The organism is Leisingera coralii, from assembly GCF_049056525.1.
In the GTDB taxonomy this organism is placed as follows: Bacteria; Pseudomonadota; Alphaproteobacteria; order Rhodobacterales; family Rhodobacteraceae; genus Leisingera; species Leisingera coralii.
This window is the reverse complement of record NZ_JBHUPT010000014.1, coordinates 165615-221865: the sequence shown is the minus strand read 5'-3', so window position 1 is coordinate 221865 and position 56251 is coordinate 165615. Positions and strand designations below refer to the sequence as shown.

51 protein-coding genes, 1 other RNA gene and 1 pseudogene (2 of these 53 only partly in view) are annotated in these 56251 nt (G+C 60.9%); 22 read left to right on the top strand and 31 right to left on the bottom strand.

The genetic code is table 11. From position 1 onward, the window contains the following. The 6 genes from ACFMBG_RS05910 to ACFMBG_RS05885 form a co-directional block, all read right to left on the bottom strand. Window positions 1–796, bottom strand: the 5' portion of a protein-coding gene (locus tag ACFMBG_RS05910) for a cysteine synthase A (protein ID WP_421053773.1). Its footprint begins 239 nt before the window's first position; 796 of the gene's 1035 nt are visible here — the first part of the coding sequence; it begins with the start codon at window positions 794–796; its stop codon lies beyond the left edge, outside the window. A gap of 68 nt (window positions 797–864) precedes the next feature. Further along, the gene (locus ACFMBG_RS05905; protein ID WP_421053772.1) at window positions 865–1989 is read right to left on the bottom strand and encodes an NUDIX domain-containing protein; all 1125 of its coding nucleotides are present in this window, start codon (window positions 1987–1989) and stop codon (window positions 865–867) included. 30 nt (window positions 1990–2019) lie between these two features. Next, the gene (locus ACFMBG_RS05900) at window positions 2020–2460 is read right to left on the bottom strand and encodes a TrgA family protein (RefSeq protein ID WP_421053771.1); all 441 of its coding nucleotides are present in this window, start codon (window positions 2458–2460) and stop codon (window positions 2020–2022) included. A 28-nt stretch (window positions 2461–2488) separates the two neighbouring features. After that, window positions 2489–3694 (bottom strand): class I SAM-dependent methyltransferase, encoded by a 1206-nt coding sequence (locus ACFMBG_RS05895; RefSeq protein WP_421053770.1) that lies wholly within the window; start codon window positions 3692–3694, stop codon window positions 2489–2491. An 82-nt stretch (window positions 3695–3776) separates the two neighbouring features. Next, the gene (locus tag ACFMBG_RS05890) at window positions 3777–5201 is read right to left on the bottom strand and encodes a cryptochrome/photolyase family protein (protein WP_421053769.1); all 1425 of its coding nucleotides are present in this window, start codon (window positions 5199–5201) and stop codon (window positions 3777–3779) included. Between the two features lie 24 nt (window positions 5202–5225). Next, entirely contained in the window at window positions 5226–6449 is a 1224-nt protein-coding gene (locus tag ACFMBG_RS05885; protein WP_421053768.1) for an aminotransferase class V-fold PLP-dependent enzyme, read from the bottom strand. Window positions 6450–6713: 264 nt separating this feature from the next. Between ACFMBG_RS05885 and ACFMBG_RS05880 the strand changes: the two genes are divergently transcribed. Beyond that, window positions 6714–7094, top strand: coding sequence for a VOC family protein (locus tag ACFMBG_RS05880; protein ID WP_421053767.1), 381 nt, complete (start codon window positions 6714–6716; stop codon window positions 7092–7094). 56 nt (window positions 7095–7150) lie between these two features. On the opposite strand, the gene ACFMBG_RS05875 is transcribed toward ACFMBG_RS05880, so the two are convergent. The 6 genes from ACFMBG_RS05875 to ACFMBG_RS05850 all read right to left on the bottom strand — a co-directional run bounded on the left by ACFMBG_RS05875 (window position 7151) and on the right by ACFMBG_RS05850 (window position 13138). Continuing rightward, window positions 7151–8791 (bottom strand): BCCT family transporter, encoded by a 1641-nt coding sequence (locus ACFMBG_RS05875; protein WP_421053766.1) that lies wholly within the window; start codon window positions 8789–8791, stop codon window positions 7151–7153. A 67-nt stretch (window positions 8792–8858) separates the two neighbouring features. After that, on the bottom strand, window positions 8859–9278 hold the full coding sequence (locus ACFMBG_RS05870; protein ID WP_421053765.1) for a universal stress protein: 420 nt from the start codon (window positions 9276–9278) through the stop codon (window positions 8859–8861). A 193-nt stretch (window positions 9279–9471) separates the two neighbouring features. Beyond that, window positions 9472–10464 (bottom strand): acryloyl-CoA reductase, encoded by a 993-nt coding sequence (gene acuI / locus ACFMBG_RS05865; RefSeq protein ID WP_421053764.1) that lies wholly within the window; start codon window positions 10462–10464, stop codon window positions 9472–9474. A gap of 100 nt (window positions 10465–10564) precedes the next feature. Beyond that, window positions 10565–11659: a dimethylsulfoniopropionate demethylase gene (locus ACFMBG_RS05860; RefSeq protein WP_421053763.1), complete on the bottom strand. Its 1095-nt coding sequence runs from the start codon at window positions 11657–11659 to the stop codon at window positions 10565–10567. Window positions 11660–11719: 60 nt separating this feature from the next. Then, complete coding sequence (locus ACFMBG_RS05855) at window positions 11720–12352, bottom strand: DUF1326 domain-containing protein (RefSeq protein ID WP_421053762.1); 633 nt, start codon at window positions 12350–12352, stop codon at window positions 11720–11722. Window positions 12353–12367: 15 nt separating this feature from the next. Next, window positions 12368–13138, bottom strand: a complete 771-nt coding sequence (locus ACFMBG_RS05850) for a DUF2182 domain-containing protein (protein WP_421053761.1) — start codon at window positions 13136–13138, stop codon at window positions 12368–12370. Between the two features lie 125 nt (window positions 13139–13263). Between ACFMBG_RS05850 and ACFMBG_RS05845 the strand changes: the two genes are divergently transcribed. The 7 genes from ACFMBG_RS05845 (at window position 13264) to ACFMBG_RS05815 (ending at window position 18412) form a co-directional block, all read left to right on the top strand. After that, a complete protein-coding gene (locus ACFMBG_RS05845) occupies window positions 13264–13992 on the top strand; it encodes a FadR/GntR family transcriptional regulator (RefSeq protein ID WP_421053760.1) in 729 nt (242 codons plus the stop codon). Between the two features lie 42 nt (window positions 13993–14034). After that, window positions 14035–14265: an aspartate aminotransferase gene (locus ACFMBG_RS05840; RefSeq protein WP_421053759.1), complete on the top strand. Its 231-nt coding sequence runs from the start codon at window positions 14035–14037 to the stop codon at window positions 14263–14265. A gap of 126 nt (window positions 14266–14391) precedes the next feature. Then, window positions 14392–14741, top strand: a transfer-messenger RNA (tmRNA) gene (ssrA, locus tag ACFMBG_RS05835). 306 nt (window positions 14742–15047) lie between these two features. Continuing rightward, a complete protein-coding gene (locus ACFMBG_RS05830) occupies window positions 15048–15587 on the top strand; it encodes a nuclear transport factor 2 family protein (RefSeq protein WP_421053758.1) in 540 nt (179 codons plus the stop codon). Between the two features lie 149 nt (window positions 15588–15736). Further along, window positions 15737–16552: a chromate resistance protein ChrB domain-containing protein gene (locus ACFMBG_RS05825; protein ID WP_421053757.1), complete on the top strand. Its 816-nt coding sequence runs from the start codon at window positions 15737–15739 to the stop codon at window positions 16550–16552. After that, a complete protein-coding gene (gene chrA, locus ACFMBG_RS05820) occupies window positions 16549–17820 on the top strand; it encodes a chromate efflux transporter (protein WP_421053756.1) in 1272 nt (423 codons plus the stop codon). The genes ACFMBG_RS05825 and chrA overlap by 4 nt, the downstream gene beginning before the upstream one ends. 118 nt (window positions 17821–17938) lie before the next feature. Then, a complete protein-coding gene (locus tag ACFMBG_RS05815; RefSeq protein WP_421053755.1) occupies window positions 17939–18412 on the top strand; it encodes an SspB family protein in 474 nt (157 codons plus the stop codon). Between the two features lie 62 nt (window positions 18413–18474). Here ACFMBG_RS05815 and ACFMBG_RS05810 read toward each other — a convergent pair whose 3' ends face one another. Next, the gene (locus ACFMBG_RS05810) at window positions 18475–19083 is read right to left on the bottom strand and encodes a hypothetical protein (protein ID WP_421053754.1); all 609 of its coding nucleotides are present in this window, start codon (window positions 19081–19083) and stop codon (window positions 18475–18477) included. Between the two features lie 155 nt (window positions 19084–19238). Here ACFMBG_RS05810 and fumC point away from each other — a divergent pair, with 155 nt between their 5' ends. Genes fumC through ACFMBG_RS05795 form a run of 3 tightly spaced genes read left to right on the top strand, consistent with a single transcriptional unit; the run spans window position 19239 to window position 21024 of the window. Continuing rightward, entirely contained in the window at window positions 19239–20633 is a 1395-nt protein-coding gene (gene fumC / locus ACFMBG_RS05805) for a class II fumarate hydratase (RefSeq protein ID WP_421053753.1), read from the top strand. Beyond that, on the top strand, window positions 20633–20809 hold the full coding sequence (locus ACFMBG_RS05800; RefSeq protein WP_174146363.1) for a DUF4169 family protein: 177 nt from the start codon (window positions 20633–20635) through the stop codon (window positions 20807–20809). The genes fumC and ACFMBG_RS05800 overlap by 1 nt, the downstream gene beginning before the upstream one ends. Further along, the gene (locus ACFMBG_RS05795) at window positions 20806–21024 is read left to right on the top strand and encodes a ribbon-helix-helix domain-containing protein (RefSeq protein WP_174146362.1); all 219 of its coding nucleotides are present in this window, start codon (window positions 20806–20808) and stop codon (window positions 21022–21024) included. Before ACFMBG_RS05800 ends, ACFMBG_RS05795 begins: the two co-directional genes overlap by 4 nt. Here the strand turns inward: ACFMBG_RS05795 and ACFMBG_RS05790 are convergent. The 4 genes from ACFMBG_RS05790 to ACFMBG_RS05775 form a co-directional block, all read right to left on the bottom strand. Continuing rightward, a complete protein-coding gene (locus ACFMBG_RS05790) occupies window positions 21021–21284 on the bottom strand; it encodes a hypothetical protein (protein ID WP_421053752.1) in 264 nt (87 codons plus the stop codon). The genes ACFMBG_RS05795 and ACFMBG_RS05790 overlap by 4 nt on opposite strands. A 44-nt stretch (window positions 21285–21328) precedes the next feature. Then, entirely contained in the window at window positions 21329–22684 is a 1356-nt protein-coding gene (locus ACFMBG_RS05785) for a cytochrome P450 (RefSeq protein ID WP_421053751.1), read from the bottom strand. Next, on the bottom strand, window positions 22681–23922 hold the full coding sequence (locus ACFMBG_RS05780; protein ID WP_421053784.1) for a hypothetical protein: 1242 nt from the start codon (window positions 23920–23922) through the stop codon (window positions 22681–22683). Before ACFMBG_RS05780 ends, ACFMBG_RS05785 begins: the two co-directional genes overlap by 4 nt. A gap of 118 nt (window positions 23923–24040) precedes the next feature. Further along, window positions 24041–24793 carry a cytochrome c biogenesis CcdA family protein gene (locus tag ACFMBG_RS05775; protein ID WP_421053750.1) on the bottom strand — a complete coding sequence of 251 codons (753 nt, stop codon included), beginning with the start codon at window positions 24791–24793 and terminating at the stop codon, window positions 24041–24043. A 94-nt stretch (window positions 24794–24887) separates the two neighbouring features. On the opposite strand from ACFMBG_RS05775, the gene ACFMBG_RS05770 reads away from it, so the two are divergent. Further along, window positions 24888–25121, top strand: coding sequence for a sulfurtransferase TusA family protein (locus tag ACFMBG_RS05770; RefSeq protein ID WP_174146443.1), 234 nt, complete (start codon window positions 24888–24890; stop codon window positions 25119–25121). Window positions 25122–25321: 200 nt separating this feature from the next. Here ACFMBG_RS05770 and ACFMBG_RS05765 read toward each other — a convergent pair whose 3' ends face one another. From ACFMBG_RS05765 to purC, 6 genes are all read right to left on the bottom strand, one after another. Next, a complete protein-coding gene (locus tag ACFMBG_RS05765; RefSeq protein WP_421053749.1) occupies window positions 25322–28360 on the bottom strand; it encodes an Rne/Rng family ribonuclease in 3039 nt (1012 codons plus the stop codon). 588 nt (window positions 28361–28948) lie between these two features. Next, entirely contained in the window at window positions 28949–30286 is a 1338-nt protein-coding gene (locus tag ACFMBG_RS05760; RefSeq protein WP_421053748.1) for a sigma-54-dependent transcriptional regulator, read from the bottom strand. A gap of 30 nt (window positions 30287–30316) precedes the next feature. After that, window positions 30317–32089, bottom strand: a complete 1773-nt coding sequence (locus ACFMBG_RS05755) for an ATP-binding protein (RefSeq protein WP_421053747.1) — start codon at window positions 32087–32089, stop codon at window positions 30317–30319. A gap of 36 nt (window positions 32090–32125) precedes the next feature. Continuing rightward, a complete protein-coding gene (gene purQ / locus ACFMBG_RS05750; RefSeq protein WP_421053746.1) occupies window positions 32126–32794 on the bottom strand; it encodes a phosphoribosylformylglycinamidine synthase subunit PurQ in 669 nt (222 codons plus the stop codon). Further along, on the bottom strand, window positions 32794–33024 hold the full coding sequence (purS, locus tag ACFMBG_RS05745) for a phosphoribosylformylglycinamidine synthase subunit PurS (protein WP_027243772.1): 231 nt from the start codon (window positions 33022–33024) through the stop codon (window positions 32794–32796). The genes purQ and purS overlap by 1 nt, the downstream gene beginning before the upstream one ends. A gap of 104 nt (window positions 33025–33128) precedes the next feature. After that, window positions 33129–33890, bottom strand: a complete 762-nt coding sequence (gene purC, locus ACFMBG_RS05740) for a phosphoribosylaminoimidazolesuccinocarboxamide synthase (protein ID WP_019297459.1) — start codon at window positions 33888–33890, stop codon at window positions 33129–33131. A 272-nt stretch (window positions 33891–34162) separates the two neighbouring features. On the opposite strand from purC, the gene ACFMBG_RS05735 reads away from it, so the two are divergent. Beyond that, window positions 34163–34480 carry a DUF1476 domain-containing protein gene (locus ACFMBG_RS05735; protein WP_421053745.1) on the top strand — a complete coding sequence of 106 codons (318 nt, stop codon included), beginning with the start codon at window positions 34163–34165 and terminating at the stop codon, window positions 34478–34480. A gap of 618 nt (window positions 34481–35098) precedes the next feature. Further along, on the top strand, window positions 35099–36121 hold the full coding sequence (bmt, locus tag ACFMBG_RS05730) for a betaine--homocysteine S-methyltransferase (RefSeq protein WP_421053744.1): 1023 nt from the start codon (window positions 35099–35101) through the stop codon (window positions 36119–36121). A gap of 132 nt (window positions 36122–36253) precedes the next feature. Here the strand turns inward: bmt and ACFMBG_RS05725 are convergent, their stop codons facing one another. From ACFMBG_RS05725 to ACFMBG_RS05695, 7 genes and pseudogenes are all read right to left on the bottom strand, one after another. Beyond that, on the bottom strand, window positions 36254–36532 hold the full coding sequence (locus ACFMBG_RS05725) for an acylphosphatase (protein ID WP_421053743.1): 279 nt from the start codon (window positions 36530–36532) through the stop codon (window positions 36254–36256). A 73-nt stretch (window positions 36533–36605) separates the two neighbouring features. After that, window positions 36606–37442, bottom strand: a pseudogene (locus tag ACFMBG_RS05720) (PA0069 family radical SAM protein); the annotation flags it as partial. A 942-nt stretch (window positions 37443–38384) separates the two neighbouring features. After that, complete coding sequence (locus ACFMBG_RS05715; RefSeq protein WP_421053742.1) at window positions 38385–41963, bottom strand: P-loop NTPase fold protein; 3579 nt, start codon at window positions 41961–41963, stop codon at window positions 38385–38387. 783 nt (window positions 41964–42746) lie between these two features. Then, entirely contained in the window at window positions 42747–44318 is a 1572-nt protein-coding gene (locus ACFMBG_RS05710) for a BCCT family transporter (protein WP_421053741.1), read from the bottom strand. Window positions 44319–44475: 157 nt separating this feature from the next. Then, the gene (locus ACFMBG_RS05705; RefSeq protein ID WP_421053740.1) at window positions 44476–45498 is read right to left on the bottom strand and encodes a GlxA family transcriptional regulator; all 1023 of its coding nucleotides are present in this window, start codon (window positions 45496–45498) and stop codon (window positions 44476–44478) included. Between the two features lie 252 nt (window positions 45499–45750). Beyond that, entirely contained in the window at window positions 45751–46971 is a 1221-nt protein-coding gene (locus ACFMBG_RS05700) for a M24 family metallopeptidase (protein WP_039170835.1), read from the bottom strand. A gap of 100 nt (window positions 46972–47071) precedes the next feature. Next, a complete protein-coding gene (locus ACFMBG_RS05695) occupies window positions 47072–47968 on the bottom strand; it encodes a LysR substrate-binding domain-containing protein (protein ID WP_027233582.1) in 897 nt (298 codons plus the stop codon). Window positions 47969–48066: 98 nt separating this feature from the next. On the opposite strand from ACFMBG_RS05695, the gene ACFMBG_RS05690 reads away from it, so the two are divergent. The 5 genes from ACFMBG_RS05690 to ACFMBG_RS05670 all read left to right on the top strand — a co-directional run bounded on the left by ACFMBG_RS05690 (window position 48067) and on the right by ACFMBG_RS05670 (window position 52856). Further along, entirely contained in the window at window positions 48067–48882 is an 816-nt protein-coding gene (locus tag ACFMBG_RS05690) for a creatininase (protein WP_421053739.1), read from the top strand. A 19-nt stretch (window positions 48883–48901) separates the two neighbouring features. Continuing rightward, window positions 48902–50020 (top strand): polyamine ABC transporter substrate-binding protein, encoded by a 1119-nt coding sequence (locus tag ACFMBG_RS05685; protein ID WP_421053738.1) that lies wholly within the window; start codon window positions 48902–48904, stop codon window positions 50018–50020. Between the two features lie 82 nt (window positions 50021–50102). Next, window positions 50103–50948 (top strand): ABC transporter permease, encoded by an 846-nt coding sequence (locus tag ACFMBG_RS05680; protein ID WP_421053737.1) that lies wholly within the window; start codon window positions 50103–50105, stop codon window positions 50946–50948. Further along, complete coding sequence (locus ACFMBG_RS05675; RefSeq protein WP_039170827.1) at window positions 50945–51745, top strand: ABC transporter permease; 801 nt, start codon at window positions 50945–50947, stop codon at window positions 51743–51745. Before ACFMBG_RS05680 ends, ACFMBG_RS05675 begins: the two co-directional genes overlap by 4 nt. 16 nt (window positions 51746–51761) lie before the next feature. After that, window positions 51762–52856, top strand: coding sequence for an ABC transporter ATP-binding protein (locus ACFMBG_RS05670; RefSeq protein WP_039170826.1), 1095 nt, complete (start codon window positions 51762–51764; stop codon window positions 52854–52856). 276 nt (window positions 52857–53132) lie between these two features. Here ACFMBG_RS05670 and ACFMBG_RS05665 read toward each other — a convergent pair whose 3' ends face one another. Beyond that, window positions 53133–53603 (bottom strand): MarR family winged helix-turn-helix transcriptional regulator, encoded by a 471-nt coding sequence (locus tag ACFMBG_RS05665; protein ID WP_421053736.1) that lies wholly within the window; start codon window positions 53601–53603, stop codon window positions 53133–53135. Window positions 53604–53737: 134 nt separating this feature from the next. On the opposite strand from ACFMBG_RS05665, the gene ACFMBG_RS05660 reads away from it, so the two are divergent. The 3 genes from ACFMBG_RS05660 to ACFMBG_RS05650 all read left to right on the top strand — a co-directional run. Further along, window positions 53738–54943, top strand: a complete 1206-nt coding sequence (locus tag ACFMBG_RS05660; protein ID WP_421053735.1) for an amidohydrolase — start codon at window positions 53738–53740, stop codon at window positions 54941–54943. 34 nt (window positions 54944–54977) lie between these two features. Then, complete coding sequence (locus ACFMBG_RS05655) at window positions 54978–56015, top strand: TRAP transporter substrate-binding protein (protein ID WP_421053734.1); 1038 nt, start codon at window positions 54978–54980, stop codon at window positions 56013–56015. A 66-nt stretch (window positions 56016–56081) separates the two neighbouring features. Next, window positions 56082–56251, top strand: partial view of a TRAP transporter small permease gene (locus tag ACFMBG_RS05650; RefSeq protein ID WP_421053733.1) — the start only. Its footprint extends 331 nt past the window's final position; 170 of the gene's 501 nt are visible here — the first part of the coding sequence; its start codon is at window positions 56082–56084; its stop codon lies beyond the right edge, outside the window.

Below are 56251 nucleotides of genomic sequence, written 5' to 3'. Positions count from 1 at the left end.
GGTCAAAGACATACGGCAGCGCCTCGCTGTCCGGCACCTGATAGCTGTAATCAGGCGTGAAGCCTTCCAGGTTCTTGGTGATCCGGCCCTGGCCGATGCCCTCGGTGATCGAGCTGCCCTCGGCGGCCAGCTCGCCAGTGGTGTAGTAGGAATAGAGCGCCGCGCCCATCGGATCGGCCAGGCCGATCTTGACGCCCTTGGGCTGCAGCGCCTCGGCCACGCCCGCCAGAGTGCCGCCGGAGCCCACGGCACAGACAAAGCCGTCGACCTTGCCGCCGGTCTGTTCCCAGATCTCCGGGCCGGTGGTTTCCACATGGGCCTGGCGGTTGGCGACATTGTCGAACTGGTTGGCCCAGATCGCACCGTTCGGCTCAGTCTTGGCCAGCTTTTCCGCCAGGCGCTGGGAATAGCGCACGTAGTTGTTGGGGTTCTTGTAGGGCGCCGCAGGCACCTGGACCAGCTGGGCGCCAGCGAGGCGCAGCATGTCCTTCTTTTCTTCCGACTGGGTTTCCGGGATCACGATGACCGTCTTGAAACCCATCGACGCGCCGACCAGCGCCAGGCCGATGCCGGTGTTGCCGGCGGTGCCTTCGACAATGGTGCCGCCGGGCTTGAGCTCGCCGCGGGCCACGGCATCCTTGATGATGTAGAGCGCGGCGCGGTCCTTGACCGACTGGCCCGGATTCATGAATTCCGCCTTGCCCAGGATCTCGCAGCCGGTCTCTTCGCTGACGCGGTTCAGGCGGATAAGAGGTGTGTGGCCGATGGCATCAGCCAGATCGCGTGCAATGCGCATGGTATCCCTTTCGATCGTTCCCCCAAGGTGTAACTAAGCGCCCCGGCGTTCACAAGGCGGGAAGCGGCTCAGGACGAAGCGTTGCGCAGCCGGCTGCGGTGGCGTGCAAGCCACAGCGCCGCGGTCACCAGCGGCATGTCCTGATAAATCTGGCCGTCCACCCCCAGCATCAGCTCGTCATAGCTGAGGATCTTGCTGCGGATGTCCTCGCCCTCGCCCGCAACCCCGCCGCCGCCATTGAGATCAGAAAAGTCAGCTATACCAATGAAAACATGTATTAATTCCGCCAGCGCCCCGCTGGAGGGATAGACCTGCGCGACCGGCTCCAGCCGTTGCACGGTGACACCCGCCTCCTCCTGCGCCTCGCGGATGGCGGTCTCCTCGGGCGTTTCGCCCGGGTCGATCACACCCGCCACCGGCTCCCACATCCAGGGGTGGGCTTCGCCCATCATGAAGGGGGGTGCGCGGAATTGCTCCACCAGCAGCACCTGATCGCGGACCGGGTCGTAAGGCAGAACCACTGCCGCATGGCCCGCCATCGCGGCAGAACGGTGCATCACCGGGCTCATGCTGCCGTCGTAGCGGCGGAACTGCAGCTCCATTTCTTCCATCGCGAAGAAGTTCAGATAAGCGCGCTTGTGGCTGTGGACGATCACGTCCTTGGACAGGTCATGCTCCGGGTCGCCAGGGCGCGCCTGCGCTGCCAGCCAGGCGGCGGCGCGGCGGCGGACGGAGGGGAAGCAGCGGGCCACCTCTTCGGCGGTCATGCGGCCGTGGTAGGCCATCACTTCCTCGGCGGCGCGCAGGGACAGCGCGCCCCATTTCTGCACCCAGGCCGCCAGATCCCAGGGCTCTGCTGTCTGCCACAGGCCGGGTTCGGGGAAATAGACTTCCGCCGGGGCGGTGCCGCCGTCCTCCAGCTGCACGGAGACCGGTTTCAGCGCATAGCCAAAGCCGCCCTCGTAGAAGTTGAGCGCATCCAGGTCGGCGGGCGAAAGGTCCTGCACCAGAACGCCGTCGGCGGTGGCCCCCGCCCGTTCCTCGATCGCCGGAAACGGCTGCCCCGCGACCTGGTAGACCCCATGCCCGGGCAGTTTCGCAGCCTGGGCATTGAGCGCCGTACCGCTGCGGCCCAGCACCAGTTCAAGCAAAGGGAGATGGCGCAGCGTGCCAAAGAAGAAGAGATTAACCACGGCAGGTAACCTGTTGTTAATAAATTTTTATCAGCTCCAGCGGCGGGAGGCGTTTTCGGTCGCAAGCCCGGCCAGCACGCCGCCCACGGCCAGCGGCACCAGAACGGATGGCACAGCGATAACAAAGAAATAGTCCAGCGCAATGACAAAGATCGCCGACAGCGCCTCAAACGGGCCGTCATAGCGGTGGCGCATGGCCAGGCGGAACATTTCCCAGGCGCCCTGGATGAACAGCGCCCACAGCACCATCACCGCCATGCCGGTGATGCCGTTGTTGATGGCGGGCACCAGGCCGCGGCCTGCCCGCCTGCCCATGAAGATCCAGCCGCAGAGCAGCCCCAGCACCACATTGACATGCACGAAATAGCCGAAATCCGTGCCCTCGGGCATCAGCGGCATGACCAGGAAGGACACGAAAAACGCCACCAGGCCCAGGCAAATTGCGGCGGTCAGTCGGGCTCCGGTGGGCATGTCTGGTCAGTTCCGTGCGGCAGTTCACTCAGCGATGAGCAACTGTAATCTGCGTCACGTCGCAATTTCCAGTCTTAAAGGCTGCCGCGCAGGAAGTGAGGTAAAAGTTCCACATCTTGTGGAAGCGCTCGTCAAAGCCCATGCGGGCAATCTGGTCCCAGCGGGTGTTGAAGGTGTCGTGCCAGCGCCGCAGGGTCTGGTTGTAGCTGTCGCCGAACTCGATCGAGCGGACCACGCCGAGGCCTGCCTTCTCGACATGTTCGCGCAGCACCTTGGGCGAGGGCAGCATGCCGCCGGGGAAGATGTGCTTCTGGATGAAATCGACGCCCTTGCGGTAGACCTCCCAGCGCCGGTCGGCGACGGTGATGATCTGCAAGGTGGCCTTGCCGCCGGGTTTCAGCCGGTCGCGGATGGTGCTGAAGTAGGCGGGCCAGTATTTTTCGCCCACCGCCTCGAACATTTCGATCGAGGCGATGCCGTCAAACTGGCCGCGGCAGTCGCGGTAGTCCTGCAGGCGCAGCTCCACCTTGTCAGAAAGCCCCGCTTTTTCAAGACGCTGGCGGGCAAACCTTAACTGCTCCTTACTGATCGTCAGGCCGGTGACCCGCAGCCCGCGCTGGCCGGCGGCATATTCGGCAAAGCCGCCCCAGCCGCAGCCGATCTCCAGCACGTGGTCACCGGGCTTGACACCCATCTGGTCCACCATCGAGGCGTATTTGGCGGTCTGCGCCTTTTCCAGGCTGTCCTGGCCGCTTTGGAACAGGGCGCTGGAATAGGTCATCGTGTCGTCCAGCCACAGGCTGTAGAAGTCATTGCCCAGATCGTAGTGATAGGAGATGTTCTTTTTCGCCTGCTTGCGGTGGTTGCGGTGCAGCCAGAAGCGGAACCGTTCATAGGCACGCGCCAGGCCGCGGCCCGGGAAGCCGTCATAGACGGTATTGGCCCCCATATGCACCAGATCCATAAAGGCCTGCAGGTCGGAGGTGCTCCACCAGCCTTCCAGATAGGCATCCGAAAACCCCAGGTCGCCTTCGCGGATCAGCCGGGCAAAGCAATCCGGGTTGTGGATGTGCAGATCAGCCACCGGGCCGGGGTTTCGGCCCTTGGCCGAGAATATGCGCCCGTCCGGCAGATGGATGTCCAACTGCCCGACTTCCATCGCCTTGATCTTGGCAAACACCGCTGCAAAGTAGCGCGGCAGGTTTTCCTGGCCCTCAACGGACGTGAGCTTCATACGCTTCCCCCTGTAGAAGATACCGGTGTGCTACAGGGAAAAAGCTAGGCCGCAGGGGGCTTTCTGGCAAGAAAACTGTGCGTTAGCGGTTTTCACGGGCTTCGTGATAAGCCGTGAGCGCGCGTTCACGGCCCACTTGCAGGCTGATTATCGGATCCGCACGGGCGCCTTCAGGCGAGAGATCCCAGGACACAGGCGCGGCGTCGAAGAAGTCCAGCGCTGTCTGCGGCGGCTGCCCCTGGCCTTCGGCGATCCAGCGGCAGGTGTAGGTGCCGTCGGGGTCGAATTTCTCCAGCTGGCCGCTGGGGTTGAAGACGCGGAAGAAGGGGGCGGCGTCGGGGCCGGAGCCAGCCACCCACTGCCAGCCCATGGCGTTTGAGGCCGGGTCCCAGTCCACCAGCGTGTCCGCGAACCAGTCCATGCCGATTTTCCAATGCGTCATCAAATGCTTGGTGAGGAAACTTGCGACGATCATCCGGGCCCGGTTGTGCATCTTGCCGGTCACATACAGCTCCCTCATGGCGGCATCGACAAAGCCGTAGCCGGTCTGCCCGCGCTGCCAGGCCTGCACCTGCGGAGTGATGTCCTGCGACCAAGGGAAGCCCTGCCATTCCTCGCGCCAGCTGTCCGTCAGGATATGCGGCGAGTTGTACATCAGGTGATAGGCAAACTCGCGCCAGACAATCTCCTTGAGGAAATGCTCAGCGCCCTGGCTGCCGCGCTCCATTGCTGCCCGGCCCTGGTGCCACATGCGGCGCGGGCTGATCTCACCCCAGGCGAGGTTTTCCGACAGACCGGAGGTGGCGTCCTCTCCCGGGAAGTCCCGGCGGGCCTTGTAGGCGTCCACAGCGTGTTCCAGGAATGCGTCCAGCCGGTCCTGTGCCGCAGCTTCACCCACCCGGCAATAACGGGCCACAACATCGGCGCCGCAGCGCATGGCGGCGGCCATGTGCCAATCCTCCAGATCCTCGCTGGCGGGCCAGCTGTCCGGTGCCTGGAGATTGGCGGGAGCTGGCAGCAGGCTGTCCACATCGCGGCCCCGCACCGCCTTCCAGAACGGGGTGTAGACCTTGAACATGCCGCCGGCCTTGGTCTCTGCCGTCCAGGGCTCAAACAGCAGGCGGCCACCGTGGGATTTGGCCTCGACTCCCTGCTCCTTCAGCTGCTGCTTGATGCCGCTGTCGCGGGTGATGGCCTGCGGGTCGTAGAGTCGGGACCAGTGCACGGCCCCTGCCCCGGTTTCCCCGATTAGCTCCCGCAGCACCTCCAGCGCCTTGCCGCGGCGCAGGATCAGGCGGGAGCCAGCCTTGGCCAGAACCTTCGCGAAATGCTCCAGGCCCAGGCCGAGGCGGAACTTGGGTGCGGCGCCCAGCGCCTCGTCCTGCGTGTCCAGGATGTAGACAGGCAGGACCGGGTCGCCGCTGCTGACGGCAGCCGTCAGGGCCGGGTTGTCACACAGGCGGAGATCCCGCCTGATCCACCAGATCACCGGGGGACGGCTGCTCATGTCGTTTTCCTTGTCCAGTTCGCGTTACAGCACCCTGTCCAGCGCCTCGATCAGCTTGGCAACCTCGGCTTCGGACGTGTAGTGGGTGAAGCTGATACGCAGCACGCCTTCACCTGGATCAATGCCCATCGCCTCCAGCGCGCGGACGGCATAGAAATCGCCGCCGCCGGCCATGATGCCAAATTCTGCCAGCTGCGCGGCCACCGGTTCCGCGGCACGGTTCAGGGCCAGGGCAACCGTCGGCGCGCGGGTTTCGGCCTGCGCCGGCCCCAGCAGGCGGACGCCGTTGCGGTCCTTCACCGCGTCCAGCAGCGGCTGCAGCAGCTTCACTTCATGCGCGCGCATCAGATCGTGGACAAAGGCCCCGGTTTCCGCAGCGGTGCCTGAGTGGCCATGGTGTGAGGCCAGCGCCTCGAAGTAATCCGCCATACCGGCCGAGGCCGCCACCTGGGCGTGGTCCGGGCCTGCCGGGGTGAAGCGTTTGTAGAGGCTATCGGCGTTGAAGTAATGCGCCTGGTTCGGCAGCAGTTCGCCCAGCGCCTTGCGGATCACCATGACGCCCTGATGCGGCCCGTAGGTCTTGTAGGCAGAGAACAGGTAGATATCGGCGCCCAGTTCATCCACGTTCGACAGCCCGTGCGGCGCGTAGGAGACGCCATCGACGCAGACAAAGGCGCCTGCGGCATGGGCCATCGCGGTGATCTCCGCCACCGGATTGATCTCCCCCACCACGTTGGAGCAATGCGGGAAGCAGACCAGGCGGACGTTTTCATCCAGCAGGGTTTCCAGCCGGGCCGAGTCCAGATGGCCGGTCTGAGGGTCGATCTGCCATTCGCGGACCTCGATCCCCTCCTCCGCCAGGCGCCGCCAGGGGCCGCTGTTGGCCTCGTGGTCCTGGTTGGTGACGATGATGGCCTCGCCCGGTTTCATGAATTTGCGGAAGGCCTGTGCCAGCACATAGGTGTTCTGGGTGGTCGACGGGCCAAAGCTCAGCTCTTCAGTGGCGACGCCCATGAGGGCGGCCAGGCGGGTCCGGGCCTCGTCCATCTCTTCCCCGGCCAGGCGCGAGGCCTCATAGGGCGCGTAGGGCTGCACCTTGCGCTGGGTATAAAACCGGGTGAGCCGGTCTATCACCTGGCGGCAGGTGTAAGAGCCGCCCGCGTTTTCAAAAAACGCCTGGCCCTGAAGGCTGGGTTCGGCAAAGGCCGGAAACTGGGCCCGGACGAAATCGATATCCAATGCAGTCATTACAGATCTCTCCTCAATCGCTGCGGTCCGATGGGAAGGCCGGCGCATGCCAGGGATCTCCCCGAACATGGCAGGTCTTCCAGCCGAGCCGCGCTCCCGCACAAGGATTGAGGGATCGCAGGCAGCCCTGCAAGGCGCAAAAGGCCGGACAGGACGCAAGGGTCGTAGCGTACAGCCGGCGGTCTGGTCAAGCGGCAAGGCTAATGCCGGAAACTGTCATCAGCGCATGACACCTTGCTGCCAGGCAAACATGGAGGATTTGACATGGCCTTTACTCCCAAGAATTTCCTGGTCTGGGGCGAGCTGCCCGTCAGCGATCTGGACGCGGCAGTGACGTTTTATGCCAAGGTGACCGGTGCCGATCTGAGCATCGACGACAGCGGCCCGAACCCGATTGCGATGTTCAAGACCGCAGATGAAGCATCGGGTGTTGCGCTGCATCTCTATCCCGGCAAGCCCGCGGGCGACGGCCGCGGCCCGACCCTGCATCTGACCGCCGAGGGTGAACTGGAGGACGTGATGGAGCGCATCATCGACGCTGGCGGCAAGGTGATATCCGAGACCATCGAGATCCCGCCCGGGCGGTTCTTCTATGCCACCGATCCGGATGGCAACTCGCTTGGGTTCTTCAAATACAACAGCTGACAAGGAAAACGACCCGGCCTCAAAGCCGGGGCGTTTCTCCGTTTGCGGAATTTACCTCAGCGCGCCTCTGTCAGCAGCCCGCGGAAGATGGCCCAGCACATCAGCAGCAGCACCACGGTGAACGGCAGGCCGGTGGAGATCACCATCGCCTGCAGCGCCCCAAGCCCGCCGCCCAGCAGCAGAACGATTGCGACCGCGCCCTCGAAGATGCACCAGAACACCCGCTGCGGCACCGGCGCATCAACCTTGCCGCCTGCGGTGATGGTGTCGATCACAAGCGAGCCGGAGTCTGACGAGGTGACAAAGAACACAACCACCAGCACGATCCCCACAAAGGAAGTGATCCCGGCCAGCGGCAGCTCTCCCAGCATCTTGAACAGTTTGAGCTCAAGCGCCGCGTCCTGCGCGCCGGTGAAGCCGTCAGAAAGCACCTGATGAATGGCGGTGCCGCCAAAGACGCTCATCCACAGCACGCAGACCAGGCTGGGGATCAGCAGCACGCAGATCACGAACTCGCGCACGGTGCGGCCGCGGCTGACGCGGGCGATGAACATGCCCACAAACGGCGACCAGCTGATCCACCACGCCCAGTAGAAGGCGGTCCAGCCCTGGCTGAAGTTCACATCCTCGCGCCCGATCGGGTTCGACAGTGCCGGCAGGTACTCGATATAGGCCATCAGGCTGGAGGCAAACCCGGTCAGGATTACCGCGGTCGGGCCTGCAATCAGCACGAAGATCAGCAGCAGGAAAGCCAGGCCCATATTGATTTCCGACAGCACCTTCACACCGCCATCCAAGCCGCGCATCACCGAGATCAGCGCGATAACGGTAATGACGGAAATCAGGATAACCTCGGTTGTGGCGCCTGTCGGCACGCCGAACAGCTCATACAGGCCGGCATTGGCCTGGGTGGCGCCAAAGCCCAGCGAAGTCGCAAGGCCAAACAGCGTGGCATAGACCGCCAGAATGTCGATGATATGGCCGACCCAGCCCCAGACACGCTCGCCGAAGATCGGGTAGAAGGCGGAGCGGATCGTGAGCGGCAGCCCCTTGTTATAGGTGAACAGCGCCAGCGCCAGTGCCACGATGGCATAGATTGCCCAGGGGTGGAGCCCCCAGTGGAAGATCGTTGCCGCCATGCCCAGACGCACCGCTTCGGCCTGATCGCCCGCGGCCGCGCCCAGCGGTGCCCAGTCGGTGCGGGCGCCGCCGCCCTCTGGCACGGCGGTGCCGCCGAAGGACGAGGAGAAGTGGCTCATCGGCTCGCTCACGCCGTAGAACATCAGGCCGATGCCCATACCCGCCGCGAACAGCATCGCGAACCACCCGATGTAGCTGTAATCCGGAGTTGCCTCATTGCCGCCCAGGCGCACCTTGCCCCAGGGGGAAACGATCAGGAACAGGCAGAACAGCACAAACAGATCCGCGGCGCCGAAGAAAAACCAGTCAAAGCTGCTGGTCACCGCCGGGCGCAGCCAGTTGAAGAATGTTCCCGCCTGCTCAGGCAGCGCCAGAGCGTAGAACACGAAGGCCACGATCACGAATCCGGAGACCGGGAACACCGGGTTGTGGATGTCGACCCCGATCGGGCCGATCTGGGTTTCGATATTGTCCTGTCCGATCTCATAATCTGTGTCGATGATATCCGCTTCGCCTTCCGGAGCGGGGATACCCTGATTTGTGGTTTCGTCAGCCATTGCGGCCTCCTTCCCAGTAAACTTCTGCCCTGCAAGCCGGTGCTTGCGTTTTCAAAGACGCCCCTGGTCAGCTCTCACGCACAACCAGCACCGAAACCGGCGCCGTCTCAGCCACCCGTCCGCCGTGCGCATGGAACAGGTAATCGCTCACGCGCGGGAGGTGGCTGGCCATCACGATCAGGCCGGCACCGGTATCATTGCAGGCCTGGACCAGCGTCGCATCGAGGTCGATCGCCGGATCGTGGCTGACAACGGCATGGCCGGAGGCGGTAATGTTGTGCTTGTCCGCCTGGCGGGAGGCAAAGTCCTCGAGCTTGGCCGCAAACTCCTGGGGGTTGTGCGCCACCTTGCTGGGCTGGGGGGAGGTGACCCCCACGAAAATCACTTCTGCTTTGTAAAGATGCGCGAGATCCGATGCCATTTTCAGCGCCTGCTCAAGGCGGTCGGCGTGGGCCAGATCGACGGGCACCATGATTTTGGAATACACGGTCTCCCTCCTCTTGCTTCAAAATCAATGCGTCTCCGGCACAGGGCCTGGAGAGCACCGGGCGGAGCGCTTTAGAGGCCGCATAATCGCGGCACGGCTCCCGCCTTGGGGCCGCGGCAGGGCCGCGGCACGAATGAAAAACGCGCGGACTTCGCCGCGCGTTCATCCGGTAGATGCAATGTATTATAGGGATTTAGGCGTTGACGTCCACCACGACGCGGCCCTTGACCTGCCCCTTGAGGATATCCGCACCCAGCTGCGGCAGGTCGCTGAGGGTGGCAGGCTGGATCATCGCGTCCAGCTTGTCCATCGGCAGATCCTTGGCAATCCGCTGCCAGGCCCGAACGCGGTTGTCATAAGGCTGCATCACCGAGTCGATGCCCAGGAGGTTCACGCCGCGCAGCAGGAACGGGATGACGGTGGCCGGCAGCCCGGCGCCGCCTGCCAGTCCGACCGCGGCGACAGAGGCACCGTATTTCATCTGCCCCAGCACCCGCGCCAGCATGGCGCCGCCGACGGCATCCACACAACCCGACCAGGTCTCGCTTTCCAGCGGCCGCTTGGTGGTCTCGTTGATCTCCTCGCGGGCCACAATCTGGGTGGCGCCAAGGGATTTCAGATAGTCCGCGGTTTCCGGTCGGCCTGTGACGCCGGCGACCTCATGGCCCAGATTGGCCAGGATCGCGGTGGCCACCGAACCGACACCGCCCGCGGCACCTGTCACCAGAACCGGCCCGTGGCCCGGCTCCAGCCCGTGATCCTCCAGCGCCATCACCGCCAGCATTGCGGTGAAGCCGGCAGTGCCCACTGCCATCGCGTGGCGGGTGTCCAGCCCGTCGGGCAGCGGCACCAGCCAGTCGGCGCGCACATTGGCCTTTTGCGAATAGCCGCCCCAATGGGCCTCGCCCACGCGCCAGCCGGTCAGCACAACCTTGTCGCCCGGCTTGTACCGGCTGTCCGAAGACGCCTCGACGGTGCCGGCAAAATCGATCCCCGGCACATGCGGGTACTTGCGCACCAGCCCGCCGCCCGGCCCGATGCAAAGCCCGTCCTTGTAGTTCACGGTGGAATATTCCACCGCCACGGTCACCTCGCCCTCGGGCAGCTGATCCAGGCTGATCTGCTCGACCGCGGCGGAGGTTTTGCCGCTCTCTTCGTCCTTATTCACGACCAGTGCATTGAACATCTCACATTCCCTTTCCCAGAGGTGCTTTCCTCTTGCCAAAAATATCCCGGGGGAGCCGCGGCCTGCCGCGGCGGGAGCAGCGCCCCCTGCTTGCCTCGGCTCAGCGCCAGAAGCTCTCCTGCACTTTTGCGGGCCGCATCCCTGCCTGGGTTTCCACTTCCATCACGGTGCCCGGCACCCAATGGGACCGGTCCACCATACCAATTGCCGCGTTCACCCCGAACTCGGGGGCGAAAATGGCCGAGCCGACCTGCCCCACCTGCTTGCCAGCCGCGTAGAGAGGCCAGGCATCCAGGCACGGCGGGATCTCTCCGCCGATCACCAGCGGGCGGATCTGGCGGGCGGGGCCGTTTACGGCCTGCTCCGCCAGGGCGGCCTTGCCAATGTAGTCCTCGGGCGAATTGCAGAACTTGCCCAGACCGCATTCATACGGCGTGTTTTCGCGGGTCATGTCATTGCCGTAGCTCAAGAGCCCGCTTTCGATCCGCTCAATCGTGTTCGGGCAGCCCGCCCGCACGTGCATGTCCTCGCCCGCCTCAAACAAGGCATGCCACAGCGGCATACCCAATTCCGAGCCTTCGACATAGACCTCGAACCCGCCCTGCTTGGACCAGCCGGAGCGCGCCACAACCAGATCAACGCCTTGAAAGGCCAAGCGCTTGTAGCGGAAGAAGCGGATATCGCGCACCTCCTCGCCAAAGACACGGGCCATCAGGTCCTCCGCCTTGGGCCCCTGCACCGCCAGCGGCGAGACATCAGGCTCGACGATCTCCACATCCAGCCCTTTGGCGATGGCGATCCCCAGCGCGAACTGCAGCAGGTCGCCATCGGCCAGCGACAGCCAGTAATGATCCGCCGCCAGTTTCACCGCCACCGGATCGTTCAGCATGCCGCCATTATGGTCCACGGTGGGCACATAATAGCACTGGTCATCCGCCATCCTGCCCATGTCGCGCGGGCTGATCATTTTCATCAGCCGCAGCGCATCGGGACCCTTGATGCTGACTTGGCGCTCACAGGCCACGTCCCAGACCTGCACATGCTCCTTCAGATGCGAGCAGTCGTATTCCAGGCTGTCGAACATCGTCGGCAGCAGCATGTGGTTGTAGACGGTATAGGCCTTGACGCCCGCGGCCTCGACGCCGGGGCTGAAGGGCGTCCTGCGCACACGGCGCGAAGGAAAGATATTTGCCATTGCGGCAGTCTCCGGAAACAGTCGGTGGCAGGCCGGAAGGATCCGGCCTGCAAGCAAAGATTACTTCGGCCCTTGCCAGTCGATTTGGCAGATCTCGGCAGAACGGCCGTCGAAGTCCCAGACCCGGCCAAAGGCGCGCACGCGGCCCTTTGTGGCGGTGGCGACGGTGATGTCGGGGCCCATCCAGTATTCGGTGTTGGTGACAACGATGTCCTTGCCGTCCTTGCCCTCGACCGGAACGACGGCGCCCTGGATCTTCTTGCCGACCATCAGGCGGCGTTCCTTGCCTTCGGTCTCAAAGGTGACCGGCGCGCGCTCCGCGCCCAGGAATTCGCCCACCAGCATCGAGAAAAGCCCGGTGGTGCCACGGGCCGCGCCCGAGAAGATCGCAACCAGCGCGTCATAGGCATCATCCGAGGCGCGGTCGTCGATATAGGCCGCCGCCTTCCAGTTGCCGCGGCCCATGTTGCCGGGGATTTCCAGGAACAGGCCGACGTTCAGGCCGGACAGGTCGGTTTCGCCGTATTCGCCCGTGTCGATGCGCACCCCGGCCCAGGCCTGGCAGTGGCCTTCGGTCGGCGGGTGCTTGCCCAGCGACACCACGCAGGGGCAGAACACGGTGCAGTTGCAGTTGAGGATCAGCTCCCCTTTGATAGTCCAGGGCACGGTGCCCGTTGCGGCGTCCAAGGCCATGTCTTAGTCTCCCTCTCAGATAATCCCTGCCGCCAGTGCCAGCGCCGCAATCACCAGCCCCGCACCCAGCGGTTTGGTGATGTAGCGGCCCAAGTCCGGCAGCTTTTCCAAAATCATGATCACGGTCGCGAGGCCCATGAAGGCGATGTTCATGGTGCCGCCCGCGAATGCCAGCAGCATCAGTGCCCAGCAGCAGCCCAGGCACACCAGCCCCAGCCGCAGCCCGTTGCGCAGCGGGCCCTCGTCCCAGTGCTGCATGAAGAACACCAGCGGGCGGCGGCACTTGCTGAGGCAGGCTTCCTTCACCGGCGAGAACTGGTAGCCGCCCGCGACCAGCAGCAGCCCTGCCGACAGGTAGCGCGAGTTGCTGTCGCCAAATGCGGTGAGCAGATCTGCCTGGAACAGCCCCAGCTGCAGCACGGCGGCCAGTGCCGAAAACCCCAGCCACACCGCCAGATAACCGCCCACCAGCCGGGTGAAACTGGTGTCCGGCGCGGTGTGGGACAGGTCCTCGTAGGTGGCAAAGGCGGGCAATGCGGTCGGCGCCATCATCGCCGCCGACATCAGCGCCCACATCATCAGCATCTTGCCAAAGCCCGCCGCATCCGGCGTCAGCGTGCAGAAGTCGCGCCAGAAATCAGGCCCGTAGATGGCCCCCGCCTGGCGCAGGTCGGCCGGCACCGACATCGCATAGAGAAGAACCCACGCCCCTAGGATCAGCCCGAACAGGCCCAGCCAATGCCAGCCTCCCATGGTTCTGATCCGTTGTGCCAGAATGGCTTTCATGGCGCGCTCCGGGTAAGAGGGTCTGCGACTCACGTCTTGAGTTTTAAATGTCAGACTTTTAAATGTCAGACAAATGATTTCTTGCCGGGCCAGCTCCGGCGTAACGCTGCGTCAGGACCCCGGGCATGAAGATTGACCCAAACAGTTCCGCCGATCTCTCGGTTCAGATAGCTCAGGCGATCAAGGATGCCATCATTTCCGGAGAGCTTATCGTCGATGAGCGGCTGCCCTCGGAGGCGGAGCTGTCGGATCACTTCCAGGTGTCGCGCCCGACCGTGCGCGAGGCGCTCAAGCGGCTGGCGGCGCAATCGCTGATCCGCACCCAGCGCGGTGCGGCGGGCGGGGCGTTTGTGAACCGGCTGAGCTTTGAGGATGCCTATTCGCAGCAGATCACCACCTCGACCCTGCTGCTCAGCATGAATGCGGTGAGTTTCGATACTGCCTGCGAGGCGCGCTACGCGCTGGAACGCGCCTGTGCGCCGCTGTCTGCCGAGCGCCGCAGTGCGGACCACCTAGCGACGATGCGGGCGGAGATTTTTCGGCAGGGGCAGCCGGGCCTGACCGATGAGGCCTTCTGCGCCTCCGACGTGGCGTTTCACCGGGCGCTGGTGGATGGCGCAGGCAATCCGGTGCTGTCCTATCAGCTGGCCGGCGCGGTGGAGGCGATGCAGCCGCTGATGAACATGATCACTTTCACCGCCCGCGACCGCGAAGTGATCACCGGCCTGCATTCCCGCATTGCCGACGCCATCGAGGCAGGCGACGGCAGCGCAGCCGTCTCCGGCCTGCAGGACCTGGAGAGCGAGACCCGCAAGCTGGCCTCCGATGTCTTTGCCGCCCGGGCGCAGAAATAACCGCTCAACACTTTGTTAACCATAACCCGGGACACTCGGAAAATGGTTAAACCCGGCTCTGCCCTCTCCCCCGATATCTGGCTGCGCGATATCTTCGCCTGCAAGGCGGTGCAGAACGGCCAGGTGCTGCGCCGCAAGATCCGCGATATTGAGCGTTGCGCCGGGATGGAGGCCTTCCTGGCCGAAGTCCGCGCTCGCGGCTTTCAGGCGGTGCTGAACCGCGAGCAGGTTGTCGTATTCTGCAACAGCGCCCCGATCCGCAGACTGGTGTGACGGCGCCGTTTTCCGGCGCGGAAAACGGCCAGAAATCCTGCGAGGATTTCTGGCGGCTCCGCTGGCGGCACTGCACCAGTTTTCCGCGCCGGAAAACTGGCCGGAATCCTCGCAGGATTCCGGTTGCCCCTTTGCAACCGCACAGAAGCGCATTATATAGCTGCTGTTCCCTTGTGGAACTATGGACATAAACGCGCTCGTAATAAGCGGATCGGACCCGGGGGCGGTACCCGGCGGCTCCACCAAAATCCTTCGTTTGGGGATCATGGGGCCGAAACAGGATCGACGGACGTCTAAAGGGGTTTGCTTTGTCTCGGCGGGGTGCCACCGTACCGGCCCAAACAGTACAATTGCAAACGACAATCGTGCTCCGGTTGCTCTGGCTGCGTAAGCAGTTCGAGGAATCGAAATCTAAGCCCTTGCGCCTAGCCGCGTAAGGCGGGGTTCGCAGGTACCTGGCAACAGAAACCTGCACTTCCTACACCATTGCAGTGAAAGGCCTCGACGGGTCCGCGGTGAATGCCTAAAAACTTTGTGTTAGAGCTGTAAATCCTGCAGTCACAGGCTAGGGTGCCGGAGTGTGTACCGGAACCGGCCTGCAAGAAAGCTGTCTATGCCTTTGCCTGCGCGATGTCGAAAACCCGAAACTGCAACAGCAGCCCGGCGGTCCCGGAGCGATCAATTCATCCTGCTTTGCCGCCCTGCCGCCCGCAACATTGCGGCCAGCTGCCCAGCCCCACTGATGCCTGCCTGACCAGGCATGGCCTTACGCAACGAAAAGAATGACTCAGCCCCTCACCAAACCCGCACCTGAAACCCTGATCACGCGCCGGGCCGCCGCGTCCGGCTCCCACACGGCCATGGCAGCACCATTTGATCCGGCCAGTATGGCGGAGATGCCCTTGACCCGTGTGCTGCACTACTGGTTCGATGAAGTCTGGGGAAAAGGCAATCTGGATGCCGTCCCCGAAATTATGGGCCGCAACACGCTGATCTCCGGCGCGGTCTCTGCCCTGGCAGAGCCGGAAAGCGACTACGGCGAGGTGGTCGCGGCGCTGCGCAACCTCCTGGGCCCGATCAAGGTGACCTTTACCCATGTGATGGAGACAGACGAATGGGTGTCGGTCCGGCTGGTGGCCGCAACCAGCAATCCCCGCGACGGCGAGCCGTTTGAAATCACCGGCCAGGTCATGGCGCGGGTTCAGAACGGCAGGATTACCGAGATGCACTCCAACATGGATTATTTCCTGATGTTCGAGAAGCTGGGGCAATTGCCGGCTGAGGCCATGGCCATCTGCCTGACCGGCGAGCGGCTCAGGTAGCGGCCGCATGCGCTCTGCCGGCGGCAGCTCCCGGGCTTGACAGAGCTGTCCCGGCTGGTCTTGTTGGAGGTATGGGGTCAACCGCGAACGCCCCGTGAGGCGACAGCCCAAGGTTCGCATGTTAACCTTGCTCGCGAGGAGACATGCCCATGGCTGCCCCGAATGAAATCACCCCCGCCCAGCTGCTGCGCCTGATTGGCACACCCAATGCGCCGGCGCTGGCCGATATCTGCACCGACGAAGACTTTGCAGCGGACCCCTATCTGATCCCGGGGTCTTTCCGGCATCCGCATTCAGATATCGAAGGTCTCAAGGCCCGCCTGAACGGGCGGCGCTGCGTGGTGATCTGCCAGAAAGGCCTCAAACTGTCGCAAGGTGCGGCGGCCTGGCTGCGCAATGACGGGATCTCGGCGGAATACCTGCAGGGTGGCATGCACGCCTGGCGCGAGCTGAAAGGCGCGCCGCGTGTGCCTTTCAATGCCCTGCCCGCACCGGTGGGCGGCAGCACCCTGTGGGTGACCCGGCACCGGCCCAAGATCGACCGTATCGCCTGCCCCTGGCTGATCCGCCGCTTTGCGGACCCGGAGGCGCGCTTTCTGTTTGTCGCGCCCTCTGAAGTGGCGGGCGTTGCGGAGCGTTTTGGCGCCACGCCGTTCGACGCCGAGGACGTGTTCTGGTCGCACCGCGGCGAACACTGCACCTTTGACACCATGCTGGACGAATTCGGCCTGCGCACGCCCGCGCTTGACACTCTGGCCCGGGTTGTGAGAGGCGCCGATACCAACCGGCACGACCTGGCACCCGAGGCAGCGGGGCTTCTGGCCCTCTCCGTCGGTCTGTCGCGCCAGTACAAGGACGACCATCAGCAGCTTGAGGCAGGCATGACCCTTTATGACGCGCTGTACCGCTGGGCCCGCGACGGCCAGGGCGAAGGCCACGACTGGCCCGCGGACCGCAAGGCATGAACGCTCCCGGCTGGGCGGAGATGTTCCGTGTGTTCGGGCGCATCGGGGTGCTGAGCTTTGGCGGTCCCGCGGCGCAGATCGCGGTGATGCACAAGGAGCTGGTCGAGGACCGCCCCTGGCTGAGCGAGGAGAGCTTCCTGCGGGGGCTCTCTTTCTGCATGCTGCTGCCGGGGCCGGAGGCGATGCAGCTGGCGACCTATACCGGCTGGAAGATGCGCGGCACCGCCGGCGGGCTGCTGGCGGGCCTGCTGTTCGTTTTGCCGGGTGCGGCGGTGATTGCCCTCCTGGCCTGGCTCTATGTGCAATACGGCACCCTGCCCGCGGTGCAATCGGCCTTTCTGGGCATCAAGGCTGCTGTTGTCGTCATCATCCTGCAGGCGCTGCGGCGGCTGGCGGGCAAGGCGCTGCGCCACCGGGCGGACTGGATGCTGGCCGGGTTTGGCTTTGCCGCGCTGTTCCTGCTCAACCTGCCGTTTCCGCTGGTGGTGCTGGCCGCGGCTGTCACCGGATACCTGCGCAAGGCAGCAGATCCGGATCTGCCCGCCTCCTCCGCGCCGTTTCAGGCGGCCAGCACGCTGCGGACCGTTGCCATCTGGGGCAGCCTGTGGCTGCTGCCGCTGATCGCGCTCACCCTTTCCGGCGCGGGCTTTCTGGCCGATGTCGGCTGGTTCTTCTCCAAACTCGCCGTGGTGACTTTTGGCGGTGCCTACGCGGTGCTGGCCTATATCAGCCAGACAGTGGTGAGCCAGTTCGGCTGGATCACCGCCGGGCAGATGATCGACGCGCTGGGACTGGCCGAGACCACGCCTGGCCCGCTGATCCTGGTTACCCAGTTCGTCGCCATGCTGTCGGGCCTGCTGCAGGACGGAGCGGGACTGTTCCTGGCCGCGGGCGCGGTGGCGCTGTGGGCGACTTTCATGCCGTGCTTTCTGTGGATCTTTGCCGCCGCGCCTTATGTGGAACGCATTGCCGCGCACCCGCGGCTGGGCATGGCGCTGAAGGCGGTTACCGCCACGGTCGCAGGCGTGATCCTGAACCTGTCGGTCTGGTTCCTGATGCATGTGGCCTTTGCCGGAACGCAGGTATTTGAGGCAGGCATCCTGCATGTTCCCGTGCCGGTCTGGAGCAGTATGGACACCACCGCCGTGCTGCTGGTTCTGCTGGCGCCGCTGGCGGCCTGGATGGTCCGCGGCAATATGCTGCTGCTGCTGGCCGCAATGGCCTGCGCCGGTCTGGCCATTGCAGAATTCCCGTTTGCAATCAGCTGACTGGAGCGGCTCGCGGAACGGCGCCTGAGCCAAAAATATTTCCGCTGACCAAAAGGGCGGTCTTTTGTTTCCGCCAGAATCTCTTATGCTTGGGAACAAATGAACAAGGGGTGACTGCATGTCCCGTGAAATCGACTATGGCAACCTGATGCACTCTGCCATGCGCGGCCTGATCCGGACCGTGCTGCAGGACATCGCTGAGAACGGTTTGCCCGGTAACCACCACTTTTTCATCACCTTCGACACGGCCCATCCGGATGTGGAACTGGCCGATTGGCTGTCCGACCGCTACCCGGGTGAGATGACCGTGGTTATGCAGCACTGGTTCGACAATCTGACCGTCGACGACGAGGGTTTTGCCGTCACGCTCAATTTCGGTGACTCGCCGGAACCTCTCTATATTCCCTATGACGCCATCCGCACCTTCGTGGACCCGTCGGTGGAGTTCGGGCTGCGTTTCGAGAGCGCCGATGAGGAGGCCGAAGGCTATGCAGCGGTGCCGGATGCCGAGGAAGAGCAGGACAACGTCCAAACCCCGTCCGAGGAAAAGAAAAACGCCGATATCGTCTCTTTGGACAGCTTCCGCAAATAACGCGGAATAGCACCCCGGTTACCAACAGGCGGCCCCGCAGGCCGCCTTTTTTGCTGGCCGGATCACTGCCGGGACAGGAAGGTGCTCAGCTGCCGCCGGGGCTCGCCGTTCAGGCGCGAGGAATACTCCAGATCCAGACCGCCCTTGGCCAAAGTCCGGTCGTACTGCTGCATCTCGTAATCGCCGTTGGGGTGGATATAGAGCGAAAACACCGTCAGCGTGTCACCGGTGATGCGGCCCCAGACAAACGGCTCCCCCTTCATCGGATTGAGCGGCACCGAATGGCCGAACACATTGCGCGTCATGGCTGCGGAAAAGACCCCGTTGCGGCCGCTGGGCAGGAACTCGATCTCATAGGTTTTGGATTTCCGGCGCCCGTCGTCCTTTTCCGTGGTCGAGGTCCACTTGATGGTGAACCCCTTCTTCATTTTGCGGATCACCACGCTCATGTCCCGGGGATCGGTGTCACCGTCCTCCTTTATGATATCGACGCTGCCGGCGTATTCGCCGGTAAAACGGGAAATATCCGCGCGCGCCCACTGCGGCAGCAGCAAGAGGGCTGCCGCCACAAGCAATGCGGCAAGGCTCAACGGGATTCTGAGAGTTCGCAAATGCGTCGGCACGTCGCAATTCCTTCCGGATGTCCAAGCCTGCCCCCGCACTGTAATCATAGCATGGTTTCAGGCAATGGCATGTCTTCGATTGCGCCAATTCGGCACTATACCTGACCGCGTGATTGGCTATGCTGCGCGCAACTGGCCAATTGCACTGCAGCAGCGCGCAGGCTAAACGGCATACAATCGCATACGCAACGGAGAGAAGACGGATGTCCGAAACCCGCACCGAAACCGACAGCTTTGGCCCGCTTGAGGTCCCCGCAGACAAGTACTGGGGCGCGCAGACCCAGCGCTCGATCATGAACTTCCCGATCGGCTGGGAAAAGCAGCCGGTTGCCATCGTGCGCGCGCTTGGCGTGATCAAGCAGGCCTGCGCCATGGCCAACAAGGACTCGGGCAAGCTGGACGCAAAGATCGCCGATGCCGTTATCCAGGCTGCCAGCGAAGTGGTGGCCGGCAAGTTCGACGACAACTTCCCCCTGGTGGTCTGGCAGACCGGCTCCGGCACCCAGTCCAACATGAACTCCAACGAGGTGATCGCCAACCGCGCCATCGAGATCCTGGGCGGTACCATCGGCTCCAAGGATCCGGTGCACCCGAACGATCACTGCAACATGGGCCAGTCCTCCAACGACACCTTCCCGACCGCGATGCATATCGCCACCGCGATGTCCGTGCGCGACGTGCTGGTGCCCGGCCTGACCAAGCTGGCCGAGGGGCTGGAAAAGAAGTCCGAAGAATTCAAGGACATCATCAAGATCGGCCGCACCCACACCCAGGACGCGACCCCGCTGACCCTTGGCCAGGAGTTCGGCGGCTATGCGCATCAGATCCGCCAGGGCCTGGCTCGTGTCGAAGCGGCAATGCCCGGCATCTACGAGCTGGCGCAGGGCGGCACCGCTGTTGGCACCGGCCTCAACACCCAGAAAGGCTGGGGCGAGAAGGTTGCCGCCAACATGGCAGAGATCACCGGCCTGCCCTTTGTCACCGCGCCCAACAAGTTCGAGGCGCTGGCGGCGCATGACGCCATGGTGTTCCTGTCCGGCGCCCTCGCGACCATCGCGGGCAGCTGCTACAAGATCGCCAACGACATCCGTTTCCTGGGTTCCGGCCCGCGCTCCGGCCTGGGCGAGCTGATCCTGCCGGAGAACGAGCCCGGCTCCTCGATCATGCCGGGCAAGGTGAACCCGACCCAAGCAGAAGCGCTGACCCAGGTGGCGGCGCATGTGATGGGCAATGACGCGGCGATCAAGTTCGCAGGCTCGCAGGGCCATTTCGAGCTGAACGTCTACAACCCGATGATGTCCTACAACCTGCTGCAGTCGATCCAGCTCTTGGGCGATGCCGCGGACAGCTTCACCGAGCGGATGCTGAACGGCATCAAGGCAAACGAGCCGCGCATCGACAAGCTGATGAAGGAAAGCCTGATGCTGGTCACCGCGCTGGCGCCGACCATCGGCTATGACAACGCCACCACCGTGGCCAAGACCGCGCACAAGAACGGCACCACGCTGAAGGAAGAGGCGGTCAAGCTGGGCTTTGTCGATGAAGCCACCTTTGACGCGGTAGTACGGCCGGAGCAGATGATCGGGCCCAAGGACTGATGGGCAAGCCGGTCAATCTGAACCGGTACCGGAAGGAAAAAGCGCGGGCCGAGAAAAAGGCCCGCGCTGACCAGAACGCCGTGACCTTCGGACGCACCAAGGCGGAAAAGGACCTGGACAAGGCGCGCAACGCACAAGAGGTCAAACGCCTGGACGACCACAAGCGCGACGAATGAATTCCCGCCCCAAGAAGCATTCCCTGACCTTGCGCGGGCACCGCACGTCGGTGTCTCTGGAGGACGACTTCTGGGACGCATTCCGCGAGATCGCAGCCCGGGAAGGCAGGGCAATCAATGACTTGGCGGCTGAAATTGATGAGACCCGCGGCGAGGACTGCGGCCTGGCTTCCGCCATCCGGCTGTTTGTGCTGCGGCGGTTAAGGACACGTTAACCACGATCCCGCACAGTTCCTGCATGTCGCAAGTGTTTCGCACAGTTTACCCTGAATTGTGGATGCAGCAGATCTTTGATGTGAAATCCGCCCATTAAGGCGGTGTGGTCCGGCGCAAACTTCGGGATGCCGAACGCAACGTTGGCCTGGCAAAGCTGCAAAACGAAGTACAGCGCCGCGGTTATCATGCGGTATTGAATGGTGAACAGGTTGTCATCTTCTGCAACAACGAACCCGTTCGCCTGTTGTGCTGAAGCCAAAGTTTTCTGAAAACTTTGGCCAAAACTTTTCAGAAAAGTTTTGGCTACCGCTTCGACAACTGCAGCCAGATGCCATTTTTCGACCGCACCGTCAGATGCGCCACGGGCACCGGCGCCTTGCCAGCCACCGGTTCTATGCGGAACCGGCGCAGGATCATCGACAGGATCAGCGGCCCCTCCACCATGGCAAAGCCTGCGCCTGTGCAGACCCGGGCGCCTGCCGAAAACGGGATATAGGCCTCCCGCTGGCATTGCTTGCCGTTTTCCGTCCCCCAGCGCGCGGGGTCGAACCCGTCCGGGTTCTCCCACAGCCGCTCGTGCCGGTGCAGGTGCCAGGGGCTGAGAACCATCTGCGCGCCCTTGGGCACGGTACGGTTGCGAAAGCGTTCCGGACAGGTTGCCTCACGCACCATCATCGGCACCGGCGGGTAGAGCCGCAGGGTCTCGCGGAACACATCGCGGCTGATCTTCAGCTTCGACACCGCAGTGAAACTCTCATCTTCAAGCGCGCCCGCCTCTGACGCCACTTGCTCTTGCCAGTCGGGGTACAGCGCCATCAGATAAAGCGCCCAGGCCAAAGCGGAGGCGCTGGTTTCATGCCCGGCGAGAAAGAAGATCGCCACCTGGTCAACCATCTCGGCGGTATCAAAGGTGCTGCCGGTTTCCGGGTCCCGGGTTGTCATGATCTTGGTCGCCAGGTCATCGGGCGCCCTGCCCGCCTCGATCGCTGCCATCCGTTCGGCCGTCAGCTGCGCGATCAGCGCCCGGATCGTTTCTGCGTTCCGGCGGGTTCCGCGTCTGAAAAACCGCGGCATCCAGCGCGGCAGCGGCACAAACGCGGCCAGGTTCAGCAACGGCTGGCTGCGCTGATAGTCTCGGAAGCGGGCGAACACCTGCCCTGCGACCTCATGTTCGATCGGGATCGAGAACAGCGTCCGGAAAATCACATCCGCCGCCGCGTGGGAGGTCTCCTCCTCGATTTCCACCGGCCCCTGCCGCCCCTCCAGCCGCTTGACTGCCGCCTCTGCCGCGGCACGCATCGCCGGGTAGGTATCCTTCAGCCGCCCGCCCTCAAATGCCGGATCAATGATCCGCCGCTGCCGCTTCCAGGCTTCGCCGTTGGTCAAAAACACGGAATTGCCCAGCAAGGGCTTCAAACCCTCGGCAATGCGGTCCGACTTGGGGAAATCGTCCGGCCGCTCCTTCAGCAGCAGCTTCACCAGATCCGGCTGGTTGACCAGGAAGGAGCGGAAGAACGGCGTGCGGAACTCGGCCATCCAGGCGCGGTACAGGCGCGCAGGCTGGGCCGACAGGATGTCCTGGCGGAACAGTTTTGCATAGCGCCACAGCGACACCCGGTCGGGGCGCGCCGGCGGTTTCGGCGGCATCACCTGGGTCATTCAGCGGCCACCGACGTGAATTTCGACACCGGCACGTCAATCCGCGACTGAGAGGGTTTGCGGTCCCTGTAACGCTCTGCCAGCGTCAGCGGCCCGGCGGTAATGCGGAAATAATCATAGTCGCCCGGCCGGTCGAAGGCACAGAGATACTGGAAATGCAGCCGGAAGAACCGCCAGCGCAGCTGCTGCCAGCGCTGAGGGCTGAGGGTCTGGGTGAAGGCGGCGGAGAACACCAGCGGCCAGCGCTTGCCCTCTGGCGCGACGCCGCTGACCGCGACCGGGTCACACAGCGCAAAGGCACAGCCATCGCCCGGGGCTGTGACATCCACCCAGGCAAGCTCCCCGCACTGCGATAGGTATTTCAGGTCCGTCCGCAAACGTCTGGCCCGCGGCAGAAAGGAGACCATGGGCACCACCTGCCCCAGAGTCAGGAACCCCAACGCCGGGCCGGCGCCCGGAACGCCCTCTCGGATCAGGTCCGCCAGCACCGACACACCCACATGCGCGCCGGAGGAGTGGCCGACGACCAGCACCTCATCCAGGCTTTGGTCCTGCAAGGCCTCGGCAATCGCAGCGCGGAATTCCCTCATCCGCACGTCCATTTCCGGCGCGATCGCACCGCGAAGGGCGGCCGAATGCGCGTAGTCATGCATCAGGTAATAGGCGAAGAACTTGCCGTCGCGTTTCTTGAACCAGCGCAGCAGCGCATAGCCCGCGCCGAGTCCCAAGGCCCAGCCGGGCAGCCAGGCTAAAGTGCCGCCAACCCCGGCAGCGCCCGCAGCAAGACCAAAGGCATGGGCCACACCCCAAGCCAGCAGCAACGCCAGCAGCGCCTGCAAGAGCAGCATTCCCACCGGGTAGAGCGCCGCAATCACCGGCCCCTTGCGCAGCCGCATAAGCCGCTTGAGCGCACCGGTGGAGATGTAGATCCAGGCGGTGCGCAACATCTGCCAGTAGGTGCCGGGGATCGTCGCCTCCATGCTGCCCCGCACGATGTCGGACCAGACCAGCACTTCGATATCGGCTTCTGTCCGCTGCCCGTCAATCTCCGCCGCCGCATGCCAGCCGTAGGGGCCTTTGGTCCGTTTGGGAGACAGCGTCAGGCTGTAGCCGGAAATCTGCGCCTGCGCGGCGCCTTCCTTGCGGTAGAGCTCCCGGTAGCGGCGCGGGTGAATCGGATCATAGCCGGGGATGTAGAACACCCGGCGTTTGCGCACCAGCTGGGGGTTGGAACCGATGTGAGCCACGCTGTCCTGCTTTGACGTTTCAAGGGCAGATTAGCAGCGCAATCCGGCAAGAGTAAGGCCGGGAGGGGCAAAGAAAAAGGGGCCCGAAGGCCCCTTGGAAATCCCGGGCTCAGCCCAGTGCTGCGAGCGCCGGGAAGGTCTCCAGCAGCCACCAGGAGAAGGTGGTGAACAGGCCGGTGACCAGCATGATGCCGACAAACAGCAACAGGCCACCCATCGCCTTTTCGATCAGCCCCATGTGGCGCTTCATCTTGTTCATCAGCGTCATCGAGCGGTTGAGGAACATTGCCGCCAGCAGGAAGGGCACGCCCAGGCCCGCGGCATAAACACCCAGCAGGATGGTGCCGCGGCTGACCGAAGCCTCCGACGCCGCCAGCGACAGGATCGCGCCGAGCTGCGGGCCGATGCAGGGGGTCCAGCCAAAGGCAAAGGCCAGCCCCAGGACATAGGCACCCAGGGCGGAACCGCCGGATTCGCCGGCCTCCATCCGCGCTTCGCGGTCCAGCAGCGGAATGCGGAAGACCGACAGGAAGTGCAGGCCGAAGATGATCACCACGACACCTGAGACTTGCGCGAAAAGCTCCTGATTTTGCAGAACAAACGCGCCGAAAGCGGACGCCGTGAAGCCCAGCAGCAGAAACACCGTGGACAGCCCCAGCACAAAGAACAGCGCCGCGATGATGGCCTTGCGCCGCGCGGCAACCGTGCCCTGCATCTCGCCGATGGTGACACCGCTCATATAGGCCAGATAAGGCGGCACGATCGGCAGCACGCAGGGCGACAGGAAGCTGATCACGCCGCCCAGCAGCGCCACCAGCATGGCAGGGAGCAGCCCTGCGTCGATGATCTCGATTCCAAACATGTCACAACACTTATGTCAGCAGGCGGCCAACGTCACGGGGACGGCTGGTCACATCCTTGTGGACAGCATGAAACATCCCCCTTATCTGAACACCATGAGCGAGATCAAAGAGACCCTTGATGCAATCGGGCTGCTGTGCCCCCTGCCCGTCCTGAAGGCGCGCAAGCGGCTGAAATCGCTGCAGCCCGGCCATGTGCTGCAGCTGCTGGCGGACGACCCGGCGGCAGTGATCGACGTGCCGCATTTCTGCAATGAAGCAGGGCATGAGTTCCTGGGCCACAGCGAAGGCGCAGGCCATCAGATCTACCTGATCCGAAAAGGCCGCTAGGCCGCAATCCTCACAATCGCCCGTGCTTGGGAGCGCCGGAATTCTGCGAGAATTCCGGCTCGGAAAACGTGTTTTCCGGGCCGTTTCCCGCGCCGGGAAACGGCGTCCCGCTCGCTGCCGGCAATTCCCGGGTTGGTGGCAGTCTTGAATGAAAAAGGCAGGCCTGGTGGCCTGCCTTTTCCCTGGATCATGTGCCGGGCTCAACCGCCCATCGACCACCAGCCGCGGCGTTTCGGCTTGGGCGGGGCTGCGGGTTCCGGTTCAGCCGCGGCGCCAGCCATGGCAGGCTCCGGCTGCTTTTCCTCTTCCGCAGCGACGGGTTCCGGCTGGGCTTCTTCAACAGCGGCAGGCTGATCCTCTGCGGCTTCCGCAGCGGGTTCTTCAGCAGGCTGCTCTTCAGCCGTTTCAGCTGCTTCCGCAGGCTCCTCAGACGGTGCGGCATCTTCTGCAGCGGCCGCTTCTTCTGCCGGAGCGGCCTGTTCAGCTTCCGCAACCGGTTCTGCGTCCTGGGCGGCGGGTACCTCCGCACTGTCTGCAGCCGCATCAGCCGCCTGTTCTGCCGTCTCCTCAGCCGGAGCCTCCGCAGCAGCCTCTGCCACAGGCGCTTCGGCAGCTTCAGCCTCGGCCGGCGATTCTTCGGCGGCGGCTTCGGAGCCTTCAGCAGCAGCCGCGGCCTGTTCGCTGGTTTCCTCGGCTTCCGCCTCAACCTGCTTGGCCTTCGGCTTGCGCGAACGGGACCGGGTGCGGCTGCGCGAAGGTTTCTTCTCCTTCACCTCTTCCGCGGCAGGCTCTTCCGCGTCAGCGGCAGCTTCCTGCGCCTCGGCAGCCTCTTCCTTGGGCTGGTCCTGGTCTTCGGAGGTCTCTTCGCCGTTTTCGCCAGCCTGGGCCTGATCGCCCGCGCCGGCCTTGCGGCGGCGGCGGCGGCGGCGCTTGCGCTTGGGCTTGTCGTCCTGCTGCGCGTCCTCGGCCGCGGACACCTCCTCCGCAACGGGGACCTCTTCCTCGTCCTGCTGTGCCTCATCAGCGTCCACCTGATCCATGATCGAGGTATCCACCGACACCACCGGAGCAGTGGCGGCAGGCACGGTGCGCGACGCGGTCTTGAACTTCTCCAGCACGAAGTCCGGGCTGACCAGATGCGGATCGCCTTCGATACGCACGGACAGGCCGTAGCGCGCCTCGATCTGGGCGATGTGTTCGCGCTTCTGGTTCATCAGGAAGTTGGCGATGGAGACCGGGCAGCGCACCAGCACTTCGCGCGAGCGGCGGCGGGTGCCCTCTTCCTCGATCTGGCGCAGGATCGACAGCGCCATCGAGTCGTCGGAGCGGATCAGGCCGGTGCCGTGGCAATGCGGGCACGGCGCGGTGGTGGCCTCGATCATGCCGGGGCGCAGCCGCTGGCGCGACATTTCCATCAGGCCAAAGCCGGAGATCCGGCCCACCTGGATGCGGGCGCGGTCGGTCTTCAGCTTGTCCTTCATGCGCTTTTCGACGGCAGCGTTGTTCTTGCGCTCGTCCATGTCGATGAAGTCGATCACGATCAGGCCTGCGAGGTCGCGCAGACGCAACTGGCGCGCCACCTCTTCGGCGGCCTCCAGATTGGTCTTGAGCGCGGTTTCCTCGATCGAGGCTTCCTTGGTCGCACGGCCGGAGTTGACGTCGATCGCCACCAGCGCTTCGGTCACGCCGATCACGATGTAGCCGCCGGACTTCAGCTGCACCACCGGGTTGAACATGCCGCCCAGGTAGCTTTCGACCTGATAGCGGGCAAACAGCGGCAGCGCGTCCTGGTAGTGCTTCACGTTCTTGGCGTGGGACGGCATGATCATCTTCATGAAGTCCTTGGCGATGCGGTAGCCGCGGTCGCCTTCCACCAGAACCTCGTCGATCTCGCGGTTGTAGAGGTCGCGGATCGAGCGTTTGATCAGGTCGCCCTCTTCGTAGATCTTGGCCGGCGCGATGGATTTCAGCGTCAGCTCGCGGATCTGCTCCCACAGGCGCTGCAGGTATTCGTAGTCGCGCTTGATCTCCGCCTTGGTACGCTTGGCCCCGGCGGTGCGCACGATCAGGCCCGCGCCGGTCGGCACGTCCAGCTCAGAGGCGATATCCTTGAGCTTTTTGCGGTCGGCCGCGTTGGTGATCTTGCGGGAGATGCCGCCACCGCGAGCGGTGTTCGGCATCAGCACACAGTAGCGGCCGGCCAGCGACAGGTAGGTGGTCAGCGCCGCGCCCTTGTTGCCGCGCTCTTCCTTGACGACCTGCACCAGCAGCACCTGGCGCACCTTGATCACTTCCTGGATCTTATAGCGGCGCGGACGCGGTTTGCGCGGCGGACGGATGTCCTCGCTGTCGTCCTCGTCGGCGATGGATTCGATGGTCTCATCCTTGGTGGCCGCGTCGGCCCGGCGGGAGTCTCCGTTTTCCTCGTCTTCGTCGCCGGCAGCGTCATCACTGCCGGGTTCTGCCTTGGCTTCTTCAGCGTCTGCTTCGGTCTCAGCCGCAGCAGGCTCGTCACCGGCTTCTTCTGCAGTTTCTTCCGCGGCGGCCTCTTCAGCAGGAGCAGTCTCTTCAACGGCTTCATCTGCCGCTTCCGCAGCTTCTTCGCCCGCCTCGGCAGGCGCGTCCGCCTCCGCCGCCTCGGCGGGGGCTTCATTTTCGTCTTCCGGCTCTTCCACCGGGGTTTCCGCGACGCGGTCTACCGGCGAGGAGCCTTCGGGCACCTCGGCCAGCTCGGCCGGGACATCCTCGGCTGCGGCGCTGTCGCTCAGGTCGATGGTTTCCATCCCGGCGATTTCGCCGGTTTTCTCCTCGGAGACGTCAACTTCCTTGGTCTCCACCGCATCACCGGAGGAGGCCTTGGCCGCCTTGGCGGCAGACTTGGACCGGCGCGACCGCTTGGGCTTGGCCGGTTTTTCTTCCTCGTCCTCGTCACGGGCGCGCATTGCCTCGGCATAGGCGCGCTCTTCCTCCATCAGCGCTTCGCGGTCGGCCACCGGGATCTGGTAATAGTCCGGGTGGATTTCAGAAAACGCCAGGAAGCCATGGCGGTTGCCGCCATAGTCCACAAACGCCGCCTGCAGCGACGGTTCGACCCGGGTTACTTTTGCGAGGTAGATGTTGCCAGCAAGCTGGCGTTTGTTTTCGGATTCAAAGTCGAACTCCTCAACCTTGTTTCCATCGACCACCACAACGCGGGTTTCTTCCGCGTGGGTGGCGTCAATAAGCATCTTCTTTGCCATGTTTCCTTGGTGCACCTGCCCTGTGCGCCCGCAAGCTGTCTGCTTCCAGGCGGCCGCGCGCGTTTCGGGTGGTGTCTTGTCAGGGCGATCTGAGACGGCGCGGTGCAGCAGGTGGTCCCGGGGTCTGCGCCCGGCCTTCCTGCCTCAGTGCTCTTCGCTCTCGCGCGCGTCATCGCGGTTCTTCTCCGGCAGGCGGGCCGTACCCTTTCCTGCCCTATAATCCCTGCGCCGGTTGTAATTCCGGCTCGGGCGCTACACTGCCCCCTTGGTCAAGGGGGCCAATCGGTCTGGCTGCAGCTTTCTCGGATCGTGCCGGACAAAAGCCGAAGCCAGCGAAACTCATCAGAACGGGGGAAGCCATTTGCCGGTTTCCGGCCCGTTGGGACAGCATAAGGCCTGTGGATAGGTAATGACAATGGTCATTCGTCACCGCAAAACCTGAAAATGAAATCAGTCAGCCGATAGCCGGCACGCCGTTAATTTTCCGTTTAAATTCAACACAAAACCGGAATTCCGCAAGAATTCCGGTTCGGGAAACAGGTGTTTTCAGGGCCGTTTCCCGCGCCGGGAAACGGCCCTGGAGCAGGATCAGGCCAGGTAATCCGACCGTTGCAGGCCGTATTTCGCCATTTTCTCGTTCAGCGTCCGGCGCGGCAGGCACAGCTCGTCCATCACGCTGGCGATCGAGCCCTTGTGGCGGCGCATGGTGTTGTCGATCAGCATCCGCTCGAAGGCTTCCACATATTCCTTCAGCGGCTTGCCTTCGGTGGTCATCACCGGCTGCATCTCCTCGTGATCCGACATCAGGAGCGATGCAATGGTGCCGGAACCGCGGCGCGACTGCAGCACCGCGCGTTCGGCAATGTTAATCAGCTGGCGCACGTTGCCCGGCCAGGGCGCCTGCAGCAGCTGTGCGGCTTCCTGAGCGCTGACCTGCGGTGCGTCGCAGCCGTATTCCTCGGAGAACTGCTCGCTGAGGCGGGTGAACAGGGTCAGGATATCCTCACCCCGCTGGCGCAGCGGCGGCACGGTGATGCGCAGCGCCGCAAGGCGGTAGAACAGGTCCGGGCGCAGCGCGTCCTCGCAGGTCTTGCCCGCCTCCTGCAGGTTCGAAATGGCGATGATCCGGGTTTCGGCAGGGGTGCCCTGCTCGTTGATCACGCTCAAGAGCTTGGCCTGCAAGGTCTCGGACAGCGCGTCGATGTCTTCCAGAACCAGGGTGCCGCCGCGGGCTTCCTCAATGGCGGGAAGCATGCTGTCTTCCGGCTGCATCGGGCCGAACAGGCGCTTGGCCAGGGCTTCCTCCTCCAGCGCAGCGCAGGAGATCAGCACGAACTTCTTGCCCGCCCGGCTGCCCACAGCGTGCAGCGCGTGGGCGACCAGCGTCTTACCGGTGCCGGTTTCGCCGTCGATCAGCACGTGGCCATCGGCCTGGCCGAGGTCGAGGATATCCTCGCGCAGGCGCTCCATCACCGGGCTCTGGCCGATCAGTTTCTTCATGATCTGGGAGCCGTCCGACAGCTCGCGCCGCAGCGCCCGGTTGTCGAGGGTCAGGCGGCGGGCGCCGGTGGCGCGCTTGGCCAGCTCCGACATGCGGTCCGGGTTGAAGGGCTTTTCCAGGAAGTCGAAGGCCCCCACGCGCATCGCCTCAACCGCCATCGGCACATCGCCGTGGCCGGTGATCATGATCACCGGCAGCGCGGAGTCGGTGCCCATCAGCTTCTTGAGGAACTGCATGCCGTCCATGCCCGGCATCTTGATGTCGGAGATCACGATCCCCGGGTAATCCGGACCCAGCACCTTGAGCGCCTCCTCGGCGCTGGAGAAGGTCTCCGTGTCGTATCCTGACAGCGCCAGCCACTGGCTGATCGACTGCCGCATATCCTGTTCATCATCGACGATCGCGATTTTCATAGCCTGGGCCATGCGCGTTCTCTCCTAATCACTCCGGGCCGCCTATTCGGCAGCTTCGATACCGTCCACCAGGACCGGCAATTGCATTTCAAAGACCGCGCCGCCGTTCTGGCCGTTGCGGGCAGTCAGCCGTCCCCCAAGGTCGTTGACGATCCCCGAAGAGATGGCAAGACCCAATCCAACCCCGTCGCCGGGCTGCTTGGTAGTGTAGAAAGGCTCGAACAGATTGTCGAAGTCCTTGATTCCCACCCCGTTGTCGCGCACCGACAGGGTTGCTGTCTCACCGGCCGCCAGCAGGATTTCCACCTCCGGGTCCGCCACGGATTTGGTGGCGTCCAGCGCATTGCGCAAGAGGTTGACCATAACCTGTTCCAGCCGCATCCGGTCGCCCATCACCATAACAGGTTCTTCGGGCAAAATCCGGGTGATTTTCACATGCCGCTGGCGCAGCTGCGGCTCCATCATCGACAGGCTGGATGCCAGCGCATCGCCCAAGTTTACTGGGCTGAACGCATCGCCGCCCTTGCGCGCATAGGACTTCAGCTGGCGGGTGATCGCACCCATGCGCTCGATCAGGTCGTCGATGCGGCCGAAGGAGGCCAGCGCCTCATCCGGGCGGTTGCGGTTCAAGAGCAGGCGGGCGCCGGCCAGGTAGGTTTTCATCGCCGCCAGCGGCTGGTTCAGCTCGTGGCTGACGGCGGCCGACATCTCGCCAAGGGCGGCCAGTTTCGAGCTCTGCGCCAGGCTCTGCTCGGCCACGGCGAGGGTTTTTTGCATCCGTTCGCGCTCGGCGATTTCCCGCTGCAGGCGTGCGTTCAATACGCGAAGCTCTGCCGACTCACGCTGGAACAGCGCCATCCGCAGCGCGGTCTTGCGGCTGAGTGCATAGAAGGCGAGCGCCAGCAGGATCGCGAATCCCATGATTTCCAGCGCCAGCACGGCATTTACGCGCTCCCGCACCGAGGAATAAGTGGTGAAGGAGGCCATCCGCCATCCCTGGAACGGCACCCGGGTTTCCAGCCGCATCACCGCCTCGCCCTGCAGATAGGCGTCCGGCGGCAGCGCGGTCCAGTCGGTGGTGGCGCGGATCGCCCGCTGGATCGCGCCTTCGGGCGTCTGCAGGGTCAGCGCATCGCCCTCCTTGAGGCCGCGCCAGCGCGCCTCGGTCGCCAGGATGATGGTGCCGGTACTGTCGGTGACCAGCACCGCGTCCGAAATACCCGCCCAGGCGCGTTCGAACTTCTGCAGGTCCACCTCGACGACGATTGCGCCCAGCACCCCGGTCGCATCGATGATGCGGCGCGAATAGGTGAATCGGTAGCCGCCGACCTCGCGCGGGATGACCGAGAACACCGTCGATTTTGCCCGCACCGCATCGACGAAATAGGCGGCATTGCGGTGGCTCTCGCCCAACCGGTTGCGGTCGGTGGCCGCCACCGTGCGCCCGTCCTGCGCCAAGAGCATGATCGAGGCCGCGCCGATCTCATCGACAAAGGAAATAAGCCGTTGAGTGGACAGGGAGAAATCGCTGGACTGCAGCGCCGAGATCAAGGTCTGGTCGCGCGCCAGGAGCTGCGGCACGATGGCGTGCTGGCGCAGCTCGCTGAGCAGGTTGCCCGAATAAAGCGCCAGCCGCAGCTCTGCCCGGTTGCGGGTGCTTTCGGTGAACCGGTGGGTCAGCGCCCGGTTGGTGGTCCAGACGGTGATCGCCGCCACCACCATGAACAGCACAAGCGCCAGCCGTGCCCGCCACGAAATCGTGCGGGAACCAGCCTTGGCTTTGCTTTTGGCCGTTTCAGAGCGCGGGGCGGTCATAGACCAAACCTATTGCGGCCGCCCCGCATCCTCAAGTCACGCAGCAGTGACCATCCCCGCCAATGCGCGGAACACTGCCGTACCATCGGTGCCGCCATGGCCCTCGTCCGCGGCCCGCTCCGGGTGCGGCATCATGCCGAGCACCCGGCGGTTTTCCGACAGGATGCCGGCAATATCAGCAACCGAACCGTTCGGGTTGTCTTCATAGGTGAAGGCCACCCGGTCCTGGTCCTGCAGCGCCTTGACGGTATCCGCATCGGCAAAATAGTTGCCGTCATGGTGGGCAATCGGCACCCCGATCACATCGCCCGCACCGTAGCCCTGGGTAAAGACGCTGTCAGCGGTCGCCACCTTCAGGTTCACGGTGCGGCAGATGTACTTAAGGCCCGCATTGCGCAGCAGCGCCCCCGGCAGCACGCCGGTCTCGGTCAGGATCTGGAAGCCGTTGCAGACACCAAAGGCATAGCCGCCGCGGTCTGCATGCGCGACCACCGCCTTGCAAATCGGCGACTGGGCCGCGATGGCGCCGCAGCGCAGGTAGTCGCCATAGGAGAAGCCGCCCGGCACCCCGACGATATCGACGCCCTCGGGCAGCGCGCTGTCCTTGTGCCAGACCATCGACACATCGAACCCGGCCTGCTCGAATGCCACCGCCAGATCGCGGTCGCAGTTCGAACCCGGGAAGACTACTACCGCCGCCTTCATCACTGCATCTCGATGCTGTAGGATTCGATCACGGTGTTGGCCAGCAGCTTCTCGCACATGGCGGTCACATCTGCCTCGGTGGCGCCTTCGGCCAGATCCAGGTCGATCACCTTGCCCTGGCGCACGCCTTCGACCTTGTCAAAGCCCAGAGCGCCGAGCGCGTGGCGCACAGCCTCGCCTTGCGGATCCAGAACCCCGTTCTTCAGCATCACATGCACCCGTGCCTTCATCGCATCATCCCTCAGGTTTTCGATGGCGAAGCCCCATCCGGGCTTCTTCTTTGCAAAAAATACTCAAGGACCCGCGGCGCGGACAGGCGCAGCGGGTCCATATGTCAGTTCACCAGCGTCGGCTTGCCCGGCGCAGGCGGGTTGTTCGGCATTACGCCCAGACGGCGCGCCACCTCGCTGTAAGCGTCGGTCAGGCTGCCCAGATCGCGGCGGAACACGTCCTTGTCCAGCTTCTGGCCGGTCTTGATGTCCCACAGGCGGCAGCTGTCCGGGCTGATCTCATCGGCGATCACAAGGCGCTGGAAGTCGCCCTCATAAATGCGGCCGATCTCGATCTTGAAGTCAACCAGGCGGATACCGACGGCCAGGAACACGCCGGACAGGAAATCGTTCACCCGCAGCGCCAGGCTGAGGATGTCGTCCATGTCCTGCTGGCTGGCCCAGCCAAAGGCGGCGATATGCTCCTCGGTGACCAGCGGGTCGCCCAGAGCGTCGTCCTTGTAGCAGTATTCCACCACCGGGCGCGGCAGCTGGGTGCCCTCGTCGATGCCCAGGCGCTTGGAAATGCTGCCGGCCGCATAGTTGCGCACGATGACTTCCAGCGGAATGATCTCGCAGCTGCGCACCAGCTGCTCGCGCATGTTCAGCCGCTTCAGGAAATGGGTCGGCACGCCGATCTGCGCCAGACCCAGCATGAAGAACTCGCTTAGGATATTGTTCAGGACTCCCTTGCCTTCAATCACGTCGTGCTTTTCGGCGTTGAAGGCGGTGGCGTCATCCTTGAAATACTGCACGATGGTGCCCGGTTCCGGGCCTTCATACAGTGTCTTTGCCTTGCCTTCGTAGATTTTCTTGCGGCGCGCCATTGGGAACCTTTCGGGTCATTGCCGGGAATCCGGCCCTGCGATGTGCCGCCCTCATAGTGCAAGGGGGCCTCAGCCGCAAGCTTGCTGCACAGGCCTGCCTTGCCGCGGCTGCTGCGTCGGCAGCCCCCGGATTGGCAAGCAGATCCAGCCAGCCCCTGCTCTGCATAGGACAAATCCGCCCAAAGGCTTTATCAGGCACTGTTTTTTCTTGCCCTGGGGGGCAATCATACTCCTATCATACCACAGGTGCACAAGGTTAATGAGGATCAGCCATGACAACATTCGACGAACGCGAGCAGGCCTTTGAAGCCAAGTTTGCGCATGATGAGGAAATGCAGTTCAGGGCGCGGGCGCGCCGCAACAAGATGGTGGGTTTGTGGGCAGCGGAACTTCTGGGCAAGACCGGCTCCTCGGCCAATGATTATGCTCAGTCCATTGTTGCTGCTGACCTGGAGGAAGCAAGCCATGAAGATGTGGTGCGCAAGCTCACTGGCGACCTGGGCAGCCGGGCCAGTGAGGAGCAGATCCGCCTGAAACTGCAGGAGCTTCTGGTGCTGGCGAAGGAAGAAGTCCTGAACGAAACCAGCTGAACCGCCCTCGCGCAGCCTTGGCGCCGCGAAAGCCCCGGCCGGAAGAAACCCGCGCCTTTTTGCGGTGCCCTGCGGCAGTTGCGAGAGTGCGGAGCCCTGTACCGATTGTGCCGGCCCGGCACGGCACCGCCTCGATGACAGCGCTCAATTTTTACCGGTTAACCGAACCGAAGACCGCATAGGCTAGCCGGCCGGGCAAGGTGCTTTTGTTTGCGCGCCAGCCCGGGAGTGTCATGCCGTTTTCAAAATCCTCCGCCGCCGGAACGGCCGCGCGGCTGCTCCGGCTGAACCTTCCATTTGCGGTCATGGCGCCCCCTCTGGCTGCTGCAGGCACAATCGGGGCTGCCCCGCCTGGCCGAGCCTGGCGCCGTTATCCTCATCCTCCCGGCCTGGACCTGATCCGCCTGCGCCCCGGCATTCCCCAGCTGGCCGCCGAAAAACATTTCCATTGCCGAGCTGCTGCATATGCTGCACCGCCCGCTGCCGGCCGACGCGCCGCAAACTCATAATGAAGATGAAGAAAATGAAATTGCCCTTGCCCGCCCGGCATGAGACAGGGGAACAGACCACTTTGCCGCCCGCCCCGCCGGGGCGGCCTGCCGACACGGGACAACAACTATGACAAATACTTTCAAACAGCTGCTGGACACCAGGGACGTGCTGCTGGCGGATGGTGCGACCGGCACCAATCTGTTTGCCATGGGCCTGCAATCCGGCGATGCGCCGGAACTGTGGAACGTGGACGAGCCCAAGAAGATCATGGCGCTCTACCAGGGCTCCGTCGATGCGGGCAGCGACCTGTTCCTGACCAACAGCTTCGGCGGCACCGCCGCGCGTCTGAAACTGCATGACGCGCAGGGCCGCGTGCGCGAGCTGAACCGCATTGCCGCCGAACTTGGCCGCGAGGTGGCCGACAAGGCGGAGCGCAAGGTCGCCGTGGCCGGCTCCGTCGGCCCGACCGGGGAAATCTTTGAACCCGTCGGCGACATGTCCCATGCGCTGGCGGTTGAGATGTTCCACGAGCAGGCCGACGCCCTGAAGGAAGGCGGCGTTGACGTGCTGTGGCTGGAAACCATTTCCGCGCCGGAGGAGTTCCGCGCCGCCGCCGAGGCCTTCAAGCTGGCGGACATGCCCTGGTGCGGCACCATGAGCTTTGACACCGCAGGCCGCACCATGATGGGGGTGACATCGGCAGACCTGGCCCAGCTGGTGGAGGAATTCGACAACGCGCCGCTGGCCTTTGGCGCCAACTGCGGCACCGGCGCCTCCGACATCCTGCGCACTGTTTTGGGCTTTGCCGCCCAGGGCACCGAGCGCCCGATCATCTCCAAGGGCAATGCCGGCATTCCGAAATATGTCGACGGCCACATCCACTACGACGGCACGCCTGAGCTGATGGGCGAATATGCCGTGATGGCCCGTGACTCGGGCGCCAAGATCATCGGCGGCTGCTGCGGCACCATGCCCGATCACCTGCGCCACATGCGCGCGGCGCTCGACAGCCGCCCCCGCGGCGACCGCCCGGCGCTGGAACAGATCGTCGAGGTGCTGGGTCCCTTCACCTCCGACAGCGACGGCACCGGCGAGGATGCCAGCGCTGGCGGCGAGCGCCGTGGCCGCCGCGGCCGCCGCCGCGCCTGAAACGCACCGGCGGCAGCAAGTGCTGATTGCATCTGCAAGCACCTGAAATAACACGGCGCCGCATGCGTTTTGCGGCGCCGTTTACTTTCGCCGGAAGCCACAGGATCCGTGACAGCTCAGTCGCTGTCAGTGTCAGCGGACAATCCGGAAACCGCTGATGCCAGGATCGGGGTCAGTTCTTTCCGTCAGGACATCCTTGACCGAGGCCGCACCGGGACCGCGCCCCATTCTGCGCACCATATCGGCAACGCTGGCGGCCGGCCCCATCAGCAGCGCCCGCACCGAGCCATCCGGCTCATTGCGGACCCAGCCGGACAGCCCGTGGCGCAATGCTTCCGCCCTGGCCCAGGTGCGGAAGGCCACCCCCTGCACGCGCCCGGTGACACGCGCCTTCACAGCTACAGAAGCCATTGAACACCTTCCTTTCCATCATGAAGGGCTCCAGCATAGCACAAAACCAACGCGCAGGCTGTTCAAGAATGGATCAGAACAGCGCCAGCTGATCCCCGGGCTGCGGCGGCCTGGCAAACAGGCCGCTGCGCAGCTCCGCCGTCCGCTCCTGCAAGCCCAGGCGCCGGCAGGCCGCCTTGAAACGCTGCGCGATCATCTCCGCATAACGCCCCTCGCCCCGCATCCGGTGGCCCCAGCGCGGGTCGTGATCGCGCCCGCCATGCATCTCCCGCAGCCGCGCCATCACCTTGGCCGCGCGGCCCGGCTCATGTTCCGCCAGCCACTCCTGCCACAGCTCCGATACCTCCCGCGGCAGCCGCAGCATGATCCAGCTGGCGGCATCGGCCCCAGCATCTGCCCCGGCGGCCAGCAGCGCCTCTAGCTCATGATCCGTCAGCCCCGGCACAATGGGAGAGGTCATCACCCGCACCGGCACCCCCGCCGCCGTCAGCCGGCGGATGGCGGCCAGACGCCGGGCGGGCAAAGGCGCCCGCGGCTCCATCCGGCGGGACAGATCCGAGTCCAGCGTGGTGACAGAGATCCCGACCCGCACCAGGCCCTTGGCCGCCATCGGCGCCAGGATATCCAGATCCCGCTCCACCATCGCGCCCTTGGTCACGATCGCCACCGGGTGATTGAACGCCTGCAGCACCTCCAGGCAGGCACGTGTGATGCCATGGTCCCGCTCACACGGCTGATAGGGATCGGTGTTGGTGCCAAGCGCAATCGTGGCCACCTTGTAGCGCGGCGCCGACAGCTCCCGGCGCAGCACCTCGGCCGCGTTCGGCCTCGCCACCAGCCGGGTTTCAAAATCCAGCCCCGGCGACAGCCCCAGATAGGCATGGGTCGGACGGGCAAAGCAGTAGATGCAGCTGGGTTAAATACAAACTGAACTTTGCCCACATCCATTTTTTATTACTATTGTTCAACAACATACCTGGCGCTACTTCATTCATTGTTTTTGTTCACAAAGTGATCGCCACAGTAAAAGCCCAACATGCTAGAGCTTGCGTCTTTTTGAACAGAATGCCGCTTACGCGGCATGCAATGAGGGGTGACCTACGGCCCTTTTGATGGAGAGCGGTCACCCCTCATTGAGAAAAAAACTGGCCGCCTCAAAGAAGATGACCGAACTCGAGTTTGCTCCATTTTAAGTGCGAAAGTACGAAGTAGTGACCTTATGGACACACTATACGCAGAGTCGGCGAGAGAATCCTGCTGATGTATGAGTAGCTCACGAATGCTCGGGTTCTGCGTCCGCAAATAGCTCTTCTAGCAGCATAACGCTTAGACCACCTTGCTTGGGCATCACATCAAGTTGCAAACACCCCGGAAGACGGCGGCAACCAGCGGAGGCTGTGTGAAAACTCTGATAGTTCCCCTTGTTCAGCCGGAAACTCCAAATGTCTGCAATCTCTCGTCCAGTTGAATGGTTCCCTGGATAATTTGCGGAAATGAGTTCGACGAGAGAGATCGCGGGCTCCCGTTTTCACACAGCCTCAGCCCGAAGCGGACACGACCATTTCTTCCTTCCGACCTACTTCTCTCCCCCAGGAAGGGCGGAAACCGGAAGTTCGCTGCAGATGTGTCGCAGACCGTAGAAAGCTCTAAAGCGGCCATTGATGAAGAATCTAGCTGGCCTCGAACTACCAACGTTGCTTCGATGTGGGCCAGACTGAGATAGGCCACCATCGAAGGGTTCTCGCTTGGATTGAACGACCAGATCAACTGCTCTACGATACTACGCCTCGCGCACGCCCAATGAGCTTTGCCCTAAGAATTTACCGATATTCTTTTTCCTACGGGCTGATCTTTAATCCTCAGTCTCTTCTTCCTCATCTTCGCTACTCGTTACCAAATGCGGGAACCAAATTCCCCAAAGAGACTTGGCTTTCTTCTTGCCTTTGACTAGGTCACTAACCTGCTGAAAATATGATCGATCATCGCAGGCATTAGCATAAGATGCCAATGCTCCATCTACTTTGTCTTTCGTAGATTGATGGGACTTGTTGATAAAATCCCCAACCTTTCGACGGCCAAGGCTAAGGAAGATATTCAATACGTTCACGTTCCCAGATTCCAAGGCGGTACATAGTAAGTGTCTTGTTACGTTGTCCTTCTCGCCGGCGCTGATCTTGTCACCCGACGAAACTATGCTTCCAAGCACATTTGGAAATAGTTCCTCTGCCAGCCTCAGACCTTCGTGAGAAACCTCAGAAACTTTCTCACGGCACTGGCGGAAAATATCGTTTTGGAAGCTCTCAGGTATCGCCTCAAATACGGCATCAAAGTTTATCTCATTGGGAAACGCAGTAATGTCGCCCCTAAGAACTTTCAGAACCATGTTCATAAATGCAGATCTGAAATCAGCATTATCCAACTTCAATTCATGAGAGCGGGCCATTTCGGCAACAAGGCAAACGTCGTGGTCCGCATTTTCCAGCTTTTCTTCCCAGAGTTTGTGCTCCGTTTGAAGCAAGGCACCCTCAACTTTCTTGTGAACACGCCGCCAACCGCCACCTGAAATGTCTTTAGTATTAGAGAGCACCCCGATTGGAATTTCCGACATCTTAAGTTCATTGACGGAGTCTTGACCAATATATGAGTCATACTTCTGCAAAACCTCAACGAACTGGTCCGGTACAAGACTTTGAGAATAAGCGAAATTGTTCAAGAATGTCGTTAGGGCAAAGCGAGGAAGGTCCTGGTTTTCAAGCGAGGTTCGCACAACGCGTTCAATGAGTGCATCGCCACCTTCGCGTCCAGCATCAACCCACGATCCTAAACGAAGAGTCGATCTGGCATTTTCAAAAATACGATCGACCTGAGTTTGCTCCAGCTCGGTTTCTCCCTCGTAGACATCTGCGAACCATTGTTTCGCGGCGCTCATTTCTGAAGTGAAAGTTCCGTTTTCTTCTTCTTCAGTAGAGGGCAAATTCTCTTTGAGCCTTGGGTGTTTCACTAGAAATACCGCATGACCTAAACCTGTCGCTTCTAGCTCGCCCTCATACACATCCTTCAAGCCAGTATAAAACACTGCACTTTCTGAGAGGCTGCTCAAGTTTACTTCTTTGCGCTTTGTTTGAGCAAGATTGGTCCAGATTTTGGCAAGTGTACCAAGAAGGCCATCTAAAGTTTCCTTGTCGGCATTTTCAGGATCCTTTAGCAACTCAATGATGCTGTTCGCAGTCTCAACCCACTTTTGTGTTGAGACTACTTTTGCGCCTAGCAATTCTCCAAACGCCGCCTCAGACAGGTGGTAGTCATCACGCGCAAAGTCTTCCAATTTTCTGTCATCTTCTTTGAGGGAAAATGCGACACTACCAAAATCAGAAAGAGAAATTTCGCACTCGCTGACTCTGTTCGCAACACCCAGCATGAAATCGGGATCAGATGGAAGTTTGAATTCTTTCAACAGGCCGCGGAATTCAACTGTCGTCAGCTTGTCAGTCAAATGTGTCTTCAAAGAGTCAATAAAATCAATTGTTGAGTGGCCTGCACTGTAGCTCATCTCACCTTTGTCATCCGAAATAGTCGTGTTCAATACCTTTGAAATCATTTCCTGTGAAAGGTCTGAAACCCTGTTTGGTGGACAGAAATCGAGCAAGCTAAAGTAAGGGAGATAATCCTCCTTTTCAGGACCTAGCTCAGGAATTTCTTTGAAGAAGTGAACCAGACTTTCTACAACTTGATGTTTGGCTGTGCCTGCGTATTCGGGCAGCAATTTCCCAAAGTTGATGGTCGCTTTTCCGAACTCTCCAGCGCCGATCCAGTCTTTGGCGTGGGATCGAATGACTTCGTCCACCCTGAGATCAAAGCCATGGGACTGGGACAGTTCAGCTAGTTCTTTGGGATCATCCTGCACAGCCGCAGTCGAAATGCGCTCATCAAGAAGAATTTCCAGCGCAAATTGGCTATCAACGTTGTACAAAAGCGCGGCCAAATTCTGTTCTATTTCGGGGTCTGGAGCAAGCCGCCGCAGCTTGGCGTCGATAAGTGAATCGCCAGTCAAGAGGAATGGGTCATCTGATATGCGCTCCCTATGGCAGGTATAAACGGCGACCGTGCTAAGAGGGTGCTTTCCTTCGTGTATACAGAAAAGATTAGTCAAATCATTGATGAACGAAATAATTTGTCGAGGCGTAAAGTGACCGTTCGGTGGTCTCATATACGTTGAAAATATTAGATAGACCCTAAACAGTTCTTCGCGGTTCCGAAAGCTGGGCAGTGCTTCAGATATTAGGCTTTCAAAGAACTCTCGTGAATTTGACATGACAGGGGGAGCAACAAACAATATTTCATCGAATGTTTTCGAGAACAGCTCCCGCTTCGCTAGTGCTCCCTCTGCTGGGGAGATGTCATGGCCGTCACCTGTTCCATGAATTATGCCTTGGATGTGATACCTATCATATGGAACAATTGCGGTGATTGAATCATCTTTTGCGCGCTTGCTTTCGGCGATACTTCTAGAAAAAATTGATCGAATTGCGGACCAATGATCGTCAATTTGTTCAACGGGTAGGCGGTCAATGTTGTCCAGAACTAAAACAACTCTCGTTTTTGGGCTCTGCACTGTCGATATGATTTCAGAAAGCGTAGCCTGAAACTCAAAGTCATTTGGATCCACCTCCCTAATATGTTGTGTGCTTTGTTGCTTTTCGTATTGCTTCGCGGTGATCAACAAAGTCCGCGACAAGGCCTCCCAAAATGTGACCTTCTTTGACTTTTCATGGGAAAAATACATCCAACCGGCCTTTGCCAGAGTAACCAAGAGAAAGATGTATAGGACCCACATGGGGGCAGAATTTAGGAATGGTTCGCTTGCCGAAATGACATCTCCTGCAGCTCCGACAGCATCTGAGGGCGTGGGGGCCGTCTCCGTAGGCCTGGTCGAAAGGTCATACTCTTTCTTTGCCCAAAAATAGAAGATGGGTAGAAAAGGTAGCGTGAGTAGAACCAATACACCGTACCAATCCAATGTTGTATTGTTGTCCGTGGTTACATGTCGTGTCTTGCCACGTATTTTCTCTTCTATTTTTTGCAGTTCGACTTTTTTACGAGGAAAATTCTGTATGGACCAAGAAACGAAGTGCTCAAGGAATGCGCGACGAAAGGCTGTTCCCTGAGACTTCCAGATATCAAAAGTGAAAAAGACAAATTTCTTGCCGCCGTTTTTGGAAAGCTCATTTAGCTCCCTCGCCGCGATCTCAACGATACTTGATTTCCCGCTTCCCCAAGGACCGTCAAGACCGATAGAGCGATCAGAGTTTTCAAACTGAGATATAGCGACAGCAAGACTCTTGGCAGTTCTCTCATGGCCCTTGCCTTGGAATGCGTCGATTTGTGAGGGAGTATCAATGAGTATGTTTCTGGAATATGTTTTGTCGGTCATCACGGTCAATCTGCTTCGCAGGGCGCAACCCAGAGGGTGTGATAGTGCCCCATAAATTTATGATTAGCAGAGACTATGCCTTAGTTTTTTGAGGTTGCAAGGCTTCTCGGTCGGTCATGTTCGCTCCACGCCAACCTTTGAGTGCATAAGGTGTGGTAGCGAATGGGTTTTCTGGGAGGCCACTATTAACTGGTTTCCATGAAGCTACCGAAGGCTGCCTACAAAGAAGCGACCGCTAGTGGCGATTTTGCCCGTCAAGTTTGCGTCCGACTGTTCATAATTCTGAGTTCGCAGCGAACGACCGGAAAGAGGGCTGCGCTAGCAGCGAACGCACATCATCTTGAATGGCAGGTATGGGCCGTCCAATGCTATCCGGCACGCCAAGTGAGACCGACCTTGCAAATGGTACCTTATGCGCACCGCGTGCGATCATGCACCACGCGCGAAAGATCCCTCACAGCCCTCTCCTGAAGACATTCGCGGACGCGGTGGAAATCTAGCAAGTCACGGAGAACAACACCAATGTCTTGCCATGCCATCTGTTCACGGGCTGAGTTCAAGCATGGTACCGCACTAAAAGTGCATGCGGCTTTACAGTGGGTCAGAACAGTGGTTTTTCAGAATATGTCGTCTAAGCAAGACGGTCAGCGGCTTATACCGCAGGAGAGAATGGTCACTGCTCAAAAAATGGTTACTCAGCAAAAGCGGGGTCCTACAGGCGGCTTCGCAAGTTGCACGCCGCAGTCTGTGGGATGCGGCGTGCGGGTCTTTGAAAAGGCTGCGCTACTTGGGCGGAAGCTCATCCTTCAGAGCCCGATACAAGCTGATCATCATCAGAAGTATCACAAAGGAGAATGGCAGAGCAGCAGCGATCGACGCCGTTTGCAGTGCAACAAGTCCCCCTGCGACCAGCAGCACGCTGGCGACAACGCCTTCTGTGACGCCCCAGAAGATCCGGACCAGGCGCGGCGGGTGCTGGCTGCCCATCGCGAGCATGGTGCAGATCACCAAGGTACCGGAGTCCGACGAGGTGATGAAGTATGAGGCAATCAGGAAGGTGACGATTGCCGCAAAGGCAGTGCCCCAGAGACCAACATCCATGCCCTCAAGCGTTGCATAAAGTGCCAGGGTCGGACTTTCATTAACCGCTTCGATGATACCGCCAGCGCCTTGCAATTCGATGCTGACCGCGTTGCCGCCGAACATGGCCAGCAGGAACATGGTGACAAGCGGTGGGACGATCAGCAAGGCAACCACAAACTCGCGCAGGGTCCTGCCCTTGGAGACACGGGCGATGAACAGGCCGACAAACGGCGACCAGGCTATCCACCAGCCCCAGTAGAAGACGCTCCACCAGCCCTGCCATTGCCGCCCCGGCTCTTCGTCCACCCACAGGCCCATCGGCACGAAGCTCTGCACGTAATTACCTACCAGATTGACGTATTGACCAAGCAGATAGACGGTCGGGCCGGCAAAGAGGAAGAAGGCAAGGATGGCAAATGTCAGCCACATGTTCAATTCACTGATAATGCGGATACCTTTGGACACGCCCGAGACGGCCGAAAGCGTGGCAATGCCGGTCACTACAGCAATCAGGATGATCTGATTGGTAGTTGAATTGGCAATTCCGGTAAGCAGGTTTAGCCCCGTGTTCATTTGCTGAACACCCAACCCCAGTGTGGTGGCAACGCCAAAAATGGTGCCAAAGATTGCCAGCAGGTCAACGGCATGGCCCCAGAACCCGTAGATCCGGTCGCCGATCAGCGGATAAAGGGTGGACCGCATCGAAAGCGGCAACCCTTTGCGGTAGGCAAAAAAGGCCAGAGACAATGCAACAATCACATAGACCGCCCAACCGTGGACGCCCCAGTGAAAGGCAGTGATCAGCATTGCCGTGCTGGCGGCCAGCGCCGAGTTCGCCTCAGTTCCGGCCATTTCGATGAACGGGTTGCCTTGCAGGTGATACATCGGCTCGGCAATGCTCCAGAACAGCACACCATTGCCCATGCCTGCGCTGAACAGCATGGCAAACCACGAGAAATTTCCGAATTCCGGCCGGTCGTTGTCCTTGCCCAGCCGGATGTGGCCGTAGCGGCTGAAGGCCAGCCAGATGCTGAACAGCAGGAAGATGCTGATCATCAGGATGTAATACCAGCTAAGAGTGCCGGTGATCCACTGCTTGATCCCGTCGAACACACCGGAGGCGAGTTCGACATTGGATACCGTGAACAACACAAAGGCAATGACCATGAGTTTCGAGGCGATGCTCATCCGAGCGTGGGCGCCTTTCAACAGGCCGACTTTGGCGACGGCGTTATAGGGGTAGTGGCCGTCAAAGCCCTGTTCGAGTGACATAGTTTCTCCCTGTTATTGAGTTTCGGCTGAACCTGGGCGGGCCAGCCATGAACCGGCCTCCCGGGCCGCCAACAGGCAATAGATGTTCAGCCTGAAACCTTAGCTGAGCAGTGGGGAGGCAGGTAATGAGAACTGCAAATACCTGGATTAAGGATGCTTATGGCGCGCAGCTGCTAAGCGACCAGGATTTGCGGAAACTGTGCGGTGAACGGTCAAACTTACGCTTGAATTGCCTAGAGAAGTACGAGGCATTTTCAAAACCTGAGGCCATGGCGACCTCGCGCACGCTTAGGTCGGTTTCGTTCAGCAAGGAAAAGGCCCGCTCCAGCCGCAGGCCGAAGTAGAACTGCCAGGGCGACTGTCCGACATATTTCTGGAACAGGCGCTCCAGTTGGCGGCGAGAGACAGCCAGCGCACTGGCAATTCTATCCATGTCCAGCGGCTCTTCCAGGTTCGCCTGCATCAAGCGCACGGCACGGATCAGATTCTGATTGCGGCAGCCAAGCATTGATGACACCGGCGAAATCTGCCGCAACATGCCTGCTCCTGGGCGTTTGTGCAGGCACATGTCGGCAACGCAGGAAGCAAGGTGGGAGCCGCAGTGGGCCTCAATGATTTCAAGCATCATGTCAGTTGCGGCATGGCCACCACCACAGGTGTAGAGCCCGCGGTCGGATTCATAGAAGTTGCCGGACGGCTTGAGACAAGGAAACAGCTCGACAAAACCCGGGGCATTTTCCCAATGCAGAGTAAACCGCCGACCGGTCAGAACACCTGTTGCCGCCAAAGCAAAGGCGCCGGTGCAGATGCTTCCAACGCTTGCACCATGTGCTTTCTGGCGACTGATCCAGCTGACAACCCGGCTGTCATAGGATTGCGCTGGCTCCGTCCCTGCGCAGACAAAGAGCGAAGCATTGCGGTCCAGGTCGACCAGCCCGGAATCAACCTGTATCGGAATGCCGTTCGAGCAGGTTACCGGAAGGCCATCCGGGCTGAGCGCATGCCATTCAAACAGCGCCTTCTGCGTTAGCTGATTGGCAATCCGCAGCGGTTCGATTGCGGCGCTGAAGGCCAACATCGTAGTTTTGGGCAGCAGAAGAAAATGGAATTTCTTCGGTGGCGCGTCGCTGTCGAAGCGTACAGTGGCAGCGCCTTTCGGAAGGAAGCGGTTGTCTTGCATGGGCGGTCTCCAGGACATTAGAAAGCAAGCTTCTGTCCGGGTTTTGATATTCAGGCATTTTCAAGCAACGCACACGCGGGCGCGGTGTGTTGTTATTGCGGGACGGGGAAGGCCAGACGCAAATAGACCCATTTGGCGGCGCTTTCGCTGGTCCGCTGCGGATCCGGGGCCAGCGAAAGCAGGCTAATGGACCCAGCCAGGACAACCAAACAGGTCAGCCCCTGCAGCAGTATTCCGGCCTTCCCCTGCATCTTAGGCCTTACCGCCGACAATGTTGTGCTCCGGGCCGTAGGGGAATCCGGTTATATTCTCGGCACCGTCTTCGCCTACGATCAGAATGTCATGCTCGCGATAGCCGCCCGCGCCCGGCGTGCCTTCTGGCAGCATGACCATTGGCTCCATCGACACCACCATGCCGGGCTTCAGCTCGGTATCGATATCCTCGCGCAGCTCGACCCCGGCCTCGCGGCCGTAATAGTGGCTTAGCACCCCAAAGCTGTGACCGTAACCGAATGAGCGGTACTTCAGCAGATCCCACTCCCGGTACATCTCATTTAGCTCCAACGCGATATCCTTGCACTTTGCACCGGGCTTGATCAGCTCCAGCCCGCGCTCATGCACGGCGACGTTCTTTTTCCAGATGTCCAGGCTGGCGTCGTCCACATGGTCGCAGAACAAGGTCCGCTCCAGCGCAGTGTAGTAGCCAAAGATCATGGGAAAGGTATTGAGGCTGAGGATATCGCCGGACTGCACAATTCGGTTGGTGACGGGGTTGTGGGCGCCGTCGGTGTTGATGCCGGACTGGAACCAGGTCCAGGTGTCCATCAGTTCAACAAAGGGGAACGAAGCTGCAATTTCACGGATCATCGCATTGGTTCCGGCAATTGCCACTTCATGCTCGGCCACACCTGCCTTCACCGCATTGGCCACCGCTGCGCCGCCCACATCACAAATCCGCGCGCCTTCGCGGATCAGTTTCAGCTCCTCATCGGATTTGATCGTCCGCATCCACATGGAGGGGCCAGACACATCGACGAATTCCACATCCGGCAGCGCATCCTGCAGCGCTTGGCGATAGTCCAGCGACACGTGGTCGAACTCGATACCGACTCGCTTAGCCCCCTTGGTAAGCTCCTGCACAGCCCGATAGAAATTGTCGCGGCGCCAGTCGGTATAGGTGATGTTGTTTCCGAAGCTGCGGCGCCAAGGCTGACCGCCATCAATGCCCGCGGAAATCGTGGTCGCATCTTTTTGGTCGATTACCATACCGTACTTGCGCCCGAAGTAGCAGTACAGCCAGCCAGAATAATAGTTGATGCAGTGGTAGGACGTGAACAGCGCCGCATCGACGTTTTGTTTTGCCATCCAGCCGCGCAGCTCGTCCTGGCGGCGTTTCATTTCCTGGTCAGAGAATGGCGAAAAATCCTTCTCGCCATTGTGCCATTCCATGACGTGGAGCATATCTTCAGACATGTTTGATCCTTTCTTCGGAGCGTGTCCCAGTCGGTAACACCGAAAAAAGATCTCAAAAAATTAATAGATATGATCCTACTATAAATAACCCAAATCCATCCTACCCGGACGTCGGCTTCAGAGTCTTACGGAAGCCCCCAACGCCTCCAGCTATCTGTTCGATCAATTTCAGTGCAGCCTCACTCTGGCGCACATGTTTGTAGAACAACCCGACATGTATTCGCGCCAGCTGCGGAAATCCGATGTCCGGTGTCAGGATACGCATGCCCGGGAGCAGGGTCTTAGTTGTAAGGGCAGAAATGCCCCAGCCGCTGGCCACCGCGTTCTGCAGTGCCGAGATGCCGGGGCTCTCAAAAGCGATCCGCCATTTGCGTCCTTCACCATTCAGCGCTTCGATCACCCGGCCCCTGTAAACGCATCCCTCCGGGTGCAGAACCAGCGGCAACGGCTCATCCGGATTGAAATGAAACCCCTTTGCGCAAACCCATTTGGGACGTTCAGACCAGTAGTGCGAGACATATGGCGCCGGCATGGAGTCGGTAATGGCAATTGTCATATCCAACTCGTCCGCATGCAGCTTACTCAAAAGATCGCGGCTCCAATTGCAGCGAATGTCCAGCGTGACGGCCGGGTTTTCAGAAACAAAGTCCGAAATGATCTCCTGAAAGAAACCGATTGCATAGTCGATCGGCAGGCCGACTCGCAGCACGCCCTGAATGCTGGAACGCGACAGCCGAGCCACAGCGCTGTCGTTCAGCCGCAGTATTTCACGGGCAAACCCGATCAGAGCATGGCCATCTTCCGTAAGCGTCAGCTCCTTGCCCTGATGCACGATCAGTTTGCAGCCGCTGAGCTCTTCCAGGCGACGGATTTGCAAGGAAATCGCCGGCTGGGTCCGGCCAAGAGTTTGTCCGGTTTCAGTATAATTCCCTAGATCGACTGCCGTCACAAAGGTGCGCAGCAAGTCAGTTTGCAGGTTCGTGAACTTTCGAGACATTTACAAATCTTATTCTACCATTGCCACTATCAATTTCCCACATGGCGCATCTGGAGTCAAAGTAAAGCCAACCTTAACTTCCCGGATTGAGCCTCCCCATGAAGAACGCTTCAGTTTTTGCCGCCGAGCTGCCTTGGCCGGAGTATAAATCGCGCGTCACAGGTAGCAGCACCCCCATTCTGATCCCGATCGGATCGATGGAACAGCACGGGCATCACATGCCAATGCATGTAGACGTGCTGCTGCCGACCGAGTTTGCCCGCAGGGTGGCGTCAGAGACCGGCAGCCTTGTCGCTCCGCCCTTTACCTATGGATACAAATCACACCAGAAATCCGGAGGCGGGAACTTCTTTCCCGGCACTACCAGTCTGGATGGCAGCAGTCTGGTCAACGCATTGAAAGACGTGATCAAGGAATTCGCCCGCCACGGCAACCGCCAGATCTGCCTGGTGAACGGCCATTTCGAGAACTCCTGGTTCATCGTTGAGGGCATCGATCTGGCCCTGCGGGAACTGCGCTGGGACGGCATCACCGATTTGAAAATTGTGGTGCTGTCCTACTGGGATTTTGTCAGCGATGACTCAATCGCCAAGCTCTACCCGGACGGCTTCCTGGGTTGGGACATCGAACACGGCGGTGTGTTGGAAACTTCACTGATGCTCAAGCTTTACCCGGATTTGGTGTGGCTGCAGGACGCAATCGACCACGCGCCGGCCGAATTCCCGCCATATGACGTCTACCCCCCGCACGAGGACTGGACGCCCGCAACCGGCACCCTGTCTTCCCCCAAAGATGCCTCGGCCGAAAAGGGCGAGCTGCTTCTCAACGTCTGCACCGCAGGGATCGTCAAAGCGCTGCGGAAAGAATTCGGAGATCGCTCTCCGGCAAGCGCAGCGGCAACAGCTGCGCAATAGAACCAGCAAGGAGACTGACATGACTGCCAAACTCACCCATCCCACTCGGCGGGCGCTGCTGAAGTCGGCCGCAGGCGCGGCGCTCGCAACCCCGTTTCTGTCCATCCGCGCTGCGGCGGAAACCGTGAACTTGTCGATGCTGGCTTGGTACGGCCACGCGGAGCCTGATATCGTTGGCGAATTTGAAGACCAGCACAATGTGAAGTTCACCCCGAAATACTACACCGGAGGCGACAACATGCTGGGCCTGATCGCCCAGTCGCCGCCGGGCACCTATGACGTCATCCTGTCCGACGCCGAATATGTGCAGCAGTTGAACGCGGCCGGCTACATTGAGGAGCTGGACTCAAATGACTATGCCTTTGACGACTTCTTCCCGGAGTTCCAACAATTCCCAGGCCACTGGAAAGACGGCAAGCTCTATTCAGTGATCACCCGGTTCGGCTTCCTGGGCATTTCCTATAACGCCGATGTGCTGAGCGAGAGCGATGCAGCCAGTTACAACATCTTCAGCGACAGCCGTCTGACCGGCAAGCTAGGCCACTTCGACTGGCACCTTCCAAACTTGGGGCAGATCAGCTTGTTGAACGGCAATTCCGATCCCTTCGACTTGAGTGACGAGGCTTGGCAGCAGGTGCAGGACAGCACCATGGCGCTGCGCGGCCAGGTGGGCGGATTCTTTGACTATGGCGGTACTTTCTCGTCGCTAAAGAACGGTCAGATGACTGCCTTTGCGGGCATTGGCGACTGGATCACCGGCGTGCTCGAAAAAAACGGCGCCAATGTGCGCACCGCCATTCCGGAGGAAGGCGGCCTGCAGTGGACCGAGAGCTTCTCGATCGGCAAGGGATCCCGCAACCAGGAGATGGCGCGCAAGTGGATTCAGTACATCACCTCGCCGGAAGGCCAAGCGAAATCGGCGGATATGGCGGCCTACCCGGCGCTGATCCCCAACAAGAAGGGCTGGGTCGTGCTGAATGAGGCGAACCCGGCCGAAGCCAAGAGGCAGAACATGGTGCTGGGCCAGCACAACGCCATGGACCTGATCCGCGAAGACCGCATCAAGTACCGCCAGCTGCCAGTGCAGCAAAGCCTCGAGGACTGGAACGACTTCTGGTCCGATTACAAAGGCGCCTAACCCCACCAGCACCGGAGCTGTCTCCTCCCCCGGCTACCGGTGCCCAACTGAAGGTCAGCTGCCTCCCGGCGCTGAAAGACCAATGAATACACGGCCGAATCTGTTTTCACTGACGTTCTCGCTGCCTCTACTTATCTGGCAGCTGGCCTTCTTTTTATTCCCCCTGGCGTTTCTGGTGGCGCTCAGTTTCTGGACGGTGCGGAATTTTCAAATGCAGCCCGATTTTGACACTGTGAACTGGGTCAAGATCTATTCCCGCAGCGTGTTCTGGGATGCCTACTTTAGGACCCTGCTGCTGGCTTCTGCCAGTGCGGTGCTGATCAGCTTGACGGCTTTCCCGGCGTCTTATGCGATCTCGTTCAAACTGGGCGAAAATGCGAAACGCTGGATGATCTTCGTCCTGATCATCCCTTTCTTCACCAGCTATCTGGTCCGGGTCTATTCGCTGCAGGTTTTCCTGTCCGACGCGGGCATCCTTAATGCCTTCCTGGGTTACTTTGGCCTCGGCCCGTATCCGATGCTCAACAACAGCTTTGGCACCCTCGCCGGTTATGCCACCCTGTGCCTGCCGCTGGTAATCCTGTTGCAAGTCTTCAGCCTGAATTTTGTGAACCGTGATCTGGTCGAGGCCGCCCACAACATGCGTTGCGGCCGCCTGCGGACAGTATTGGAAGTGATCATACCTTCCGCCAAAGCCGGTCTGGTGATCGCGGGTCTCTTCGCCTTCATCCTCAGCTTTGGCGACTTTGTGAGCCCCCTTTACCTGGGCGGAGGCAACCCGCCGACCCTTTCGATCATGATCACCGACATCACCAAATCCGGGCAGCAATGGCCGCGCGCCGCGGTAGTGGCTCTAACGATGATCGCCACACTCCTGACAGTAGCCTTTGCCGCCATCAAATTCGCTTACAGGGAGGCTGGAAAATGACCGGTAACCGCAACCCCATTATCGACGGCCTTCTGAAGCTGCATATCACGCTGTGCCTGATCTTCATCTTTGCACCGATTGTCGGCAGCTTTGTTTTCTCACTAAACTCGGACCGCTTTCCTTCGCTGCCGCTAGGCTCGTTCTCAACTGAATGGTACCGGCTAATCTGGGAAGATCCGCTGGTCTGGGCCGGCTTCTTCAACACTCTGCTGGTTGGCGCTTGCGTTGCAGCGATTGCCACGCTGCTGGGATTTGGCGGCGCCTACACCGACTTCCGCTACAAGTTCTTTGGCAAAACCGCCTATCTGGCCCTGGCCCTGCTGCCGCCCACCATCCCGGTGGTAATCATGGGCCTGGCGATGCTGGCCTTCCTCTCCCGTATCAGCCTTTCCGGCAACGTGGTCTCAGTCGTCATTGCCCACGGCGTGATGTGCAGCCCCTTTGCCATGGCCATCATCCGATTGCGCCTGTCGCAGATGGACCCGGATCTGGAAGCCGCAGCCTGGAACCTGGGCGGCAATGAATGGGTGACAATGCGCCATGTGATCATCCCCTTTACCAAACCCGCAATCTATGCCGCCTTGTTCATCACCATGGCTGTTTCCTTTGACGAGTTCGCGGTGGCCTGGTTTGTGTCGGGCCTGAACGAGACCCTGCCAGTCAAGGTTTTGGGCTTCCTTCAGGGCCAGGTCAGCCCCCGGATCAATGCCATCGGCTCGCTCGCCTTTGTCAGCTCAATCTCCTTCATCGTGATTGCCCAGCTTCTGATGCGCAATCCAAACGCCAAAACCTCTTAACAGACAGGACAGAGCCATGCTGGACACTCCAATCGTGCATTTTGACAACGTTGTTAAAAAGTTCGGCAGCTTCACCGCTGTTGAAAGGGCCGACTTCCAAATAGCCCGCGGCGAATTCCTGGCAATCATGGGCTCTTCGGGCTGCGGCAAGACAACCACCTTGCGGATGCTGGCCGGACTTGAGGATCCGACCGAAGGCAGCATTTTTCTGGACGGGGAGAAGATCAACGGCAGGCCGACTTGGGAGCGGGACACGCCGATGGTCTGGCAGAGCCTGGCCCTGTTCCCTTTCCTTACGGTGCAGGAGAATGTCGAATTCAGCCTTAAGATGCGCAAAGTGTCTAAGGGTGAACGGCGTGAACGGGCCCGCAAGTGGCTGGACCGGCTTGGTATCCTGGAGTTTGCTGACCGCAACATCTCGCAGCTGTCCGGCGGCCAGCGCCAGCGTGTCGCGCTCGCCCGTTCGCTGGTGACCGAACCTAAGATCCTGCTGCTGGACGAGCCGCTTTCCGCTCTTGACGCCCATTTGAAAGTCCGTATGCAGTCGGTACTTTCGGGCCTGCAAAAGGATCTGGGCATCACTTTCGTCTACGTTACCCATTCGATGTCCGAGGCCTTCTCCATGGCCGACCGGGTGGTGATCATGAGCCGCGGTAAGATTGAACAGATCGGTACGCCCGAGGAAATATACCGCGAACCGCACAACCGCTTTGTTGCGGACTTCCTGGGCTCATCCAACGTGTTTGCCGGCAGCCTCAAATCGGGCGGAAATGAAGTTTGGCAAGTCGCATCAGAACACTCGGCATTCACATTGAAAGCGTCTTCAGAAGTACAAAAGACTGAAGGATCTTCGCTGGCTTTTGCGGTGAGTTCTGAGAACATGTCCTTAGCCGCCATTGGGACGCCCTGGACAGCAAACAGCATTGAAGCCACGGTTGTCGGCGGCGAATTTGCAGGGGCCTCTGCCACTGTCTTCCTGGAAACCGATCAGGGTCAGGAACTTAAAGTGCAAAAAGGACATGACGAACTTAAGACGGTAGACATCAGAGCAGGACAGAGACTTTTGGTTCACTGGCTGCCGGAGCATTGTCACGTTCTGCCTGGCGAATGAACAGTCTAACACACTCACTGTGAAGGTCTGCCTCTTGCTCTGATCAGAGGCCTGTTTGCTCTTGCAGTAAATAGCTGGAAGTTGCCCACCTTACTTGGACGCACGGAGAGGTTACCGTTCGTTGTCTGGCCCCTCAACTGGGCTGTCTGCCGTCGCCCGCCGCGAGATGGCCTCGCCGCGGAGGTAACCGCAGGCGCTGCGCCGCCGCAAGGCCGGTTGGATCGAGCAGCAACGTTTACTGAGGGGTTCTATGGGAAAAACGTCAGAACAGGCTGCCTAATCAATAGCCAAAGCAGTCCGGTATTCTTCCGTGGTGATCCAGCTGCCGAGCCGGTCGAGAATTCCGTCAAGCGTTGCAAGCTCCTGTTCCGACAGAGGTTCAGTCAGAATTACCTCAAGACGGTCAGATAACTGGCGGGCGATGCGACGGATATTTTGCCCTTTGGGCGTTGTAGTCAGCAGAAACACCCGGGCGTCTTCGAGAGAGTTCTCCCTCGCAATCAGGCCGTCGCCCAACAGGGTTCGAATGATCCTCGACGTAAGGCTGCGCTCCAATCCCGTCGCCTTGGCTATCTCCGCAAATGTGGTGCCAGGTGTGTCGTCAATTAGCCTTAAAACCCGCAATTCCCGGATCCGGAAGCCCGTTTCGCGCAAGAATATCTCGTCATTGGCGCTGATCGCTTCCTGCGCCACGAGCTCGAGCCGGTAAGTCAATCTTTCGTTCCTGAAGGCTTTGTTCATCTTCATTTAGATCCGTATTTACTGAGCCGCGGTGCAGGAAAAGTATCAAGCGATACCCTGATTTCATCAAGCAATATTCTTAAACTCCAACTAGTTTGCAAATTTAATCTCACGGCGCAACCATCTTGCCGTAAGATATAATGGAGACCCGTCGCATGTTTGCAGAGTGGTATAGCATCCAGAAGCCCATTTCTGAGAGCTGGCTGCACGATCTTCACAGCCATCCCGAAACTGGCTTCGAAGAAACCAGGACCGCTGCCTTCGTAGCAAGCCGTCTAACGGAATTCGGCTATGAAGTTGCCACTGGCCTCGGCGGCACTGGTGTCGTCGGAACCTTGCACGGTGCAGGCGCCAGTGATGCTGCACCGGGCCGCCGCATCGGCTTTCGCGCCGAACTGGATGCACTGCCGATGGCAGAAGAGGCCGACGTGCCCTACCGCTCAAAGGTGGAAGGGAGGTTCCACGGCTGCGGCCATGACGGCCACACCGTCACCGCGCTCACTGCAGCCGCCTATCTGGCGCACAGCCCAGATTTCGAAGGCACCGTGCATTTCATCTTCCAGCCTGCCGAGGAATTGCTGACCGGTGCCCGCGCAATGCTGGCCGACGGCCTGTTCGAGCGTTTTCCCTGCGACGAGATCTACGCCCTGCACAACCTGCCCGGCCTGCCGGCGGGCAAAGTCGGCATACCATCAGCTGCAGCAATGGCCTCAGCTGACAACATCGACGTCACCATTCGCGCCAATGGTGCCCACGGTTCGATGCCGCATACTGGCGAGGACGCCATCGCGGCGGCCTCGGCCTTCATCGGTTTGGTACAGCAAACGTCGACCCGGATCATCGATGCGCGAGAAGCCGGTGTAATCTCCTTTGGCGTTCTCACGGGTGGCACGGCTCGCAATGTGTTGCCTGCTGAGGTCTCCATCGAAGGCACAATGCGCACCAACGCGCCAGAGATACGCGACAGGCTGGCCACCCTGCTTCAGGAAGCCGCCACTGCGGCCGAGCACCTCTACGGCGTCGCGGTAGAGCTTCAGGTCACCAAAGTTGCTCCTGTGACTATCAACAATAGTGACGCCGTCGCCGCGGTGACGGCCTCGGCCAGACGGGTCGCCGGTGCAGACAAGGTTATTGCGGATGCCCGCAATCTGATGGCCTCCGAGGATTTCTCGGAATTTCTGAACCGGGTGCCGGGCAGCTACTTCTTCATCGGCCAGGACGGCCGTGCGCCGCATCACCCCGAATTCGTATTTGACCCGTCGGTCATTCCGCTCGGCGCTGCGATTTTTGCCGACCTGGCCAAAAGCCGGACCCGCGGGGTGCCCGATCCGCATCCACAAGCCTGAATAACCACGATCATTCATCCAAGGGAGGAAACAAATGATCAACCCTGCCATCAAACTGCTCAAAGGCGCGGCCGCTGCTGCCGCAATCCTGACCGCAACGGTTCAAGCCGCCAGCGCGGAAACGCTGACAATGTCGTCCTGGGTGCCGCCGACCCATTTCGTGCATACCGACTTTCTCGTGCCCTTCACTGAAAAGGTCGCCGAGGTCACCGAAGGCCGTGTCACCGTAACCATCCTGCCCGCGCCGCTGGCCAGCCCGCCGCAGCACTGGGAGTTGGCCCGCAATGGCGTCGCCGACATCACTTGGGGTAATTTCACTTACGAGCCGGAGCGTTTCGTACCGCTGTGGTTCGCGGAATTCCCCAACGCCGGCACCAACGCCGAGGCACAAAGCCGGGCGCTGTGGCAAACCTACGAGAAGTTTCTGGCCGGCAACCCTGCTTTTGATGGGGTCAAGATGCTGGCCGTAGGCATGTTTGGAGGCGGGCAGCTGCACCACGGCAGCGCCGCTGTGACCACACCCGAGGATGTGAGCGGCCAGAAGTTCCGCATGGGTGGCCCGATCCAGGAGCAGCTGCTGACCAAACTGGGGGCGGTTCCCGTCGCGGCGCCCGCCACAAAAGCCTACGAAATGCTGGAAAGCGGCGTCATCGATGGCTCGCTCCACACCATGGAATCTGTGGTCAACTTCAGGCTCGAGGACAGCCTCAAGCATCATACAATTTTTCCGAACGGTTTCTATGACGCAACCTTCTTCGTGATCATGAATGGCGCCAAATGGGACCGGCTCAGTGATGCCGACAAAGCGGCGATCGAAGCCGTCACCGGTGAGGCCCTGTCGGCTGCATGGGGAAAGAACTTCGATCACCAAAACCCAGCTGCATCGGAGAAGCTGGCCGCTGAAGGTCACGAAATTGCCGAAGCCACTCCCGAGCTGATTACCGAGGTGAACAGTATCTACGACGAGATGGTGTCGGAGTGGACCGAAAAGGCAAAGGCTGCCGGCGTGGAAGACCCGGCTGCGATGCTTGGCTTCTACAGAGAGACCTACACCGAATTGGCTGCAGAATAGCCCTCTCCGGGCAATCCACTCGGGGACGGTGTGACCGTCCCCCTTTCTGCAAGAGGAGGCCGCAGGATGCGTGCTTTAGCTTTGAAAATCCGCCGGACAGTAGAAACGGCAATGGCACTGTTTCTGCTGGCCATGGTGGCCCTAACCTTCACCGATGTGATCGGACGGCGCCTGTTCGGCGAACCGGTTTACGGTGCAAACGACATCACCGAACACCTGATGGCGCTGGTAGTCTT

What these genes read in the sequence shown, in the direction of transcription:
- ACFMBG_RS05900 (WP_421053771.1), bottom strand. Translation starts at nt 2,460, where the DNA reads ATGCCCACCGGAGCCCGACTGACCGCCGCAATTTGCCTGGGCCTGGTG.
- ACFMBG_RS05895 (WP_421053770.1), bottom strand. Translation starts at nt 3,694, where the DNA reads ATGAAGCTCACGTCCGTTGAGGGCCAGGAAAACCTGCCGCGCTACTTT.
- ACFMBG_RS05890 (WP_421053769.1), bottom strand. Translation starts at nt 5,201, where the DNA reads ATGAGCAGCCGTCCCCCGGTGATCTGGTGGATCAGGCGGGATCTCCGC.
- ACFMBG_RS05885 (WP_421053768.1), bottom strand. Translation starts at nt 6,449, where the DNA reads ATGACTGCATTGGATATCGATTTCGTCCGGGCCCAGTTTCCGGCCTTT.
- ACFMBG_RS05880 (WP_421053767.1), top strand. Translation starts at nt 6,714, where the DNA reads ATGGCCTTTACTCCCAAGAATTTCCTGGTCTGGGGCGAGCTGCCCGTC.
- ACFMBG_RS05875 (WP_421053766.1), bottom strand. Translation starts at nt 8,791, where the DNA reads ATGGCTGACGAAACCACAAATCAGGGTATCCCCGCTCCGGAAGGCGAA.
- acuI (WP_421053764.1), bottom strand. Translation starts at nt 10,464, where the DNA reads ATGTTCAATGCACTGGTCGTGAATAAGGACGAAGAGAGCGGCAAAACC.
- ACFMBG_RS05860 (WP_421053763.1), bottom strand. Translation starts at nt 11,659, where the DNA reads ATGGCAAATATCTTTCCTTCGCGCCGTGTGCGCAGGACGCCCTTCAGC.
- ACFMBG_RS05855 (WP_421053762.1), bottom strand. Translation starts at nt 12,352, where the DNA reads ATGGCCTTGGACGCCGCAACGGGCACCGTGCCCTGGACTATCAAAGGG.
- ACFMBG_RS05850 (WP_421053761.1), bottom strand. Translation starts at nt 13,138, where the DNA reads ATGAAAGCCATTCTGGCACAACGGATCAGAACCATGGGAGGCTGGCAT.
- ACFMBG_RS05845 (WP_421053760.1), top strand. Translation starts at nt 13,264, where the DNA reads ATGAAGATTGACCCAAACAGTTCCGCCGATCTCTCGGTTCAGATAGCT.
- ACFMBG_RS05840 (WP_421053759.1), top strand. Translation starts at nt 14,035, where the DNA reads ATGGTTAAACCCGGCTCTGCCCTCTCCCCCGATATCTGGCTGCGCGAT.
- ACFMBG_RS05830 (WP_421053758.1), top strand. Translation starts at nt 15,048, where the DNA reads ATGACTCAGCCCCTCACCAAACCCGCACCTGAAACCCTGATCACGCGC.
- ACFMBG_RS05825 (WP_421053757.1), top strand. Translation starts at nt 15,737, where the DNA reads ATGGCTGCCCCGAATGAAATCACCCCCGCCCAGCTGCTGCGCCTGATT.
- chrA (WP_421053756.1), top strand. Translation starts at nt 16,549, where the DNA reads ATGAACGCTCCCGGCTGGGCGGAGATGTTCCGTGTGTTCGGGCGCATC.
- ACFMBG_RS05815 (WP_421053755.1), top strand. Translation starts at nt 17,939, where the DNA reads ATGTCCCGTGAAATCGACTATGGCAACCTGATGCACTCTGCCATGCGC.
- ACFMBG_RS05810 (WP_421053754.1), bottom strand. Translation starts at nt 19,083, where the DNA reads ATGATTACAGTGCGGGGGCAGGCTTGGACATCCGGAAGGAATTGCGAC.
- fumC (WP_421053753.1), top strand. Translation starts at nt 19,239, where the DNA reads ATGTCCGAAACCCGCACCGAAACCGACAGCTTTGGCCCGCTTGAGGTC.
- ACFMBG_RS05800 (WP_174146363.1), top strand. Translation starts at nt 20,633, where the DNA reads ATGGGCAAGCCGGTCAATCTGAACCGGTACCGGAAGGAAAAAGCGCGG.
- ACFMBG_RS05795 (WP_174146362.1), top strand. Translation starts at nt 20,806, where the DNA reads ATGAATTCCCGCCCCAAGAAGCATTCCCTGACCTTGCGCGGGCACCGC.
- ACFMBG_RS05785 (WP_421053751.1), bottom strand. Translation starts at nt 22,684, where the DNA reads ATGACCCAGGTGATGCCGCCGAAACCGCCGGCGCGCCCCGACCGGGTG.
- ACFMBG_RS05775 (WP_421053750.1), bottom strand. Translation starts at nt 24,793, where the DNA reads ATGTTTGGAATCGAGATCATCGACGCAGGGCTGCTCCCTGCCATGCTG.
- ACFMBG_RS05770 (WP_174146443.1), top strand. Translation starts at nt 24,888, where the DNA reads ATGAGCGAGATCAAAGAGACCCTTGATGCAATCGGGCTGCTGTGCCCC.
- ACFMBG_RS05765 (WP_421053749.1), bottom strand. Translation starts at nt 28,360, where the DNA reads ATGGCAAAGAAGATGCTTATTGACGCCACCCACGCGGAAGAAACCCGC.
- ACFMBG_RS05760 (WP_421053748.1), bottom strand. Translation starts at nt 30,286, where the DNA reads ATGGCCCAGGCTATGAAAATCGCGATCGTCGATGATGAACAGGATATG.
- ACFMBG_RS05755 (WP_421053747.1), bottom strand. Translation starts at nt 32,089, where the DNA reads ATGACCGCCCCGCGCTCTGAAACGGCCAAAAGCAAAGCCAAGGCTGGT.
- purQ (WP_421053746.1), bottom strand. Translation starts at nt 32,794, where the DNA reads ATGAAGGCGGCGGTAGTAGTCTTCCCGGGTTCGAACTGCGACCGCGAT.
- purS (WP_027243772.1), bottom strand. Translation starts at nt 33,024, where the DNA reads ATGAAGGCACGGGTGCATGTGATGCTGAAGAACGGGGTTCTGGATCCG.
- purC (WP_019297459.1), bottom strand. Translation starts at nt 33,890, where the DNA reads ATGGCGCGCCGCAAGAAAATCTACGAAGGCAAGGCAAAGACACTGTAT.
- ACFMBG_RS05735 (WP_421053745.1), top strand. Translation starts at nt 34,163, where the DNA reads ATGACAACATTCGACGAACGCGAGCAGGCCTTTGAAGCCAAGTTTGCG.
- bmt (WP_421053744.1), top strand. Translation starts at nt 35,099, where the DNA reads ATGACAAATACTTTCAAACAGCTGCTGGACACCAGGGACGTGCTGCTG.
- ACFMBG_RS05725 (WP_421053743.1), bottom strand. Translation starts at nt 36,532, where the DNA reads ATGGCTTCTGTAGCTGTGAAGGCGCGTGTCACCGGGCGCGTGCAGGGG.
- ACFMBG_RS05715 (WP_421053742.1), bottom strand. Translation starts at nt 41,963, where the DNA reads ATGACCGACAAAACATATTCCAGAAACATACTCATTGATACTCCCTCA.
- ACFMBG_RS05710 (WP_421053741.1), bottom strand. Translation starts at nt 44,318, where the DNA reads ATGTCACTCGAACAGGGCTTTGACGGCCACTACCCCTATAACGCCGTC.
- ACFMBG_RS05705 (WP_421053740.1), bottom strand. Translation starts at nt 45,498, where the DNA reads ATGCAAGACAACCGCTTCCTTCCGAAAGGCGCTGCCACTGTACGCTTC.
- ACFMBG_RS05700 (WP_039170835.1), bottom strand. Translation starts at nt 46,971, where the DNA reads ATGTCTGAAGATATGCTCCACGTCATGGAATGGCACAATGGCGAGAAG.
- ACFMBG_RS05695 (WP_027233582.1), bottom strand. Translation starts at nt 47,968, where the DNA reads ATGTCTCGAAAGTTCACGAACCTGCAAACTGACTTGCTGCGCACCTTT.
- ACFMBG_RS05690 (WP_421053739.1), top strand. Translation starts at nt 48,067, where the DNA reads ATGAAGAACGCTTCAGTTTTTGCCGCCGAGCTGCCTTGGCCGGAGTAT.
- ACFMBG_RS05685 (WP_421053738.1), top strand. Translation starts at nt 48,902, where the DNA reads ATGACTGCCAAACTCACCCATCCCACTCGGCGGGCGCTGCTGAAGTCG.
- ACFMBG_RS05680 (WP_421053737.1), top strand. Translation starts at nt 50,103, where the DNA reads ATGAATACACGGCCGAATCTGTTTTCACTGACGTTCTCGCTGCCTCTA.
- ACFMBG_RS05675 (WP_039170827.1), top strand. Translation starts at nt 50,945, where the DNA reads ATGACCGGTAACCGCAACCCCATTATCGACGGCCTTCTGAAGCTGCAT.
- ACFMBG_RS05670 (WP_039170826.1), top strand. Translation starts at nt 51,762, where the DNA reads ATGCTGGACACTCCAATCGTGCATTTTGACAACGTTGTTAAAAAGTTC.
- ACFMBG_RS05665 (WP_421053736.1), bottom strand. Translation starts at nt 53,603, where the DNA reads ATGAAGATGAACAAAGCCTTCAGGAACGAAAGATTGACTTACCGGCTC.
- ACFMBG_RS05660 (WP_421053735.1), top strand. Translation starts at nt 53,738, where the DNA reads ATGGAGACCCGTCGCATGTTTGCAGAGTGGTATAGCATCCAGAAGCCC.
- ACFMBG_RS05655 (WP_421053734.1), top strand. Translation starts at nt 54,978, where the DNA reads ATGATCAACCCTGCCATCAAACTGCTCAAAGGCGCGGCCGCTGCTGCC.